The sequence below is a fragment of the Marinobacter sp. B-21 genome (assembly GCF_056857895.1).
Map to the genome: position 1 here is coordinate 1 of NZ_JBSXNZ010000065.1, position 56,604 is coordinate 56,604.

General features: G+C 57.8%; 53 protein-coding genes and 1 tRNA gene. 23 read left to right on the plus strand and 31 right to left on the minus strand.

Annotated features, from left to right (window positions below; genetic code table 11):
- Positions 1-233 precede the first annotated feature (233 nt).
- Positions 234-629: a hypothetical protein gene (locus tag AC13C0_RS07615; RefSeq protein WP_482954228.1), complete on the plus strand. Its 396-nt coding sequence runs from the start codon at positions 234-236 to the stop codon at positions 627-629.
- Here AC13C0_RS07615 and AC13C0_RS07620 read toward each other — a convergent pair.
- Positions 618-1,373, minus strand: coding sequence for a hypothetical protein (locus AC13C0_RS07620; protein ID WP_482954229.1), 756 nt, complete (start codon positions 1,371-1,373; stop codon positions 618-620). The genes AC13C0_RS07615 and AC13C0_RS07620 overlap by 12 nt on opposite strands.
- 460 nt (positions 1,374-1,833) lie before the next feature.
- Here AC13C0_RS07620 and AC13C0_RS07625 point away from each other — a divergent pair, with 460 nt between their 5' ends.
- Both AC13C0_RS07625 and AC13C0_RS07630 read left to right on the plus strand, forming a co-directional pair.
- Positions 1,834-2,847 (plus strand): M78 family metallopeptidase domain-containing protein, encoded by a 1,014-nt coding sequence (locus tag AC13C0_RS07625; RefSeq protein WP_482954230.1) that lies wholly within the window; start codon positions 1,834-1,836, stop codon positions 2,845-2,847.
- A gap of 8 nt (positions 2,848-2,855) precedes the next feature.
- A complete protein-coding gene (locus AC13C0_RS07630; RefSeq protein ID WP_482954231.1) occupies positions 2,856-3,497 on the plus strand; it encodes a hypothetical protein in 642 nt (213 codons plus the stop codon).
- A gap of 104 nt (positions 3,498-3,601) precedes the next feature.
- Here AC13C0_RS07630 and AC13C0_RS07635 read toward each other — a convergent pair whose 3' ends face one another.
- The 8 genes from AC13C0_RS07635 to AC13C0_RS07670 all read right to left on the minus strand — a co-directional run bounded on the left by AC13C0_RS07635 (position 3,602) and on the right by AC13C0_RS07670 (position 12,414).
- The gene (locus tag AC13C0_RS07635; protein WP_482954232.1) at positions 3,602-4,765 is read right to left on the minus strand and encodes an XRE family transcriptional regulator; all 1,164 of its coding nucleotides are present in this window, start codon (positions 4,763-4,765) and stop codon (positions 3,602-3,604) included.
- Position 4,766: 1 nt separating this feature from the next.
- Positions 4,767-5,390 carry a hypothetical protein gene (locus AC13C0_RS07640; RefSeq protein ID WP_482954233.1) on the minus strand — a complete coding sequence of 208 codons (624 nt, stop codon included), beginning with the start codon at positions 5,388-5,390 and terminating at the stop codon, positions 4,767-4,769.
- A gap of 484 nt (positions 5,391-5,874) precedes the next feature.
- Positions 5,875-5,951 (minus strand) — tRNA-Arg (locus AC13C0_RS07645).
- Positions 5,952-6,054: 103 nt separating this feature from the next.
- Entirely contained in the window at positions 6,055-7,899 is a 1,845-nt protein-coding gene (locus AC13C0_RS07650) for a protein kinase domain-containing protein (protein WP_482954234.1), read from the minus strand.
- A 9-nt stretch (positions 7,900-7,908) separates the two neighbouring features.
- Positions 7,909-9,513 (minus strand): dihydrolipoyllysine-residue acetyltransferase, encoded by a 1,605-nt coding sequence (locus AC13C0_RS07655; protein ID WP_482954235.1) that lies wholly within the window; start codon positions 9,511-9,513, stop codon positions 7,909-7,911.
- A gap of 26 nt (positions 9,514-9,539) precedes the next feature.
- Positions 9,540-10,517, minus strand: a complete 978-nt coding sequence (locus AC13C0_RS07660; RefSeq protein ID WP_117619323.1) for an alpha-ketoacid dehydrogenase subunit beta — start codon at positions 10,515-10,517, stop codon at positions 9,540-9,542.
- 1 nt (position 10,518) lies between these two features.
- Positions 10,519-11,703, minus strand: coding sequence for a thiamine pyrophosphate-dependent dehydrogenase E1 component subunit alpha (locus tag AC13C0_RS07665; protein WP_117619324.1), 1,185 nt, complete (start codon positions 11,701-11,703; stop codon positions 10,519-10,521).
- 168 nt (positions 11,704-11,871) lie between these two features.
- On the minus strand, positions 11,872-12,414 hold the full coding sequence (locus AC13C0_RS07670; protein ID WP_117619325.1) for a YaeQ family protein: 543 nt from the start codon (positions 12,412-12,414) through the stop codon (positions 11,872-11,874).
- Between the two features lie 75 nt (positions 12,415-12,489).
- Between AC13C0_RS07670 and AC13C0_RS07675 the strand changes: the two genes are divergently transcribed.
- From AC13C0_RS07675 to AC13C0_RS07695, 5 genes are all read left to right on the plus strand, one after another.
- The gene (locus AC13C0_RS07675; RefSeq protein WP_117620420.1) at positions 12,490-12,849 is read left to right on the plus strand and encodes a CidA/LrgA family protein; all 360 of its coding nucleotides are present in this window, start codon (positions 12,490-12,492) and stop codon (positions 12,847-12,849) included.
- The gene (locus AC13C0_RS07680) at positions 12,833-13,564 is read left to right on the plus strand and encodes an LrgB family protein (protein ID WP_162893751.1); all 732 of its coding nucleotides are present in this window, start codon (positions 12,833-12,835) and stop codon (positions 13,562-13,564) included. The genes AC13C0_RS07675 and AC13C0_RS07680 overlap by 17 nt, the downstream gene beginning before the upstream one ends.
- 177 nt (positions 13,565-13,741) lie before the next feature.
- Positions 13,742-13,948: a bacterioferritin-associated ferredoxin gene (locus AC13C0_RS07685; protein WP_117619326.1), complete on the plus strand. Its 207-nt coding sequence runs from the start codon at positions 13,742-13,744 to the stop codon at positions 13,946-13,948.
- Positions 13,949-14,037: 89 nt separating this feature from the next.
- Positions 14,038-14,514 carry a bacterioferritin gene (gene bfr, locus AC13C0_RS07690; RefSeq protein ID WP_117619327.1) on the plus strand — a complete coding sequence of 159 codons (477 nt, stop codon included), beginning with the start codon at positions 14,038-14,040 and terminating at the stop codon, positions 14,512-14,514.
- 9 nt (positions 14,515-14,523) lie between these two features.
- Entirely contained in the window at positions 14,524-15,882 is a 1,359-nt protein-coding gene (locus AC13C0_RS07695; protein ID WP_482954236.1) for a phosphohexomutase domain-containing protein, read from the plus strand.
- A gap of 157 nt (positions 15,883-16,039) precedes the next feature.
- Here AC13C0_RS07695 and AC13C0_RS07700 read toward each other — a convergent pair whose 3' ends face one another.
- On the minus strand, positions 16,040-17,071 hold the full coding sequence (locus tag AC13C0_RS07700) for a phospholipase A (protein ID WP_341582818.1): 1,032 nt from the start codon (positions 17,069-17,071) through the stop codon (positions 16,040-16,042).
- A 113-nt stretch (positions 17,072-17,184) separates the two neighbouring features.
- Positions 17,185-17,523 carry a hypothetical protein gene (locus tag AC13C0_RS07705; protein WP_341581243.1) on the minus strand — a complete coding sequence of 113 codons (339 nt, stop codon included), beginning with the start codon at positions 17,521-17,523 and terminating at the stop codon, positions 17,185-17,187.
- A gap of 202 nt (positions 17,524-17,725) precedes the next feature.
- Here AC13C0_RS07705 and AC13C0_RS07710 point away from each other — a divergent pair, with 202 nt between their 5' ends.
- Positions 17,726-18,139 (plus strand): c-type cytochrome, encoded by a 414-nt coding sequence (locus AC13C0_RS07710; protein WP_341581244.1) that lies wholly within the window; start codon positions 17,726-17,728, stop codon positions 18,137-18,139.
- A gap of 64 nt (positions 18,140-18,203) precedes the next feature.
- Here the strand turns inward: AC13C0_RS07710 and rep are convergent, their stop codons facing one another.
- On the minus strand, positions 18,204-20,222 hold the full coding sequence (rep, locus tag AC13C0_RS07715) for a DNA helicase Rep (RefSeq protein WP_117619332.1): 2,019 nt from the start codon (positions 20,220-20,222) through the stop codon (positions 18,204-18,206).
- A 143-nt stretch (positions 20,223-20,365) separates the two neighbouring features.
- On the opposite strand from rep, the gene AC13C0_RS07720 reads away from it, so the two are divergent.
- The 4 genes from AC13C0_RS07720 (at position 20,366) to rmf (ending at position 26,453) form a co-directional block, all read left to right on the plus strand.
- Positions 20,366-22,102: a putative bifunctional diguanylate cyclase/phosphodiesterase gene (locus tag AC13C0_RS07720; RefSeq protein ID WP_117619333.1), complete on the plus strand. Its 1,737-nt coding sequence runs from the start codon at positions 20,366-20,368 to the stop codon at positions 22,100-22,102.
- Between the two features lie 49 nt (positions 22,103-22,151).
- Positions 22,152-24,494, plus strand: coding sequence for a Tex family protein (locus AC13C0_RS07725; protein WP_117619334.1), 2,343 nt, complete (start codon positions 22,152-22,154; stop codon positions 24,492-24,494).
- A 68-nt stretch (positions 24,495-24,562) separates the two neighbouring features.
- Complete coding sequence (gene gshA, locus AC13C0_RS07730; RefSeq protein WP_341581245.1) at positions 24,563-26,116, plus strand: glutamate--cysteine ligase; 1,554 nt, start codon at positions 24,563-24,565, stop codon at positions 26,114-26,116.
- Positions 26,117-26,237: 121 nt separating this feature from the next.
- On the plus strand, positions 26,238-26,453 hold the full coding sequence (gene rmf, locus AC13C0_RS07735) for a ribosome modulation factor (protein ID WP_117619336.1): 216 nt from the start codon (positions 26,238-26,240) through the stop codon (positions 26,451-26,453).
- 26 nt (positions 26,454-26,479) lie between these two features.
- Here rmf and AC13C0_RS07740 read toward each other — a convergent pair whose 3' ends face one another.
- Positions 26,480-26,929 (minus strand): flagellar basal body-associated FliL family protein, encoded by a 450-nt coding sequence (locus AC13C0_RS07740; RefSeq protein WP_117619337.1) that lies wholly within the window; start codon positions 26,927-26,929, stop codon positions 26,480-26,482.
- Positions 26,930-27,051: 122 nt separating this feature from the next.
- Here AC13C0_RS07740 and AC13C0_RS07745 point away from each other — a divergent pair, with 122 nt between their 5' ends.
- Positions 27,052-27,558 carry a disulfide bond formation protein B gene (locus AC13C0_RS07745; protein WP_205422217.1) on the plus strand — a complete coding sequence of 169 codons (507 nt, stop codon included), beginning with the start codon at positions 27,052-27,054 and terminating at the stop codon, positions 27,556-27,558.
- Between the two features lie 102 nt (positions 27,559-27,660).
- Entirely contained in the window at positions 27,661-28,140 is a 480-nt protein-coding gene (rsd, locus tag AC13C0_RS07750) for a sigma D regulator (RefSeq protein ID WP_117619339.1), read from the plus strand.
- A 98-nt stretch (positions 28,141-28,238) separates the two neighbouring features.
- Here the strand turns inward: rsd and bamJ are convergent, their stop codons facing one another.
- The 3 genes from bamJ to AC13C0_RS07765 form a co-directional block, all read right to left on the minus strand.
- The gene (bamJ, locus tag AC13C0_RS07755) at positions 28,239-28,955 is read right to left on the minus strand and encodes a BamJ family beta-barrel-assembly machinery protein (protein ID WP_117619340.1); all 717 of its coding nucleotides are present in this window, start codon (positions 28,953-28,955) and stop codon (positions 28,239-28,241) included.
- A 126-nt stretch (positions 28,956-29,081) separates the two neighbouring features.
- The gene (locus tag AC13C0_RS07760) at positions 29,082-29,468 is read right to left on the minus strand and encodes a DUF4124 domain-containing protein (RefSeq protein WP_117619341.1); all 387 of its coding nucleotides are present in this window, start codon (positions 29,466-29,468) and stop codon (positions 29,082-29,084) included.
- Positions 29,465-30,022, minus strand: a complete 558-nt coding sequence (locus AC13C0_RS07765) for a DUF2390 domain-containing protein (RefSeq protein ID WP_117619342.1) — start codon at positions 30,020-30,022, stop codon at positions 29,465-29,467. The genes AC13C0_RS07760 and AC13C0_RS07765 overlap by 4 nt, the downstream gene beginning before the upstream one ends.
- Before the next feature lie 46 nt (positions 30,023-30,068).
- On the opposite strand from AC13C0_RS07765, the gene AC13C0_RS07770 reads away from it, so the two are divergent.
- The gene (locus AC13C0_RS07770) at positions 30,069-32,012 is read left to right on the plus strand and encodes an ATP-binding cassette domain-containing protein (protein WP_117619343.1); all 1,944 of its coding nucleotides are present in this window, start codon (positions 30,069-30,071) and stop codon (positions 32,010-32,012) included.
- 6 nt (positions 32,013-32,018) lie between these two features.
- Here the strand turns inward: AC13C0_RS07770 and ppx are convergent, their stop codons facing one another.
- On the minus strand, positions 32,019-33,545 hold the full coding sequence (gene ppx, locus AC13C0_RS07775; RefSeq protein WP_117619344.1) for an exopolyphosphatase: 1,527 nt from the start codon (positions 33,543-33,545) through the stop codon (positions 32,019-32,021).
- A gap of 306 nt (positions 33,546-33,851) precedes the next feature.
- Here ppx and trxA point away from each other — a divergent pair, with 306 nt between their 5' ends.
- Positions 33,852-34,178: a thioredoxin TrxA gene (trxA, locus tag AC13C0_RS07780; RefSeq protein ID WP_008169901.1), complete on the plus strand. Its 327-nt coding sequence runs from the start codon at positions 33,852-33,854 to the stop codon at positions 34,176-34,178.
- A gap of 63 nt (positions 34,179-34,241) precedes the next feature.
- Here trxA and AC13C0_RS07785 read toward each other — a convergent pair whose 3' ends face one another.
- Genes AC13C0_RS07785 through moaB form a run of 4 tightly spaced genes read right to left on the minus strand, consistent with a single transcriptional unit; the run spans position 34,242 to position 36,774 of the window.
- A complete protein-coding gene (locus AC13C0_RS07785; RefSeq protein WP_341581246.1) occupies positions 34,242-34,688 on the minus strand; it encodes a molybdenum cofactor biosynthesis protein MoaE in 447 nt (148 codons plus the stop codon).
- Position 34,689: 1 nt separating this feature from the next.
- Positions 34,690-34,950: a MoaD/ThiS family protein gene (locus AC13C0_RS07790; RefSeq protein ID WP_117619346.1), complete on the minus strand. Its 261-nt coding sequence runs from the start codon at positions 34,948-34,950 to the stop codon at positions 34,690-34,692.
- Positions 34,951-34,952: 2 nt separating this feature from the next.
- Positions 34,953-36,167 (minus strand): molybdopterin molybdotransferase MoeA, encoded by a 1,215-nt coding sequence (locus AC13C0_RS07795; RefSeq protein ID WP_117619347.1) that lies wholly within the window; start codon positions 36,165-36,167, stop codon positions 34,953-34,955.
- A gap of 34 nt (positions 36,168-36,201) precedes the next feature.
- A complete protein-coding gene (moaB, locus tag AC13C0_RS07800; protein ID WP_117619348.1) occupies positions 36,202-36,774 on the minus strand; it encodes a molybdenum cofactor biosynthesis protein B in 573 nt (190 codons plus the stop codon).
- Between the two features lie 386 nt (positions 36,775-37,160).
- Here moaB and rho point away from each other — a divergent pair, with 386 nt between their 5' ends.
- The 3 genes from rho (at position 37,161) to AC13C0_RS07815 (ending at position 41,341) form a co-directional block, all read left to right on the plus strand.
- Complete coding sequence (rho, locus tag AC13C0_RS07805) at positions 37,161-38,423, plus strand: transcription termination factor Rho (RefSeq protein ID WP_117619349.1); 1,263 nt, start codon at positions 37,161-37,163, stop codon at positions 38,421-38,423.
- Positions 38,424-38,847: 424 nt separating this feature from the next.
- Entirely contained in the window at positions 38,848-40,335 is a 1,488-nt protein-coding gene (gene ubiD, locus AC13C0_RS07810) for a 4-hydroxy-3-polyprenylbenzoate decarboxylase (RefSeq protein WP_341581247.1), read from the plus strand.
- A 1-nt stretch (position 40,336) separates the two neighbouring features.
- Positions 40,337-41,341, plus strand: a complete 1,005-nt coding sequence (locus tag AC13C0_RS07815) for a 2Fe-2S iron-sulfur cluster-binding protein (RefSeq protein ID WP_117619351.1) — start codon at positions 40,337-40,339, stop codon at positions 41,339-41,341.
- Between the two features lie 53 nt (positions 41,342-41,394).
- Here the strand turns inward: AC13C0_RS07815 and AC13C0_RS07820 are convergent, their stop codons facing one another.
- The 7 genes from AC13C0_RS07820 to AC13C0_RS07850 all read right to left on the minus strand — a co-directional run bounded on the left by AC13C0_RS07820 (position 41,395) and on the right by AC13C0_RS07850 (position 47,928).
- Entirely contained in the window at positions 41,395-42,636 is a 1,242-nt protein-coding gene (locus AC13C0_RS07820) for a heme biosynthesis HemY N-terminal domain-containing protein (protein WP_117619352.1), read from the minus strand.
- The gene (locus tag AC13C0_RS07825; protein WP_117619353.1) at positions 42,633-43,757 is read right to left on the minus strand and encodes a uroporphyrinogen-III C-methyltransferase; all 1,125 of its coding nucleotides are present in this window, start codon (positions 43,755-43,757) and stop codon (positions 42,633-42,635) included. Before AC13C0_RS07825 ends, AC13C0_RS07820 begins: the two co-directional genes overlap by 4 nt.
- A gap of 8 nt (positions 43,758-43,765) precedes the next feature.
- Positions 43,766-44,575, minus strand: coding sequence for a uroporphyrinogen-III synthase (locus tag AC13C0_RS07830; protein WP_117619354.1), 810 nt, complete (start codon positions 44,573-44,575; stop codon positions 43,766-43,768).
- Complete coding sequence (gene hemC / locus AC13C0_RS07835) at positions 44,556-45,497, minus strand: hydroxymethylbilane synthase (RefSeq protein WP_117619355.1); 942 nt, start codon at positions 45,495-45,497, stop codon at positions 44,556-44,558. Before hemC ends, AC13C0_RS07830 begins: the two co-directional genes overlap by 20 nt.
- 92 nt (positions 45,498-45,589) lie before the next feature.
- Positions 45,590-46,339, minus strand: coding sequence for a LytR/AlgR family response regulator transcription factor (locus tag AC13C0_RS07840; RefSeq protein WP_117619356.1), 750 nt, complete (start codon positions 46,337-46,339; stop codon positions 45,590-45,592).
- On the minus strand, positions 46,332-47,393 hold the full coding sequence (locus tag AC13C0_RS07845; protein ID WP_117619357.1) for a sensor histidine kinase: 1,062 nt from the start codon (positions 47,391-47,393) through the stop codon (positions 46,332-46,334). The genes AC13C0_RS07840 and AC13C0_RS07845 overlap by 8 nt, the downstream gene beginning before the upstream one ends.
- 13 nt (positions 47,394-47,406) lie before the next feature.
- Entirely contained in the window at positions 47,407-47,928 is a 522-nt protein-coding gene (locus AC13C0_RS07850; protein ID WP_482954237.1) for a hypothetical protein, read from the minus strand.
- A gap of 73 nt (positions 47,929-48,001) precedes the next feature.
- Here AC13C0_RS07850 and AC13C0_RS07855 point away from each other — a divergent pair, with 73 nt between their 5' ends.
- Complete coding sequence (locus AC13C0_RS07855; protein ID WP_341581249.1) at positions 48,002-48,910, plus strand: phospholipase effector Tle1 domain-containing protein; 909 nt, start codon at positions 48,002-48,004, stop codon at positions 48,908-48,910.
- A 286-nt stretch (positions 48,911-49,196) separates the two neighbouring features.
- Here AC13C0_RS07855 and AC13C0_RS07860 read toward each other — a convergent pair whose 3' ends face one another.
- From AC13C0_RS07860 to AC13C0_RS07870, 3 genes are all read right to left on the minus strand, one after another.
- On the minus strand, positions 49,197-51,281 hold the full coding sequence (locus AC13C0_RS07860) for an MtrB/PioB family decaheme-associated outer membrane protein (RefSeq protein ID WP_482954238.1): 2,085 nt from the start codon (positions 51,279-51,281) through the stop codon (positions 49,197-49,199).
- A 31-nt stretch (positions 51,282-51,312) separates the two neighbouring features.
- Complete coding sequence (locus AC13C0_RS07865; protein WP_227539553.1) at positions 51,313-52,188, minus strand: DmsE family decaheme c-type cytochrome; 876 nt, start codon at positions 52,186-52,188, stop codon at positions 51,313-51,315.
- 153 nt (positions 52,189-52,341) lie between these two features.
- Positions 52,342-54,648 carry an OmcA/MtrC family decaheme c-type cytochrome gene (locus tag AC13C0_RS07870; protein WP_341581251.1) on the minus strand — a complete coding sequence of 769 codons (2,307 nt, stop codon included), beginning with the start codon at positions 54,646-54,648 and terminating at the stop codon, positions 52,342-52,344.
- Positions 54,649-54,887: 239 nt separating this feature from the next.
- On the opposite strand from AC13C0_RS07870, the gene AC13C0_RS07875 reads away from it, so the two are divergent.
- Positions 54,888-55,595: a c-type cytochrome gene (locus tag AC13C0_RS07875; RefSeq protein ID WP_482954239.1), complete on the plus strand. Its 708-nt coding sequence runs from the start codon at positions 54,888-54,890 to the stop codon at positions 55,593-55,595.
- Between the two features lie 58 nt (positions 55,596-55,653).
- Positions 55,654-56,265 carry a NapC/NirT family cytochrome c gene (locus AC13C0_RS07880; RefSeq protein WP_482954240.1) on the plus strand — a complete coding sequence of 204 codons (612 nt, stop codon included), beginning with the start codon at positions 55,654-55,656 and terminating at the stop codon, positions 56,263-56,265.
- Positions 56,266-56,604: the final 339 nt, after the last annotated feature.

The window sequence follows — 56,604 nt, forward strand, 5'->3', positions numbered from 1 at the left end:
TACCTCCGCGGATTTTTGGTTTTTCTTTTGTTTCAATGGCTTGCGACAAAGAATACCATTTTCCGCTGGAGGTTTCTCTCTTTGTTTCCTGATTTTCCTGTTTAATATCAGTCCTTTATGTTTATGGATAGAAACTAGCTAGAGTCGCCTCAGCGCGGGTTGGAAGGGTTAGCATTGGCCAGCACGATATGCGTGAAAGGTCAGCGAAGCTGATTACTCGGGAAGACGTCACCTTGACAGACCAAGAGCTCATTGAATTTGCCGCGGAGTTTAAGAAGCAGGACGGCTTTCTTGTTATCGATTCCCATTCGGTAACTATTGAGAGTTTTGGTTTCAGGGTGACCCCCTTTTCTAAAGACATGCTCAGTCGCCTGGGGCCGGACATTATCGTCTGCCTCTACGCAGATGCTCTGACGCTGGAGTCCCGAATCAAGGCAAAGTCTGGCGGGCGGCCGTTGCCACCAAGGTCAGAGCTCAATCGGCACGTCGACCTCCAGTGCCAAGTAGCATCGATTTATGCAATTGAAACAGGCGCGCACCTGTATTTTTTGGACGCATCCGTTCCGAGCCCAGAACTGCTAAGCAACTTTATGCGAGTGACAAAAATTAGTGAAAATTTAGAGCGCTGAAGCCACTACTTTATCGCTCCAGAAAAGGTCCGAAGTATACGGTGCGCGAGTTTCAGGACTTTGCGTCCCTCGCAGTCGGCGAACAAGGTGCCGCCAGTCCTCAACACTTCCTCTCAAGGAAATTTCTTCGATATCTTGTACATCCTGGTGGCTAAGCAGTTCCGCACCGGAAAGCTGAACCGAATATGGCGCTTCCATATTTGCCATGAAGCTCACTGTATATGGTTTAGCAACATTTCCGTCAGTGGAGTATTTTGCATTCCGGACGACTGCAGTTACCTGTGACGCTCCTAGTGATTTGTTACTTGAAAAATTCCGCAGAAACGCTGCAGTGACTTGGAAGCCAGAATCTACCGATAGCGTGTCGACTGAGTTGCATATGAGAGCATAATGATTTGTTTTTCTCCGTCCAGAGGGCAGATCGGCACGGCTGGTAACTAGCACATGATTAGGCAGCGGCTGCTCATTACCCCGATTGTCGAGCCAACTATTCCAGATCAAGAGATTACCCGGGGTGACGTCGATATCCTTTGCCTTACTTGGCATGGGAGAGAAAAGAACCTTCATTTCCTCATCAATTGAGTTGGCAGCATTGCGCGCATTTTCACCAAGCGACTGCCCTATGCCCCAGAAAAACAGCCCCCCTCCTAGCTGACGCTCCCATTCTTTGCGACGAATGATCAAATCGAGGCTTTGACCTGATTCGATGCCCATTTTTGTCCAGCAGAAGGTATTAGGAATCATTGTTGGAGCTCCAGCGCAGATTGACGCCCAGAAGTGTAACTAAAAATCTATTCACTTAAAAGCCGAATAGATCTAAAATGAATAACATGAATAGCACCAGTGTACAGCATGCTCACCTATTGGAAGCCCTAAACCGTGATTCCCGAAGCGATGCTGAGATCGCGAGGAATAGTGGTGTATCCCAGCCAACAGTGTGGCGATTACGCAGGGGAGTTGGCGCAAGGCTTAGGTCTAGCAGGCAATTCAATAAGCTGTGTGAATTTTACGGCGTTAATGAATTGACTACTTCTGCCTCTCCGGTCTCATTGGAGGGTGAGCTCAAGGGTGCAATAATGGCAGTATGGGATGGTTCAGATAACCACGCGCGCGCACTGATTAAGGTAATCCACAGTTTGAAGGGCCTCGGCAACCATAGCCAGCCGGAGCATTTGGGCAGAGAGAAACGCTGAAGGAGGTCGCAATGACGACCACACAAATTGACCGAATTTTCGGGGCTCTGGAAAGTGCTGGTTACCCTAGGGAATTCCAGCATTCCCTCCTTCCTGAGTGGGTAACTGCCGAGGTTCTTCATGATGAGGGGGCCACGCTTGAGGTTGCCTCTATACTGGCAAAGCGTCTTGGACTTCGAGTTGGCCCGCTGTTCTCAGACAGTCCCGGCCTTGAGGATTTGCGACGGCGTGATACTAAGTATAAAAGGTCCATCCCAAACCGATCGAAGAATCTCAGCGCAGCTACTTCGCTGGCGATGTTTGCCGCTGAGTCTGTGAGCTATGCGACACCATTTCCCTACACTCCTTTTCCTCAAGACCCCTTGGAGTTGAGGGCTGAAATCTTTAGAAATGAGGGGGGTAAATGGCTTGGCTTACGGAACTTGTTGCTTGCGTGCTGGCGTCATGGCGTTCCAGTGATCTACCTTGATCAGGTTGGAAGTGGGCTTCCAAAAATGGACGGAATGGTCACGCAGGTAGAAGGACGACCGGTAATTGTTCTCTCAAAGAGAAGTACCGCCTGGGCGTGGCAGTCCTTCATCATTGCCCATGAAGTTGCTCATTGTGCTCTGGGTCACGTCGAGCCTGATGAAATTTTAGTTGATGAGAATTTGGGGAATCAGTCCTACGCCTTAGACGACGCAGATGAGGATGAGCAAGCTGCAGATCATTTTGCGATTACACTGCTGAACGGCAGGGAAAATGCCTCGTATGGATCTGAAGAAAAACATATTACCGCTCGGGGACTTGTGGATTCTGCTTTCAAGTATGGGGCAGCAAACCAGATTGATCCTGGGCACATTGTGCTCAACTTTGCGAAGCATAACGATGCCTGGCCTATAGGTATGGCGGCTATCAACATACTGCAGGAGAAACTTCCCTCTGCCGGCTCCACTGTTAATGAGTTGTTATGGCGTTGCATTGAGAAGAGCTTGCTGCCAGATGACACAGTTGCATTGTTGCGTCGCGTAGCCCCAGCTCAGTAGGGAAGCGTATGGCGCTCAAACTCTTCATTGATAACGATGTAATGTTGAAGCTGGCCCGATACGGGTTTCTAGAGAATCTACTGGAGCTATTCACAGCTCAAACAGAGCCCGTGGAGGTGATAGTTCTAGACTCAGCACGTTACAAACTGCTACCCCGGCGGAATCGCCATCAGCTCTGTGGAACTGAAGAGGTGGCGTGTCAGATTGAGTGTTTTCTGAAGAAGGCAACGGTTCTGTCGTTTGATCTGGTAGATACAGAGTTAGTGGAGATTCTGAATGCGTCACCTGGTATCGACGCCGGCGAAGCACTGCTTTTCGCGGGAGCGGCAAGATTTGAGCATGCCAGAGTGCTGACTGGGGATAAGCGTGCTTTAGATGGACTCGCGGCCCAGGGAGGTCCGGAAGTCACTGAATCTTTAGGCGGCAAGGTCATCGTGATGGAGGCTCTGATGCAAGGGTTCGCCAAGTTGGACCATAACCAGGTCCAGAATGCGGTGCGTGCCAATCCTGGAGTGGATAAAGCGCTGACGAACATTTTTGGTGTTTCTTCGCCGGCCTCGTTAGACAGTGTCCACGCCGGACTTGAGTCCTATAAAGGGCTAATTCGAAAAACCATCGGAGCACTAATCAACGACGGACCACCGTTTTAGTTAAGTAGAGAGGATTTGCACGAGTATGTGGTCAGCAGTGGTAGAGGGTCTGTTTTTCAGTCTCTTTATCTATCTTTGGGGGCTGCAATCATCAACCGGCGATATTATTTAATTAGCTGCAAACTAGGCTTGGGTTTATGAGAAAGATTGCCTTTTGAGTTACCACTCAAAGCATTCAACATTAGGCCAAATGTAAGCTCATCCAGTTCTTCCGGTTGAATCAAAAGCTCCTTAGCAACATCACTTTTCGAGATGCCATCCTCGCGAAGGCTGGCAAAAACTTTCTTGAGCACTTGCGATGCTTCAAATGGCGATGGTTCAGGTTCATGATCCCGACCTAATTTGGCCAAATCAATACAGAGAGTTCGGTAGCTCCAATCCGATGTTAGATTCAGCGAATGAAGCCGGTAATTCAGGGCTGCGGCAGAGACGTTCCAGTATTTTTTATGAGAGATAAGGCTTGTTAACGTTGCTGTTCTTGGGGCATGGGCCAGCACACTTCTTCTAGGCATTAAAAAAGCCGAGGCGAAAGCGTTAGCTTCTTTCTCTGCTTCCTGTCCTTGTGGTGCACCGTGCCGGTGCATAACCAGGTGGCCCAATTCGTGCGCCGCATCAAACCGGCATCGTTCCGCAGTTTTCTTTGTATTGAGAAATACAAAAGGAATATCGCTGTACCACATGGAGAAAGCATCGACTTCCCTGGCATCAAGAGATAGAGAAAATACACGCACGCCCTTGGATTCAAGTAAGGCGATCATGCTTTTAATAGGAAGCTCGCCCAAATCCCAGTATCGGCGAAGCATTTCGGCCGCGGCTTCAGGATCATTTTGCTTGCCGACACCTGGATATTGGTCACCCTCAGTCGATCGTAGGCCGGTGTCAGTTTTTGAATTCACATTCGACGCTATTCTGTAATCTTCAGGAAAGTCAGGTGAAGGCAAATCAAACTTGCCCTCAATCCAGCGGTTCAAGAGAAGTGCTACAGCACCCGCTGATAGAGCGATGTCTCTTTTAGCGGCTGTCATTTTTGTGAGCGCGCGAAAGCTTGCTACCTCGACGGGGAGCTCTTCTACGTCATCAGCAAAGAAAAAGTCGAACGGAAAACTGAGTGCATTCGCGATTTTTTCCACTGTGTGGCTTTCAGGCACGGTCTGCCCGCTCTCATAAGCAGTGATTGACCGGTCTGTCACGCCAACTTCCTTCGCCAATGCCCGTTTTGTAAGCCCTCTGCGCTTTCTCGCAAGGGCAAAACGAGTACTGTTGAACATGTTATGCCTTCTTCTTAATTGGTACTTCTATGTCCGGCAAGTCAGGAAGTTCGATTTCGACAGAATCACTATCTAACGGCATGCTCGGCAGAATAATCCGCTCCTTCCAACCATTGATTTTTCCGCTGGAAATATTGGACGGAAGGGAAAACTCGCAACGTACTTCATTTGCAGCCAAGTGCATCAAAAGTACCCATGTAGTCAGCCCCTGGATTTCCTCTATTGCAGGCAACAGTTCACTGAACATATCGAACTGATTGTTGGCTTCAACTGCTTCCGTCGTATTGACGCCCTTTGGACACTTATTTGTAGGTGTCGCCCCTGCCATGCCAGTTGCGTCATCGCCAGTGGTGACGACGATAGCCAAACTCTCTTTCTCGTTCACCGCAAGCTCATAGTTGCCTTTATCGGATTTAATCCACCCCTGAGGTCTCAGCTGTTCTCGTAAAACGGCAACAGTTTCTGCCCACATAATTATCCCCCGGGCGGTTCTCGGGTGATTGGCCGTGGTGCGCGATCTAGCAAGATACCCCTGCCAAACGGATTCTGTAAGGACAGATAACGAGATCCCAAGTTGGGATAGTCGATCTACTGCATTTTCTTCAGTGTGTAACAGGTTTTGCATGAGGCGGCCCCTTGGCGAAACTCTAGTCTTCCTGTTTTTATACCTCAAATGAGGCCTAAAAACAAGAAGAGCCATGAGCTTTTTCTAATCAACTGTACGGTGCTGCTGGCAGATATAAAGAATTCTTAGGGTGAGATAAGGCGAGCTTATATTTCTGTGTGAAGCATCAGAGTCAGACGATCTAGAAAACTGTCAATTTTGGATGCTTGTAGACAGGCTTTTTACTGCGGGTTTTGTGTCCGAGTCGGGAATTTACGTTATCAGTGCAAGGGTCACAATTTATTGGCTGAGAAAAATGCCCAAAATCCGTGGACACACCGTGGACACAATTTGGACACAGGCGACAATTCGTGTGCCAAATAGTAAAATTTTCGGAACAGCGCAAAGGTCATTGCCTGTCTTCTGAATAAGTCGACTGGGAGCTTTTGGGGAGTAGAATGGATAAGGATGTCGGAGGTATAACTTATTGATTATTAGTCAATAATGGCCCGCCCGAGAGGATTCGAACCTCTGACCTCCGCCTCCGGAGGGCGGCGCTCTATCCAGCTGAGCTACGGGCGGGTGTCGTCATTAACGCCTTCGCGTCAATTTCGAGTGCGCAATCTTACGTGTGATGGAGTGCTCTGTCTAGTCCTGTTGGCGCCGGTTTGGCCAGTTATAACGTTCAGGCGGAATCGGCCTCCGCTCTGGGGTTTCTTGGGTAGTAGCGTTCGGGCAGGCGTTCGATGTGGGGGAAGAAGCGGGTGTCCTTGTAGGGCATTTTCATGAAGCCGGAGACGCCTAGCCCGGTGATCTGGTCCACGGCGGAGAGGATCTCGTCGAGCAGGCGGGAAAACTCACCCTCCCGGTCCGGGGCCAGCAGCCGGTAGTGGCTGTGGATCTTGAGGTGGCGGGGCAGGGCTTCGAAGATGATCATGCCGGTGTGGTGGATATCGTTCAGGGACTCCAGCGCGGTGATGATGGTTTGCGGCAGCACCAGGAATTCCTCCGGGTCGGGGCCGTCCTCGAAATAGGAATGCACCCGTGATTCGTCTTCAACTTCCGGTGCCGCACTGACCTCGTAGCGCAGTTGCATGCCGGGTTCGGTCAGGAACGGCTGGTCCGGTTCGGCACGGTCGATGTGCAGGGTGTTGCGGGCGTTGAACAGGCAGCTTTTGAAGATACCCTGGCGATAAATGGCCTGGGCCAGGTAGACCATATTGTTGACGGCCCTGATGAAGGCGGTCTTGAGGTTGGGGTCGTGCAGGTTCAGCGAGGTATCGATGTAGACACCGTCGGTCTCCCAGCGCACGGCCAGCCCCCCCTCGACAGGGTATCGCCCCAGACGGCTGACGGCGGCCAGGAATGCCTTTTCCGTTTCCCCCATGCCCTGCATGAAGTTCTTGTAGTAGCGGTCAAGCTGTACGTCGTTAACATCGCTGAGGGTTTCCGGGGCGCCTTCCTGCCGAAGGAAGGATTTGCGGGAACTGTACACCACGGTGTCGATCTCGTGGTCCGAGGGCCGTGTCCAGACCGGTACCAGTGGGTTTGCCGGGGGCTCCGGCAGGTCAACCATCACCGTGCGCGCCATTCTTGGCATTTCATTCAGATAGTAATCGCCGGCCCGCAGGCGAGTCTTCGGATCTGGGGCCAGCATGCCGTCGAGCATGCGGGCGAACTCCATGGGAAGCCCCAGGGAGGTGGCGGGAATCGCCTGGTGCCCGAACCGGCACGACTGGCCGGAAGCCAGCGCGTAGAGTGTTCCTGCGGCACCCTGTTCATCGAAACGGGGAGACGACAGGCCGCCGTTAAGCTGTTCCTCGCCTATGAAGTAGACATCCCCCAGTCGTGCGTTGGTCTGCTGCAGGTTGTCGGACATCAGCTCCATGACATTGGTGGCGAGGAACTGCTGGTTGGCGTCGAGCTGGGCGAACACCGAGGAGCCCCAGTCGATCAGGGCGATGTTCTCTGTGCTGGCGTCGAATACCAGGTTCGATGGTTTGATGTCGCCGTGCACGATGGGCCGTCCGGCGGGGCCGTTCTCCCGGCGCAGGTTGCGCAGGATGTCCGCAAGCTGGTCGGCAATCCGCATCACCACCCGTGGTTTGAGGCAGCCCTCGCGCAGGGAGACTTCCTCCAGGTTAAGGCCGGCCGCCCGTTCCATCACCAGGATGGGCTGGTTGTGCGCCCTTTGGTAGGCGATCAGCCGGGGTACCCTCGGGTGGCGTACCTGCTCGAGTATGTAGGCTTCATCCTCCAGACGGTCCTGCAGGTGTTGGGGCAGATTGATGCGGGTAAACTTGAAAACGTGCTCCGGGCCGGTCTCGCCCTGGCGTGGCAGGCGGCCTGCGAATACGAAGCCGTAGGCGCCCTTGCCGATAAGTTCGATGTCCTGGTAACCCAATTGGCGGAGCTGGGTGGCGCAAAGCGCCACCCAGTCTTTGAGCTTTTTCGCATCGTCATGGCTGAGCAGGTAGATCGACTGCTCTTCAGGTATGTAGAACTGCTGCAGTTGCGTCTTCTGCGCCATGATGCCCCGTTAGCCCAGATGCAACAGCATCGATTGCGGCGATTCCAGGTAGCCTTTCCAGCGATTGCAGAAGCGCGCAATGGTGCCGCCATCGATGATGCGATGGTCCCCCGCCCAGCTTACGGTCATGATGGCCCGCTCCACGACCTGGCCGTTGGCGTCGAAGCGGGGCAGTTTCTGGGTCCGGCCCAGGGCCACAATCGCCACTTCCGGTGCGTTGATGATGGGCGAGGCATAGGTGCCACCCAATGCGCCAATGTTGGAGATGGTGATGGTGCCGCCCTTGAGGTCGTCCTGACTGACCCGGCCCGAACGGGCGGCCTCAGTCAGGCGGGCCACTTCGTTGGCAATGCCCAGCAGTGTGAGGCTTTCGACGCCCTTGACGTTGGGGACCATCAGTCCCGCTTTGCCGTCTACGGCCATGCCGATATTGCAGTTGGGCAGGTAGTGAATCTCCGTAACATCGTCGTTGACACGGCTGTTGAGTACCGGGAATTCCTGAGCCGCCAGGGCCATGGCCTTCATGAAGAAGGGCATCAGGGTCAGCCGCGCGCCCCTGGCTTCGGCTTGGGGTTTGAGTTGTTCCCGCAGTTTCAGCAGGTCGGTAACATCAATGTCCTCACTGTAGATAAAGTGAGGGATGGTGGTTGCCGACGCCACCATGCTGCGGGCCATCGCCGCTTTCATGCCCCTTATTGGCTCGATCCGTAGTTCCTGCTCACGATCCGGCGCCCTGCGTTCACGGCCTGAACTTGCGGGCTGCGAGTCGCCTGCGCGTGCCTGCCTTTGGGCCGACGCGGCGGGCTTGTCGAGGTGGGCCAGTATATCGGCCTTCAGTACCCGTCCGTCCTTGCCGGAACCGGCGATGTCCGTGAGCTCCAGGTTGTGCTCCCGCACCAGGCGGCGCACGGCAGGGCTGGCGGGAATCCGCTGCCGGTTTCCCGTTGCGACCGGTTTTGCCGTTGCCGGTGTGGGTTCCGGTGCCGGCCTTGGTTGTGCTTTTGTCTCGGCGGGCTCGTCACGGTCGCGGGGAATAAACGCGAACAGCGGGGAATGCACCCGGGCCATGGCCTGCTGCTGATGGTATAGCTTGGTGACGCGGCCAGCCTTGGGCGCGGTAATCTCGACCATGGCCTTGTCGGTCATGACATCAACCACCGGCTGGTCTTCTTCGATCTCGTCACCTTCGGCCACGCGCCATTCCACCACTTCACATTCAACGATGCCTTCGCCAATATCCGGCAGGATAAAGTCCTCGGTCACATCGTCACTGGCCGTGGTGTTGCCAGGGGGTTCCTGCGCAGCTTTAGCTTCGCTGGTGGTAATCCCGGCTTCGGCGGGTGTTGTCTGAGACTCCGCAGTTTGTTCACCGTCGCCACCTTCCTCCACCAGTTCGAACAGCGGGGTGTGAACCTTCGCGATGTCGCCTTCCTTGTAGTACAGGCGGGTCACCCGGCCCTTGTATGGCGCCGGAATTTCCACCAGAGCCTTGTCGGTCATCACCTCGGCGACCGGCTGGTCTTCTTCGATGATGTCCCCTTCGCTGACCAGCCATTTGACCAGTTCGCACTCCACGATACCTTCGCCGATATCGGGCAGTATAAAATCACTCATGATTGCTCTCCTGTCCTGATATCAACCTAGAATTCCACGCTCGACCTGATGGCCTCACAGACCTTCAGGTGATTGGGTAGGTGCTCTTTTTCCAGCACCAGCGGGAAAGGGGTGTCCATCCCGGTCACCCGGGCGATCGGGGACTCCAGGTACAGGAAGCAACGCTCCTGTATGGTCGCAGCAATTTCGCCGGCGAAACCGCCGGTCAGCGGGGCTTCGTGGGTAACCACCAGGCGCCCGGTTTTGAACACCGAGTTGGCGACGGTTTCCACATCCCACGGCAGGATGGTTCTCAGGTCGATGACTTCACAGGAAATACCTTCTTTCTCCGCCTTCTCGACGGCCTGTTCAATCACTTCCATCTGTGCGCCCCAGCCCAGCACGGTGACATCCGTACCTTCCTTGAGAACCTCGGCTTCGCCCAGCGGCAGCCGGTAATCTTCTTCCGGCACGTCGCCCACGGAGGCGCGGTAGAGTCTTTTGGGCTCGAAGAACAGGGTTGGGTTGGGGTCGTGGATCGCCCCCAGCAGCAGGCCCTTGGCTTGATGGGGGTTGCGCGGCACCACAATTTTCAGGCCTGGTGTGTGGGCGAAATACGCTTCCGGCGACTGCGAGTGATAGAGCCCGCCGGCAATCCCGCCGCCGTAGGGTGCGCGAATGGTCAGCCCGCCCACGTTGAACAGGTTGCCGGAGCGGTACCGGAACTTGGCCGACTCGTTAACGATCTGGTCAAAGGCCGGGAAGATGTAGTCGGCAAACTGTATCTCGGCTACCGGCACGGAACCCTGCGCCGCCAGACCATTGGCGAAGCCGATGATGCCTTGCTCCACCAGCGGCGTGTTGAAGCAGCGGGCCTTGCCGTATTTCTGTTGCAGGTTGCTGGTGGCCCGGAAAACCCCACCGAAGACGCCCACATCCTCACCGAAGCACAGTACCCGCTCGTCGGCGGCCATGGCAGTGTCGAGGGCGTTGTTGATGGCCTGGAGCATGTTCATCTTGGTCATCTCAGGCCTCCCTCTTTACGTGTTCGGCACTCTTCGGATACTCGTCCGGATACCGGCGGATGTGCGCCTTGAGCTTGTCGAACTGTTCAGCCAGGGCAGGCGGCACTTCGTCGTAGACATCGCTCACCAGGGTATCAAGCGCCGGGGGTGGCCGTTTCTGCGCGCGCTTCATGGTTTCGAGAACCTCGCGGCGCATGCTCTCCTGAAGCTGTTTCTCGTCGTTTTCGCTCCACCATTTCCTGCCCTCGAGCCAGAGACGCATCCGCAGGATCGGGTCTTTGTCACGCCATACGGCTTCCTCGTCCTTGCTGCGGTAGCCGGACGGGTCATCGGAAGACGAGTGCGCGGCCAGGCGATAGGTCATGGCTTCGATCAACACCGGGCGGTTGTGCTCCACCGCCAGGCGGCGTGCCGCTTTGGTGGCCTCGTGGACGGCCAGGATGTCATTGCCGTCGACACGGATTACATCCATCTTGTAGCCATAGGCCCGGGGTGCCACACCGTCGGCGGCGAACTGCTCGGTGGACGGGGTGGAAATGGCGTAGCCGTTGTTGCGGCACAGGAAGATCACCGGGACGCGATGAACGGTGGCCATGTTCAGGGCGGCGTGGAAGTCGCCTTCCGACGCGGCACCTTCGCCGAAATACGTGATGGTGCAGTGGCCGTCGCCCGCCAGTTTCTGGCCGTAGGCATAACCGGTGGCCTGGGGAATCTGCGTGGCCAGGGGCGATGAGATGGTCATGTAGTTCAGCTTGCTGGAACCATAGTGAACGGGCATCTGGCGACCTTTGCCATAGTCCAGTTCGTTGCCGAACAGCTGGTTCATGAATTCATCGATGGAAAAGCCACGATAAGTCAGGGCGCCCTGTTCCCGATACTGCGCCATGATCATGTCGGCGTCGTCCAGTGCCGCGGCGCTGCCGATCACGGCGGCTTCCTCGCCGGTGCACTGCATGTAGAAACTCAGTCGCCCCTGGCGTTGGGCGGCGAGCATGCGCTCATCGAGAATTCGGGTGGTGACCATCGCACGATAAATGCGCAGGGCCTTTTCTTTATCCAGATCAGGTGCTTTGGCGCCCTTATAAAGGGAGCCGTCCTGCTTCAGTAACTTGAAGGTGGGAATACGGAATTCCGCACCGTCGGTAAAGACCGGGGAGTAAACAACTTTGGCTTTTGTTGTTGTCATAATCCTCTTCCTGGGGTGGTGGCCTGAGGAACAAAACACCCCTTGTGAGGGTGTCGTTGGTTTTAGTATAGCCAAGCTGAGCGGGCCTGGTGTGGCCCACGTCACTGTCGGCTAGAGTTTACCTTAACGTAAACTGCGATTCTCTGGTAGGTCCGGAGCGCAGATTTTTTAATCGGGGTGCAGTGGTTCAGGTGTCAGGCTGACAAGGGTTTCCTCGTTGCCGATATTCACGGTTCCGTCCTGGATGGTGCACTGCAGATTCATACCGCGTGCCGCCAGGCCGGCAAGTGGCTCGGTGCCTTCCGGTGGCAGGTTGATGATGGTGAGGTTGTTGAAGCGGGTCAGTTTGCCCTGATTTTTCTCCCACCACAGAGGCACTGCGCGGCTGCCGTAGGTGTACAGAATAACCCGGTCGGCCCGGTTGCAGGCTTTGCGCAGGCGGCTTTCGTCCGGCAGGCCCAGTTCGACCCAGAGTTCGATTTCACCGCTCAGGCTCTTTTGCCAGAGCTCCGGCTCGTCGTCGGTGCTGAGGCCTCGTGAGAATTCGAGATGTTCGCTGGCATTCAGGACAAATGCGAGCAGCCGGATCATCATCCGCTCATCGGTTTCCGACGGGTGCCGGGCGATGGTCAGGTGGTGGTCGGCATAATAGTGCCGGTCCATATCGGCGATGTTGAGAGTTGCCTTGAAGATGGTTGCTTTGAGCGCCATGAGCTTCCTGCATTGGTATCGGGGTGTCGGTTTGGGCTAGTGTAGTGCAATTCTTCCGTGGCTGAGTGGGAACGCATGTCGATGTTGCGTGGTTTTCTGGTCCTGGTGCTGTTCTTCATTCTTGGCGAGTCCATACGGGTGCTCTTCGCTTTGCCGGTCAGTGGCGGTGTTCTGGGTATGGTCGTCATCACCTTCACCTTGATGGTGAAAGGCAGTGTAAGCGATGAACTGGCCTCGGCCAGTCAGGGGTTGATCTCGGTACTGGTGCTGCTGATCATGCCGGGTGTTGTCGGCGTGTTCTTCATGGCGGATCAGTTCTCCGGGCAGTGGCTGGCAGTTGCGGCAGCTTTGCTTGTTGGCACCTTCCTGAGTGTTCTCACTACGTTACTGTTGATGAAACTGGTGACGGCCGGCGGGGATGGCGATCGTGAGTGAATTCTTCGCCCGATTCCAGGCGCTGCCGGATATCCTCGCAGCCACGCCGATTCTCGCCATTGGTTTAACCCTGGGCGCTTTCTTTGCCGGCAACTGGCTGTTTGCTCGCATGGGCAGGCCTTTATGGCTGCCTCCTGTGGTGTTATCAGCATTTCTACTGTCCGGTGTGATCGCTGTTCTGGCGGTGGGTTACCAGAACTATCAGCAGGGTGCTCGTTGGCTCACCGTGCTGCTTGGCCCCGCCACCGTGGCCCTGGGTATTCCCCTGTATCAGCAGATGCACCATATCCGTGCCATGTGGCGCCCCATCCTGGTGACGCTGCCAATTGCCGCCACTCTGGCGGCGGTTTATGCGGTGGTGATTGGCTGGGCCCTGGGTGCCACGCCGGAGGTGCTGGCGTCGCTGGCGCCCAAGTCGGTCACGGCACCGATTGCCATCGGTATCACCGAACAGCTGGGTGGTTCTGTTCCCCTGATGATGGGTGGCCTGCTGATTACCGGCGTGGTCGCAACCCTCTTTGTTGACCTTCTCGCCCGCCTGTTGCCGGTAAAGGACGAACGAATCCTGGGCTTCGCCCTGGGTCTGAACGGCCATGCCGTCGGTACGGCCCGGGCGTTTGAGATCAGCCATACTGCCGGTGCCTTTGCCTCGCTGGGCATGGGCCTCACTGGCGTGTTCACCGCGCTGATCCTGCCGCTGGTTTTCCGCCTGTAGGGCTGCGCCAAATCAGGCCATTCCCCTGGCGCATGCCTCCATATCGCAGTTTCGATTGCCGTAGGTGTTTTCCGGGGCAACAAACCATTGCACAAAATTAAGCCAATGGGGTTGCAATTTGTGATGCTAATGACAATAATTATCACTAACCTTTATTGTCATTGGTGAGTCACTGCTATGTACGTATGCCTTTGTCACAGCGTAACCGACCGGGAAATTCGCGAAGCTGCCGATAACGGTGTTTCTTCCATGCGCCAGCTTGGCAAGGAACTGGGTGTTGGTACCCAGTGCGGGCGCTGCGCCTGCACCGCCCGTGAAATACTGCGGGAGAGCCGTTCACCTGATTACCTGGCAATGGCCAATATGCTCGCCCAGCCGGCCTGACCTTCCTGATTGTCTGACTCTATTTTTCTCCTGTCCGATAAGGGGCTATCCTAAAAGGCTGATACACCCGGCCATCAGGGAGCCACATTATGAAAGGCGACAAGAAAGTCATTCAGTATCTCAATAAGGTCCTCGCCAACGAGCTGACCGCCATCAACCAGTATTTTCTCCATTCCCGCATGTACAAGGATTGGGGCATCACCAAGCTGGCCGCCAAGGAATACGAAGAATCCATCGACGAAATGAAGCACGCGGACCAGCTCATCGAGCGGATCCTGTTTCTCGAAGGATTGCCCAACCTCCAGGACCTTAACAAACTGCTGGTCGGCGAGAACGTCGAGGAAATGATCTCCTGCGACCTCAAGCTGGAGCAGATCGCCCATACCGACCTGAAAGAAGCCATTCTCTATTGTGAGCAGGTTCAGGACTTCACCAGCCGTGAGCTCTTCCGCAGCATTCTGGACAGCGAAGAAGATCACATCGACTGGCTGGAAACCCAGTTGGAAATGATTTCCCAGATGGGTATACAGAACTACATCCAGCTTCAGTCATCCGCCTCGGAGTAAAATCAGACAATGGATCTGTCCTGTTTTAAAGCTTACGACCTGCGCGGCCGAGTGCCGGATCAACTGAATCCGGCGCTGGCCGAGAAAATCGGGCACGCCTACGTGGACATTACTGGCGCAAAAAAAGTGATCGTCGGCTACGACATCCGCCTGTCCAGCCCGGACATCGCCGAGGCCCTGAGCTCTGGCCTGATGGCTGCCGGTGCGGATGTGTTTGATATTGGCCTGTGCGGCACCGAACAAGTGTATTTTGCCACCAGCCACTACAAGATGGACGGCGGTATTATGGTCACCGCCAGCCATAACCCCAAAAACCACAACGGCATGAAAATGGTCGGCCCCGAATCCCGGCCCATCAGCTCCGACAACGGCCTGAACGACATCCGTGACCGGGTACTGGAGCCCTTTGCGGATGCACCGCAGCAGGGCCGCTACGAACCGCTGGAAGTGATGAGCGCCTACATCGATCACCTGCTGGGTTACGTCGATGCCGCCTCCCTCAGCCCCATGACCATCGTGGTCAACGCCGGCAACGGCGGCGCCGGCCTGGTGATCGACGAACTCGAACAGCATCTTCCGTTCGAATTCGTAAAAGTGCATCACGAACCGGATGGCCATTTCCCGAACGGCGTGCCCAACCCGATCCTCCCGGAAAACCGCGCAGTCACCGCCGATGCCGTTATCGAACAGGGCGCCGCCATGGGCATTGCCTGGGACGGCGACTACGACCGCTGCTTCTTCTTCGACGAAAACGGCCGCTTTATCGAGGGCTACTACATCGTCGGATTACTGGCCGACCAGTTCCTGCGCAAAACCGGCGGCGGCAAAGTCATCCACGACCCCCGCCTCACCTGGAATACCCTGGATCTGGTCAAAGCCGCCGGCGGTGAAGCCGTCGAAAGCAAAACCGGCCACGCCTTCATCAAACAGAGAATGCGCGACGAAGACGCCGTCTACGGCGGCGAAATGAGCGCCCACCACTATTTCCGGGACTTCGCCTACTGCGACAGCGGCATGATCCCCTGGCTGTTGATCGCCGAACGCCTCTGCCAGTCCGGCCAGCTTTTCTCTTCCCTGATCGACGCCCGAATCGAAACCTACCCGGCCAGCGGTGAAATCAACCGCACCATCGACGATCCCCCCAAAGTCATCGCCGCGATTGAAGCCAAATACAGTGTCGGCGCCAAAAACGTCAGCCATGTGGACGGCGTAAGCATCGAATTCGACGACTGGCGCTTCAACCTCCGGATGTCCAACACCGAACCGGTTGTGCGCCTGAACGTGGAATCGAGGGCGAATATCCCGCTGATGGAAGAAAAAACAGAGGAATTACTGGCTGAAATGCGAAGGCTGAATGAAAAGGGCTAGCCTGACGGCACGGGGCCGATCGGCGCGGCTCCCTCTCCTGAAACTGTGCGGAGCCATGGATGGCGGAGCCCAAGCGCCACAGGGATGTGCCGCAAGGAGCGTGTTTCAGGAGAGGGAGCCGCGACGAGCGGTCTTGCACCGAATTATCAGAGCGCGGTTAGAGCCAGTCGTTCAGCATAATCCCGATACCAAACCTCTGAATCCGGTGGTTATAGTCAATCAGACTCTCCCCATACCCGTTGTAGTACTGGAAAAACCCCTTAACCGTATCCCCCATCGGAAAACTGTACCCAAACTCCACCGACGTCTTGTTGTCATCCGACCGCAGATTATTCATCAGCCGCAGTGAAAACGTACGATCCGCCGTCAGCTTGTAAACCGCCTGATAGTTGGCATGGCCCAGATACCGCTCAATGTCCGCATTATCATCGTCGCCGTTCTCCGGAATCCGGTACCAGGGCTGCACCATGAAAAGCCAACGACCATAGCTGTAGGCTGCATTGGCCATAATCCGGTTCCAGCTCCGTGACCGCGGCTCAGACTGCCCGTTTGACTGGTGATTGAAGCCGAGTGTCACTCCATTTAACCTGCCAGGGCCGATGTCCCAATCGGCCTGATAACGCACAAAGATCTCCGGCTCGTAGTTGGTTTCCCGGAAAGGCGCAGAATCGTCCTGGTTATAGACCTGCCAGTAGGACTGCTGGGTGTAGCCAAACCACATTGTGGTGCGATTATCCAGAAGTCCCGTCAGCAGGGGAACTTTGAAACTGATCTGATACTTTGCTTCTTCCCGCGCCAGCTCGTAATCGTATCCGACGGCACCCAGTCGTGGGCTGGACGGTGTCGAGTTCGGTTTCGCCACCCAGGTCACCGGCAGGATATAAGTGGGCCTGTGCCCGACAAAACTGCCGGAAAATGAAAATATCGCTTTTTCGGCAGCGACATATCGATCCACGAGCGCAGACATTACGCCGGTGTCCGAATCGTCTTCCAGGGCATTTCCTGCGACGTCGTCGAGGTCTTCCTCGTCCGGCGCCAGTTTCCCCACGCTGGCCTCCGCCTGCTGTTTTTCTTCTTCCGAGGCCTGCGCCTGCCGTTCCTCCGGTTTGTAGAGGCTGTCGAAGCAGGCGAGCCTCTGGATACCGTCCGCAATCAGCGCACATTGCTCGGGTGAGTTGATCGAAGTCATCAGTGGTGCAGTATCGGTCTGGGCTTCGGCAGGGCCCGCTGCCAGCGTGCAAAGCACAATGAACCGGGGTGAGGCAGGCAACACACGTGAGGGTGTCATGGTCGGGGTGTCTCCTAACTGGCGTTCAGGCTGAACCAGGTATTCGCTATGCCATAGACCCAGACGCCGATCAGGGTAACCGCCAGAAGCGAGAAAATGACCTTGTGGCGAAACCGGTTGGCGCTGTCGGCGGATGCCACCCAGCGCAGGTACATCAGCCCGATGAAACTCAGGAAGACGGCCAGGCTTGCCAGAGCGGGGATCAGCAGCCAGGCCGCACTGATGGCCTGGCCGTCGCCGGTCTGGCTGGAGAACCACCCCATGGAAGTCAGCAAAACGGCCAGTGCTGTAAATTCAGTAATCAGCAGCGGTTTGCGCAACGGGTGGGGTGAAGTTGGTTCCGTAGTGGTCATGGAAACAGGTCCTGAAAGGTTAAACATCGGCGAACACCATGGTAACCGGATTGTCCGTAAAACACCCTCCGACTTACGAAATCGCAATTAAAATGGTTGAAATCAATTAATGATTTTGCTGTTTGGTTTTTTTGCCTGGTTTCAGTCGCTATAATGCGGCGACCGAAGATTATAACGCTCAAATGCGAGGTGCATTGTGAAGATGAAGAGAGTCCTGGTTGCTGTACTGGTCGTTCTTGGCCTGACAGCCGGCGCCGTAATGGCAAGTGTTGAAGATGAAATTCGTGCACGTATTCAGCCCGTTGGCGAAGTATGTCTGCAGGGTGAAGCGTGTGGTAGCGCAGCTGCTCCGACCGAGACAGCCAGCTCCGGTCCTCGCTCGGGCAGCGAAGTGTACGATGCCGTGTGCATGGCCTGTCATACCACCGGTGCTGCCGGCGCCCCGGTCAAGGGTAATACCGATGCCTGGGCTCCCCGGATCGACAAGGGACTGGAAACCCTGGTCAGCCACGCGATCAACGGCTTCAATGCCATGCCTGCAAAAGGTGGCTGCGCAAACTGCCCCGACGAGGAAATTCAGGCGGCCGTTGAGTATATTGTTGAGCAAAGCCAGTAACCGGGGAAATTCTGCCTGTTACCTTTAAAGCCCCCTTGCGGGGCTTTTTGCCTTCCTGGCGCAGCTAAAGGCCAAGGTCTCCCAGCAGGGCACTGAGGGTTGCCTTGCCTTTTTTCTGGTTGGCTTCCACATCAAGATCGCCCAGGCCTTCCCACTTCAGGTCTTCTTCAGGCAGTTCATCCAGGAACCGGCTGGGGATGGTTTCCAGCTTTTCGCCGTACTGTTTCCGGGCCGCCGCGTAGGTCAGGGTCAGCGTTTCACGGGCCCGGGTGATGCCCACGTACATCAGTCGCCGTTCTTCCTCGATGTTGCCTTCTTCAATGCTGCTCCGGTGGGGAAGAATCTCCTCCTCCAGGCCCATAATAAATACATGGGGAAACTCCAGGCCCTTGGAGGCGTGGAGAGTCAGCAACTGAACCTTGTCACTGTCGTCCTCTTCCTCACGCTGCTCCATCATGTCCCGGAGGATCAGCCTGGTGATGGCATCCTCAATACCCAGTTCGTCAGCGGTGCCCTTGCCATCATCCAGCATGCGCTGAATGGACTCCACCAGATACCAGATGTTCTCCATCCTGCGCTCGGCCTGTTTCGGGGTGCCGGAGTGCTGGTGCAGCCATTCTTCATATTCGATGTCGGTAAAAAGCTGCTTGATCACGGGGACCGGATTTTCGCTGTGCAAGCGCTCGCAAGTGGCATCTACCCAGTGGGCAAAACGTCGCAGGCGATCCAGGCCCTTCTCGGTCACATGGGTTTCCGCTCCCATGTCGCCCAGGGCCTTGAACAGGCTGACGTTCCGGGAGCGGGAATAGTGGCTCAGTTGTTCAAGGGTACGGGGCCCGATCTCCCGGCGGGGTACGTTCACGACCCGCAGGAAAGCGGCGTCGTCATCGGGATTGATCAGCAGGCGCAGGTACGACATTGCATCCTTGATCTCGTTCTTGGAGAAGAACGACTGGCCACCGGAGATGCGGTAGGGAATCTGGTAGCCCTGGAGCTTCATCTCCAGCAGGCGGGCCTGGTGATTACCCCGGTAAAGCACGGCAAAGTCCCGGAAATCCAGGCCTTTTTTCAGCTTCTGGTCGAGGATCTCGGTGGCAACCCGCTCGGTTTCCGCGTCCTCGTTGCGGCACCGGACAACCCGGATCTCCTCGCCAATGGTGTGGTCACTCCAGAGCGCCTTTTCAAACACATGGGGGTTGTTGGCAATCACCATGTTTGCGCTGCGCAGGATCCGGGCTGTGGAGCGGTAATTCTGCTCCAGCTTGACAATCTTCAGGCTGGGAAAGTCTTCCTTGAGCTGCTCCAGATTCTCCGGTCGGGCACCGCGCCAGGCGTAGATTGACTGGTCATCATCCCCGACCACGGTGAATGCGGCCCGTTCGGCCACCAGAAGCTTGACCAGTTCGTACTGGCACACGTTGGTGTCCTGGTACTCGTCCACCAGCATGTAGCGGATTTTCCGGCGCCATTTCGCGAGCACGTCCGGGTGCGAGCGAAACAGCATCACCGGCAGCAGGATCAGGTCATCGAAATCCACGGCGTTGTAAGCCTTGAGGTATTCGTTGTACTTGTTGTAAATGATGGCGATGCGCTGTTCCCGCTCATCCGCCGCCTTGCTCAGGGCCTCGGCCGGCCCGCGCATGGCGTTTTTCCAGGACGAGATGGTCATCTGGACATCGCTGAGTTCGTCCCCGGCCTCGGCACTGGCCTCCCGGAGCATCAGATCCTGTAACAGGGCCTTGGCATCCTCGGCGTCGAAAATCGAAAAGCCCGGGTGGTAGCCCAGATGAGCGTGCTCTTCCCGGATCATATTGAGGCCAAGGTTATGAAAAGTGGATACAATCAGTCCCCGGGTCAGCTTTCGGTCAACGATCCGGCCAACCCGCTCCTTCATTTCCCGGGCGGCCTTGTTGGTGAAGGTCACTGCGGCAATATGGCGCCCCGGAATACCGAGGTGCTCGATCAGGTAGGCAATCTTGCGGGTAATCACGCTGGTTTTGCCGCTGCCGGCACCAGCAAGTACCAGCAGGGGACCGTCTGAATAGCGGACTGCCTCGCTTTGTCTCGGGTTGAGTTTGTTCACAAATAAGTTGCCAGAATGGAACGAAATGGGGGAAACAGGCGTGAGGCTATTCTACACCAATCAGCGTTCCTGTACCTTGACGATCTATCGGCTATGATTGATAAAACGGACTCGGTTGTTCACGCATAAATGGATTCTGCTTAATGACTCTGCCACTGGAAACCATGAGGCCCGGACAGTTACGCCTCCTGGTTCTGACACCGGATTATGCTGATTTTCTCTGGCTGAATGATCTTCTGGCGGGTGACGTCGAAATCAGTGCGGACGCTACCTGGTGCCCGGATCTGGTGGATTGTGACGACCTGATCCGCAACGCCAGTTTCGATGTCATTGTCTGGGACTGTATTTTCCATGGCGGTTCTGAGGCCTCCTTTCTTCAATACCTGGCGGTTGGCAGCAATGAGAAGCCTGTCCTTGCCCTCAGTGCGGAGTTGCCGGAACTGCGGGCTCCCGAACTGCTCGCCGCCGGCGCCGCCGATTATCTCTGCCGCCAGAATCTCGACCAATGGAATTTCCGCCGGGCTGTGAAGTGCCTCTGGTACCGGGAACAGTTGTCCGAGTCGGCCTACGGCCAGCTGGGGCGGGAGGTCGCCACCGGTTTTATAAACCGGGATCTGTTCTTTGATCGTCTCCAGCAGGCGCTGCTGCGGGCTGAGCGGGCCAGCCACCGGCTGGCACTTCTGCACCTCAATGTCGACGATTTCCGCAGTATCAATGAATCCTTCGGTTACCAGAAAAGCGATCAGTTGATGATGAAACTGGCGGAGCGTCTCCGGCACTCCCTGAGGCGGGTGGATTCCCTGATGCGCATTGGCGGCGATGAGCTGGCCATCATCATCGAGAAGGTCGAAGACTCCCTCGACATCACCCAGATCATCCGCAAGGTGGTCAATGCGTTGGATGAGCCGGTCGCGATCGACGGCCAGAATGTGGTGGTCAGCGTCAGCCTCGGCGTTGCCACTTACCCGGAAGCCGGTGACAGTGCCGAAAATCTGTTGCGCCGGGCCAACCGGGCCATGTTCGAGGCCAAGCGGGATCCTGGCACCAGTTATCGCTTCTACGACCGGCAGTTGCATATCTCTGCCGGCTATCAGCTTCGGCTCGAGGCCGACCTGCGCAATGCCCTGAGGGGCAAGGAACTGGAGCTTTACTATCAGCCCCGGATTGATCTGGCCACTGAAGAAGTTCGTGGTGTCGAGTGCCTGTTGCGCTGGAACCACCCGGAGCGGGGGCTGGTGGGGCCGGACGAATTCATTCCGGTCGCCGAGCGCAGCGGCCTGATCGTGCCGATCGGGTACTGGGTTATCGAACAGGCCTGTAAACGCCTGCAGGAGTCTGCCGAGCTCGGATTTCCGGGGCTGGTGTTCGCCGTCAACCTGTCGTTCCGGCAGTTCCACGATCGCAAGATGACCGAAACCATTTTCCGGATTATTTTCAACGCCAATGTGGATACCAGTCTGCTGGAGCTGGAGCTTACGGAAAGTGCCATGATGCACGACCCCGAGTATGCCCAGCGTTGCCTGCGAGAGCTGAACCAACTGGGTATCAGCTTTGCCCTTGATGACTTCGGGACCGGTTTCTCCTCCCTGAGCAATCTGCAGCATCTGCCCATTTCCCTGGTCAAGATCGACAAGTCCTTCGTGCAGGAGCTCGGCCACTCGGCCGACGCGGAGCACATCATCCGGGCCATTATCAGCCTGGCCCACAGTCTGCAGATCAGCGTGGTCGCCGAAGGCGTGGAAACCGAAGGGCAACTGGAGTTCCTGCGTCAGCAGCATTGCGATGAAATCCAGGGTTACTATTACGCCCGCCCCATGCCCTGGGCCGATCTTGTGCAATTCCTGAACAAGCGTGGCCAGGCCGCTTGCCTGCAACAGTAAGCCGCTGTACCTTTGCTGCTTTATTGGCAAAGCATGAGACAGAGGTTGCATGAACAGTATCTCCAGGCGCATCGCCGACGAGCTCGGTGTCCGCGAGCAACAGGTTAATGCCACCGTCGCCCTGCTCGACGAGGGTTCCACCGTTCCGTTTATCGCACGTTACCGGAAAGAGGTGACCGGTTCGCTGGACGACAGCCAGCTGAGGAACCTGGAGGAGCGTCTGCGCTATCTGCGGGAACTGGAAGACCGTCGCGCCACCATCCTCAAGAGTATTGAGGAGCAGGGCAAACTGACCGATGAGCTCAAGGCCAGCATTAACGAGGCGGATGCCAAGAACCGCCTGGAAGATCTCTACCTGCCGTATAAGCCCAAGCGCCGGACCAAGGCCCAGATTGCCCGGGAAGCCGGCCTGGAGGCCCTGGCGGATGCCTTGTATGACGACCCGACACAGGATCCGGAAATTACCGCGCAGTCCTACCTGAACAAAGAGGCAGGTGTGGAAGACACCAAGGCCGCCCTGGATGGAGCCCGTTACATTCTGATGGAGCGCTTTGCCGAGGACGCCGAGTTGCTGGGCAGCCTGCGGGATTTGATCTGGCAGGAAGGCCAGTTGAAAGTGACCGTGGTGGAAGGCAAGGAAAACGAAGGGGCCAAGTTCCGGGACTATTTTGATCATGTCGAGCCGTTGAAAAAGGTGCCGTCCCACCGTGCTCTGGCCATCCTGCGTGGCCGCAACGAAGGCATCCTGGCCTACAGTATCGTGGTTGGCGATGCTGATGCTGATCGCCGCACGCCCCATCCGGCGGAGCAGCGGATTGCTGCCCGCTGGAACATCCGGGATAACGACCGTGCCGCTGACAAGTGGCTGTCGGAAGTGGTGCGCTGGACCTGGCGGGTCAAGCTCTCAACCCAGATTGAAACCGATCTCATGGCCCAGGTGCGTGAAGCCGCCGAGACCGAAGCCATTAATGTTTTCGCCGCCAACCTCAAAGATCTTCTGCTGCTAGCCCCGGCCGGCCCGCGCCCGACACTAGGGCTGGACCCGGGGCTGCGTACCGGTGTGAAGGTGGCCGTTATCGACGGTACCGGGCAGGTGGTGGGCCACGGAGCCATATACCCCCACGCACCCAAGAACCAGTGGGACCGCTCCATCGAGCAGCTGGCGGCCTGGTGTCGGGAGTATAAGATCGAGCTGGTGGCTATCGGCAACGGTACTGCGTCCCGGGAAACCGAGAAGCTGGTGGGCGACCTGAGCAAACGTTATCCGGAACTCAAACTGGCCCGAATCGTGGTTAGCGAATCCGGTGCTTCCATATATTCGGCCTCCGAATTTGCCTCCAAAGAGCTGCCGGATCTGGATGTGACCATTCGTGGTGCCGTGTCCATTGCCCGCCGCCTGCAGGATCCGCTGGCGGAACTGGTGAAGATCGAGCCGAAATCCATCGGGGTGGGGCAGTACCAGCACGATGTGTCCCAGGTGCAGTTATCCCGCAGCCTGGATGCGGTGGTGGAAGACTGTGTAAACGGCGTGGGCGTGGATCTGAACACCGCTTCGGCGCCTCTGCTGGCACGGGTGTCTGGTCTGAATCAGACCATCGCCCAGAACATCATTGAATTCCGCAACCAGAACGGCATGTTCCGTAACCGCAAGCAACTGCTGAAGGTCACCCGGCTCGGGGACCGGACGTTTGAGCAGGCGGCGGGCTTTCTGCGGATCGCCGGTGGCGAGAATCCGCTGGACCGGTCTTCTGTTCACCCGGAAGCCTATGGGGTGGTGGAGGCTATCGCCGCGCGCAACAACCGCAAGGTCGACGATATTGTCGGGGATTCTGCATTTTTACGTGGTCTGAACCCCCAGGATTACGTAACTGAACGGTTCGGATTGCCCACCATCAAGGACATCATCTCCGAGCTGGAGAAGCCGGGCAGGGATCCGCGCCCGGAATTCCGTTTTGCCAGCTTCGAGGAGGGCGTTGAAACCCTCAATGACCTGAAGCCGGGCATGGTACTGGAGGGTTCCGTCACCAACGTGACCAACTTCGGCGCCTTTGTGGACATCGGCGTCCATCAGGATGGGCTGGTGCATATTTCGGCGCTGTCCCACACGTTTGTCAAGGACCCGCGGGAAGTGGTCAAAGCCGGGGATATCGTTAAGGTGAAGGTGCTGGAGGTGGACATCCCGCGCAAACGGATCGCCCTGACCATGCGCATGGACGATCAGCCTGGCGAGAAAAATGAGGGCAAACCGACGGGTGGAAACCGCGCCGGTGCCAGCCAGAAAGCCGGTCATCGAAACAGCCGTAGCTCTGGCTCCGGCGAGAAATCCCGGCAGGGTGCCATGGCGGGCGCACTTGCCCAGGCACTGGCTTCGGCCCGCAAGGACAGCCGTTAACAGGCTTTTAATCTTTTCACCGGTCGGTCCCGCTCACGAGGAGGGACCGGTCGCAGCAGGAGTCGACCATGGCTGAATCCCGCCATTCCGTATTTCGCCAGTTCGCAGCCAGCGACTGGCACGGTTTCCTCAAGGGTGTCGAGAAAGAAGGGCTGCGGGTGGACCGCAACGGGTTCATCGCCCAGACGCCGCATCCGGAAGCCCTGGGTTCAGCGCTGACCCATCCGCGAATTACCACCGATTATTCCGAAGCCCTGCTGGAGCTGATCACGCCTGTGTTTGACAGCACTGGCGGGATGCTCAACTCCCTGAGGGATACTCATACGTTTGTTCAGGAGAATCTCGGCGACGAAGTGTTCTGGGCAGCCAGCATGCCCTGTGAGCTGGATGGAGATCCGAGTATTCCCATTGCAGAATACGGCAGCTCCAACATTGGCCGTCTCAAGCACGTTTACCGCCAGGGGCTGGCGGTTCGCTATGGCCGGATGATGCAGAGCATCGCCGGCGCTCACTACAACCTGTCATTGCCGGACAGTTTCTGGCGGAAATGGCAGGAGGCTCTGGGTGATCAGCAAAGCCTGAAGGACTTCAAATCGGACCAGTATTTCTGGCTGATCCGGAATTTCCGGCGCCGGAGCTGGCTGCTGATGCTGCTGTTTGGTGCTTCTCCGGCACTGGATGCGAGCTTTGTTGCCGATGTCAGCCATGATCTGAGTCGGTTTGATGAGCGCACCTGGTACGGCGAATACGCCACTTCCCTGCGTATGGGTGATCTGGGTTACCACAACAATGCCCAGGCTTCCCTGAACATCTGTTTCAATGAGCTCAGCACCTACACCGGGACCCTGGACCGGGCCATCCATACTGCCTGGCCGGCTTACGAGGAGATCGGTACCCGCCGGGGCGACCAATTCATTCAGATCAACACCAGTGTCCTGCAGATTGAAAACGAGTATTACAGTGCCGTGCGGCCCAAGCGAACCACAGAACGGGAAGAAAAACCCATTCAGGCCCTTGAAGCCCGGGGTGTGGAATATATTGAGGTGCGTTGCCTGGATCTGGATCCGTTCTCTCCGGTCGGCGTGAACGAAGCCCAGATCGATTTCCTGGATCTGTTTCTTTTGGATTGCCTGCTGTCAGCCTCTCCCCGTATTGGCGACGCCGAGTGCGAGCGGCTGGACGATAACTACAAGGATGTGGTGGCCCGTGGACGCTATCGGGAACTGACCCTTTGCCGTGGAGGGCAGCGCACGCCGGTACCAGAGGCCGCGACTGGTCTGCTTGAGCAACTGGAACCCCTGGCGGAGCTGCTGGATGGCTGGCAAGGGGGCGATACCTACCGCAAGGCCCTGGCCGCCCAGCGAGAGGTGATGTGTGGCGAGGGGGCCGCGCCCTCGGCCCGGGTGCTTGACGCCATGCGTTCGTCTGGCCTGGGGCACCGGGAGTGGGGTATGGAAATGGCGCGCCAGCATCAGCAAACCCTGAGGCAGGAAGGCCTGGATGCCGACGTACGCAAAGCCTTTGAAACCATGACCGCGGACTCCCTGTCGGACCAGCAGCAAATGGAGCGGGCCGATACCCTGGCGTTTGGCGAGTTTCTGGAGCACTACCTGCGCTCCTGAACCGGTGGCCAGGTCCGCCTTCTCATTTGTCTGCGGACCTGACGCACAGAAACTGAACAAAGATTTGTCACCCTCCGGTCAGCCTGTTAATTTTTGTAACATCAGGATCGGAGGAGTCGGCATGGCAAGGGATATCAAACTTGGCTGGGATGTGGAAGCTCTGAACAAGGCTTACCGCCAGGGTTACATGGCGGCCACGATGAATATGGACAAGACACGCTGCCCCTACCGGGGCGATGTCGTCATCGCGGCCTGGGAGGCCGGATGGGATGATGCCGATCTGGTTGCCTGTGAAAACCGGGACAAAGGCGACGACCTGTTTTCACAAATCGCCTGAGTCCTCGCCTCTGGCCGCGTCTCGCACTATTTCTGCACGACGAATTCCGTAAACAGTACGCCGGCGATGCTTTCGCCGGTCTGTTGCTCTTCCAGTACGGCATTTATCCGTTGTTTTGCTTCCTCACGGAGCGCCTGCTGACCTTCCATGGAAGTCAGGCGTTCGATATCCGTTTGCTCGCCAAAAAGCATCACCAGCTCATGTCGCAATCGCGGCATGTGAGCCTCCAGAGCCGGCCGGGTGCTCGCGCTCCGGGCCCGGAGACTGACCGCTGCCTTCAGATAGGTCGGCTTGTTGTCTGCAGCGCCCACGTGGGTGACAAACGCCGGATCCATGCTGATGTAGTCGGTGAAGCCACTGTCTTCCTGCACTACCTCCTCTTCTGAGGTTTCCTCATCTTGGGAAACCGCCGGCAGGGAGACCAGTGAAAGCAGCAGGAAGATCATAGTGAGAACAGGTTTTGGCTGGTGTGTCATAGGCTTGAAGTTGATCGTGGTTTAGGGTTTAGTGACGAGTCGGAGGCGATATCGCCGGTAGCACCGAGAATAGCAGGCCCGGTGCGAGGTTGCAGTTTCAATTCACGAATCGAGGTGTTCTTTTGACCAGCAGATGGGTTTTCGGGCTTATTTTCCTTGTGTGTGCCGCACTTCTGGGCGTCGCGTTTTATATGGAACATGTGATGGGGCTTGAGCCCTGCCCGCTATGCTGGCTGCAGCGTTTCGGATTCATGGGGGCTGGCCTGGTCAGCTTTCTGGCCCTGCTGCAGGGGCCTACCGGATTCGGGGTTCGTATTTATGGCTTCCTGCTGGTACTGACCGCCGGTGCCGGGCTTGGCGTGGCCAGCCGGCAGTTGTGGCTGCAGAGCCTGCCGGCGGATCAGGTGCCCGCCTGTGGCCCTTCGGTCGACTATATGCTGGAGGTGCTGCCCTGGTTTGAGGTGCTCTCCACCGCCCTGAGAGGCACCGGGGATTGCGCCCAGGTAGTGTGGCGGTTCCTGGGGCTGAGTATTCCCGGCTGGACAGCGGTGTTCTTTTCACTGCTGGTGATTATCGGGCTGATTCTGGTGTTTCGCCGGCGAAAGTCCGGGGAGTGGATTCGGAGCTGAAACGGTTGCGGGGGACCGCTGGCATGGGGTAACTTGACCGAAACCTGAGAAACATCAAAACCGAAACAGAAGTGCCGGAATACCAAGCGGAGAACAGGCGTCATGTTGGAAAATTGCCGAAATGCCAGGGAGCGTTGGGGTGGCGTCAGCGAACTGATTGATCGCTGGCTCAAGGAACGTCAGGAGCTGTTGGTTCATTACTGTGATCTGTCCGGAGAGAGCGACTTTTCACAGACAGAAGCGCTGAGAGAGAAATTCGTGCGCCTGTGCGAAGTGCTTGTGGATTATGTCTCCACGGGCCATTTCGAAATCTATGAGCAACTGGTCAGCGAGGCCCGTGAATTTAACGATGGTGGCCTGGAACTGGCTGCGAAGGTTTATCCCCGGATTGAGCAGACGACAGAGGTCGCCCTTAACTTCAATGACCGCCTGGACGACAGGGAGCTGTCTGAGGAGGACGTGAAAGCGCTGTTTGGCGAACTGTCGAAGCTCGGCGAAACCCTCGAGACCCGGTTCGAGATGGAAGATTTCCTGATTGAGCACCTTCACAATGCCCATGCGGGTAAAGTAGCGCCTGCCTGAGAAATGTCTGATATAAAAAAAGCCCCGGTTCGGTGTTGCCGACCGGGGCTTTTTTATGGCCGCAATTTCACAAACTGCGGCCTGATCTGATCGGTACTTTACTCTCCGGATTCCGGATTGACGTCCAGAAGCTCGACATCGAATACCAGGGTCTCGTTCGGGCCGATGGCACGGTTGCCGCCCGGGCCGTAGGCCAGGTCAGATGGAATATAGAGCTTGTAGCGGGCGCCCTCGCTCATCAGCTGCAGACCTTCGGTCCAGCCCGGGATAACCTGGTTCAGGGCAAAGGTTACTGGCTCGCCACGCTCGCGGGAGCTGTCAAAGACTTCGCCGGACAGGAGTTCGCCAGTGTAGTGTACCTGGACGGTATCGGTTTCCGCAGGCTTTTCGCCGTCGCCTTTCTCCAGCACTTCGTATTGCAGGCCGGATTCAGTGGTCTTTACACCGTCGCGTTCGGCATTCTCCGCCAGGAAAGCCTTGCCAGCCTCAAGATTCTTGCTGGCCAGCTCTTCCGTCTGCTTGGTCTGCTCTTCCTGAAGCTGCTGCTGATAGGCCATCAGGGCCTGCTGGATTTCCTCACGGCTCATGCGCCTGGCTTCTTCATCGCCGGCCTGGCCATGCTGAATGCCCTGAAGGAACTGGTCCATCTGCAGATTCGGCAGATCGTTGCTCATGCGCTCACCGAGAACCAGACCCATGCCATAGCTGACCTTCTGGTCGGTTGACTCCAGTTTGGGTTGTTCCGGAGCCTCGGGTGGTGTTGAGCAGCCAGCGACGAGGCCGGTCACTGCCAGTGCGAGGAGCGTCTTTTTCATTGCTTCATCCTTTATAACGTCTGTGCATGGGGCTGAGCCCCGTGTTGTGTTTGTCAGAACGGAGAAGGTAACGGGTTCCGGCGCGAGATGCCACTGAACATGTGTTAAGAATCCGGACGGGTCAGATCAACTGTCGTTGTTGTCGGCTGCTGAAGGGCCCAGAGAAAATGGCGCGGTGTAGGGGGACTGCCAGTCGGGCTCCGATTCCGGAGTGCGGTTGAGTGGCGAAGCCTTGTCCCGCCGCTCGATGGCCAGCGTGTACCAGGGCCCCTGTTTCGGGGGCTGGTCTGCATAATGCCAACTGCCGTCCGTGTCCTTCCATTTGAACACAATTTCCGGACCCTCGGTTGGAATCGGGGACGGTACCAGGCCTTCAAAGGCCGGGATTTCCGGCTGTTCCTCGTCTGCAACCGGTTCGGATACCTGCTCCGGATCGTTGAGTCCGAAGATAATCAGCAACAACAGTAACCCGAGGGCGGGAAACGAGAGCCTTATGAGCCATTTCATTATCATGGCTGGTGGTCTCCCTTTGGGAAGTTGGCCAGGGCTGTGCCCAGTGCATTCAGCAGGGGCCCGGCACGGTCATCGATTCGCGATGCCGGTGCAGCCGCGGCAAGGTTGGTTCTGATCAGCGTATCGAGTCCTTGCATGTCAGATTGTTCCGGGTTGTTGGTCATTAGCGTCCGCCAGGCCAGGGCCAGCTCTATCTGTTCGGCTTCGAGTTCCAGGCCGGCGATGCCGGTGCGAAGCTGGTGATACCTGCCGGCCATGCCCGGCAGGGATTTTCTCGCGCTACGCAGCGCACCGGTTACACGGTCGCGCCACTCTGTTACCGTAGCGTCCTCGACCCCGGCGAAGGCCCTGTCAGACAGTGCGAGCCAGGCTGCAGTCAGAATCCGCGTCACGCTCCAGCCCTGGTTCTGAAGCGCCAGGCAGCTGTCCTGAACGTCCGGAAGCTTCCAGAACGCCAGTGCAAAACACCAGAGTGGATTCTCCGGTTCCAGATCTGCCGGCAATTCCAACGGCGGTGTCGATAAATCCGGGATGGTTGCCGAGCGGAGCGACATAGGCGCTGTGCCTTCCCTGAACACTTTACGTTGATAAAATGAAAACATGTTAACGATAACCGATCTCAGTTTACAACGGGGCGGCGTCTGGTTGCTAGAATCCGTCAGCCTCACGGTCCAGCCCGGCCAGCGAGTGGCCATCGTCGGCGCCAACGGTGCCGGCAAATCCAGCCTTTTCCAGCTGTTGCTGGGCCAGTTGTCACCGGAACAGGGCGCGGTTTCGCTGCCCGGGGGCTGCCGCATTGCCCACATGGCCCAGGAAGTCGAAGCCTCAGGGCGCAGCGCCCGGGATTTTGTTCTTGATGGCGATCTCGATCTGCGCCGCCTGGAGCGGGAGCTGGCTCAGGCTGAAGCCGCCGGTGATGACCATGCCATTGCCCGCATACACGGTGAGCTGGACGTGCACGAGGCCTGGTCCGCGGCCCGTCGCGCCGAGGCGCTGATAAGGGGGCTGGGTTTCTCGGACGAGGACGCGGACCGGCCGGTATCGGCGTTTTCCGGTGGCTGGCGGATCCGCCTGAACCTGGCCCAGGCCCTGATGCGACCGTCAGACCTGCTGCTGCTCGATGAACCCACCAACCATCTGGATCTGGATGCCTGTCTGTGGCTGGAAAACTGGCTGCGCCGGTATCAGGGTACCTTGCTGTTCATTTCCCACGACCGTGATTTCATGGATCGGGTCGCCACCCATGTGGTGCATTTCGACCGCCGGAAGCTGGAGCTTTATACGGGTAATTACTCTGCCTTTGAAGGCCAGCGCAGCGAACGTCTGGCCCAGCAGCAGGCTGGGTTCGAGCGCCAGCAGGCCAGGATTGCCGAGATTCAGCGCTTCATCGACCGCTTCAAGGCGCAGGCTACCAAGGCCCGTCAGGCCCAGAGCCGGGTGAAGGCCCTGGAACGTATGGAGCGCATTGCACCGGCCCATATTGATTCGCCCTTCAGCTTTGAATTTCCGGTGGCTGAAAAGGTCTCCAACCCCCTGTTGTCGATACGCAATGGCAGGGCCGGACACGGCAATACCACAATCCTCGACGGTATTAACCTGACCCTGTTACCCGGCAGCCGGATTGGTCTGCTGGGCCCCAACGGTGCGGGTAAATCCACCCTGATGGATACGCTGAGGGGCGAAGGCACCCTGTTGTCCGGAGAACGTACCTGTGGCGAGCATCTGGCCATTGGCTATTTTGCCCAGCATCAGCTGGAATCCCTGGACCTGGATGCCAGCCCGTTCCTGCATCTGCAGCGGCTGGCACCAAAGGCCTCGGAACAGGGTATCCGGAACTTCCTCGGCGGCTTTGATTTTCATGGTGATGAGGCCCTGAGCCCTGTCCGTTCGTTCTCCGGTGGCGAAAAGGCCAGGGTGGCACTGGCGGTGATCGCCTGGCAGAAACCGAACCTGCTCCTTCTGGACGAGCCGACCAACCACCTGGATCTGGAAATGCGCCAGGCCCTGACCATGGCCCTGCAAAACTTTGAGGGTGCCATTGTGGTGGTTTCCCACGACCGGCACTTGCTGAGAAACACCGTGGACGAATTCTGGCTGGTGAACGATGGCCGGGTTGTTGAGTATCAGGGTGACCTTGAAGACTACGAGCGCTGGCTGGCAGACCGTCGCAAGGACGAAACCGAAGCACCAAAGCGATTGCAGACTGGCCAGCAAGACCCGGTGGAACCCGCGGTTGGAACCGGCGAAAGCGCCGATGACCGAAAGGCCCGCAAGCGCGCGGAGGCAGCCCTCCGGCAAAAGCTCAGCCCCTATCGCAAGCAGCAGACCTCCCTGGAAAAGGAAATGGAGCAGTTGCACCGGAGACTGTCGGTGCTGGAGGAAGAGCTCGCGGACCCGGGGCTGTATGAAGAAAGCCATAAGGTCCGGATGAAAGAGTTGCTCGGCGAGCAGGCCATTTCAAAAAGCCGCCTCGAAGAGGTTGAGGCGCAGTGGCTGGAAGTCAGTGAAGCTGTGGAATCGCTGGAGGCGGAGCTGGCGGATTGACTGCCCTCAGCCTCCGTTCAACTCCAGGGTGAAATCCTGTCTGGCGAGGTAATCACGTTCGTTATCGAGATCGGCCAGGGTCAGCGGCCGATCATCCAGCCAGCCGGATGGAAACGTCAGTACCAGCTTGTCCTTGCGGGCATTCAGGGTGAACTCCGGCGGTGGCTCCATGTTGCGGGGGTGCTGAAGCAGGACGGCCAGACGCACCAGGACGCAGAGATAGCGAAGCCGGATGGTATCATCCGGGTCCAGCCCCTCGAAGATGGCCGGGGAGAACTTGCGCCGGTGCCCGCGAACCAGCGTGGCGAGGTCCCGCTGGAATTGCTGGCTGAAGCCGGGAAGGTCCGAGTACCGCAGCAGGTAGGCTCCGTGTTTATGATACTGGCTGTGGGAAATGGTCAGGCCGATTTCATGCAGACGGCAGGCCCAGCGCAGCACTTCTTCGTCGACCGCGGTATGCAGCCCCCAGGCATCCGCCACCTGTTCCCAGGCTGCAACGGCGGTCGCTTCGACTGCCGCACCGTGCTCCGGATCAACATGATAACGCTCCTGCAGGGCGGAAATTGTCCGCTCCCGCACATCCTCGTGCCGGATCCGCCCGACGATGTCGTAGAGCAGGCCTTCCCGAAGGGCGCCGTCGGCAAACGACATTTCAGTGATACCGAGGGACTGGAACGCTCCCATCAGAATGGCAAAGCCGGCAGGGAAAATACTCTGACGGTCCGAGCGCACACCCAGATCAGCCAGCTTTTCCGTTTTACCCATACCCACCAGGCGCTTGCGCAGCTCCTGCATGGCGGGGAGGGTAATGGTGCCATCGGTAATCTTCAGGGATGACAAGACACTGGCAATCGCTTTGATCGAGCCGGATGAACCGACGGCACTCTGCCACCCCACGGAGCGGTAATGCTGGCGGATATTCAGCAGTTCCTGTTCGGCGTGGGTCACTGCCTTGTCCATCTGCCGCCGGGTAATCTTTCCGTCCGGGAAGTACCGGTTCCGGAAGGAAACACAGCCCATGTGCAGGCTTTCCAGCTCCTGGGGCTCAAAACGCTGGCCGATAATGAACTCGGTACTGCCGCCACCGATATCGATCACCAGCCGGCGCCCGATATCGTCAGAAAGGGTATGGGAGACGCCCAGATAAATCAGGCGCGCTTCCTCGCGCCCGGCAATGATCTCCACCGGATAGCCGAGAACCTCCTCCGCGCGGGCCATGAACTGATGGGCGTTACGAGCCACTCTGAGGGCGTTGGTGCCGACAATCTGTACAGCCTCCGGTGGCATCCCCTGAAGGCGCTGAGCAAACCGGCCCAGGCAGCTCAGGGCGCGCTCCTGGGTCTCTTCAGTCAGCCGGTTGTACTGATCCAGACCTGCGCCTAGCTGGACTTTTTCCCCCATCTTCTCGAGGGTCCGGATTTCCCCGTGCACGAGTCGGGCAACCACCATGTGGAAGCTGTTCGAGCCCATGTCGATGGCTGCAAGCACCCCTGGCGAGGAGGCAGCGTTTTCGGCGGTGGAGGCGGCCGTCACGTGGTCGAAATCCTTTTGGTATGAACTTGCGGGGTACTATAAGCGAAATCCCTCAGGCCTGTCAGTAACCGGCAGACGCGGCATTTGACCGGGGTCAGCCCCGGATCGATTGATAGAGGTGGATCTACTGCTTCACATCCGGCTGATCAATCGCGTAAAGTATGACATACCGTGATGAGGGTGAAGGGTTGCCTTGCAAGCCACGGCAGCCTTCAGCGACAGTCAACAGCACCTGTGACGGTACCGGATCCTTTTTCGAAACCCCGTACCGGCGATTAGCAGTCGTGCATGAATCAGGAAAATGTAATGAGCGGAAATATCGTAAATGTAACTGACGCGTCTTTTGAGCAGGATGTACTGCAGTCCGACGTCCCCGTGCTGGTGGACTACTGGGCGGAATGGTGCGGCCCGTGCAAGATGATCGCGCCGGTGCTTGAAGAGATTGCCGACGAATACGACGGCAAACTGAAGGTCTGCAAGCTTAACATTGACGAAAACGAGCAGACCCCGCCGAAGTTCAACATCCGTGGTATCCCGACCCTGATGCTGTTCAAGAACGGCAACGTGGACGCCACCAAAGTCGGCGCACTCTCCAAATCCCAACTGGCGGCCTTTCTGGACAGCAATCTCTGATTGCAGCCAGGCCGCTAAAAACCGCCCCTGAGCACAGGTTCACGGGCGGTTTTCTATTGCCATTCACTCCCAGCCCTGAGACCGCTCCAGATCCGAATCCTTCTGTTCCACCCAGTGCTCACCGCCTGAGGTGATCTCCTTCTTCCAGAACGGTGCCGAGGTCTTCAAGGCGTCCATAATGAACTCGCAGGCCGCAAACGCATCTCCCCGATGGGCACTGCACACCCCCACAAACACAATCTGATCCTGCAGCGCCAGCCGCCCCACCCGATGAATCACCCGGGCCTTGCGCACATCCCAGCGTTTTGAGGCCTCATCAACCAGCTCCTGAATCACCTGCTGCGTCATCCCCGGATAGTGCTCCAGGTAAAGTCCCGTGACCCCCTGCAAATCGCCGCTGTCCCGGACCAGACCGGTAAACGTGGCAATGGCGCCGGTCCCGGCACCACTGGCCCGTAACGCGGCATATTCGGCGGCAGCATCAAAATCTCCGGGCTGAATCGAAATCATCTCAACCTCCGGTTACCGGGGGGAAGAATGCCAGCTCATCGCCGGCCTCCACTGCAGAGCCGGGCTTCGCCATGGCCTGATTGACCGCAATCATCACTGGCTGGTCTCCCTGTAGCTGGCCCCAGGGCCCGCCCTGGCTTGCCAGGTCCGCCAGCACATCGCCGGCGGTAAGCCCCGGCCTGGCCTCGATGACCAGCTGTTCCGTATCCAGCTCTTCTCGCAGACGGGCAAAGAAACGCACCGTAATCGTGTTATCACTCATGGTTAGCTCAACAATTCCGCAAACGAATAATAGGTTAGCAGGTCGCCGGGGCTGACCGTGGTGTTCTCCGGAATCACCGCCAAACCATTTGCCCAGCAGGCAGAGCTCAGGATACCGGAACTCTGGTTGGGAAAGGCGGTAACCACAAGCTCCGATCCCCGGGGTTCTTTCCGTGCCCTGACAAACTCCCTCCGCAGCGACGTCGAAGCTACGGAAAAGTCTGCCGGTATCCGCTCTCCGGCGGGATCTTCATGGTTCCGCCCCTGGCATTTTCGGATATAGGGCATGCCCACCACCAGAAAAGTGACCAGCACAGACCCCGGGTTACCGGGCAATCCCAGCACCGGTGTGCCGCCGATGGCGCCAAAGGCCACAGGCTTTCCGGGTTTGATGGCCATGCGCCAGAGCGACAGACTGCCGGATTCCTCCAACACCGCACGCACGTGGTCCTCTTCACCCACGGAAACACCGCCGCTGGTGATGATCAGATCCGACGACTCCGCCGCGCGGAGCAGTGTTTCCCGGGTCGCCTCACGTTTGTCCCGCAGCGTCTCGCACAGCGCCACCTCGCAGCCGGCCTGGGTGAGCAGGCCGATCAGGGTGAAGCGATTGCTGTTGTAGATCTGCCCCGGGGCCAGGGGCGTTCCGGGATCCACCAGCTCGTCGCCGGTGGAGAGGATGGCGACCTTCAGCCGTGCCAGAACGGCGACCCGGGCCACACCCATGGACGCCAGCAGACCCATTTCGTGCGGGCGCACCTGCGTGCCCTTCACAAGGGCAAGGTCGCCCCTGGTCAGATCCTGGCCCCGGCGACGAATGTTCTGCCCCTCGGTCACCTCTGCCTGGACAAGGATGCCCGCGTCGGTCACCTCCACTCGCTCCTGCATCACCACCGAGTCTGCGCCTTCGGGGATCTCCGAGCCGGTGAAAATGCGCGCGGCGGTGCCTGGCGCCAGAGCGTTCGGCGCTTCACCGGCGGGAATCCGGGCCGAGACCGGTATCGCCTGATCCTGGTGAAGATCCTGTTTGCGCAGGGCGTATCCGTCCACCGCACTGTTGTCCGCCGGCGGCACGTCGGCCGGGACATAATGGTTCTCGGCCAGCACCCGGCCCAGGGAGTCGGCGAGCCCCACGGTTTCGACCCGGGTGACCACGGGCGCTTCCGATAGCAGGTGAGACAGGGCGTCTTCCAGTGACATGAGGTTTGGGTTAGCCATCAGTTCTGAACTCCGATCCGGATTACTGTTGCCCTCAGCGCTCGGCGCGCTGTCCAATGACTTCATCAAGCCGCTGCATCGGCTTTTCGGGTTTGCGCAAGACCAGGGCCGAGAAGTTGCACGGCGTGTGGCGGCTGTCCAGCTGGCTGCTGAGAATACCGTTCCAGCCGGTACGACAGGCACTGGTAGAACCGGGCAGGCAGAAAATCACCGTATGGTTTGCCATACCTCCGAATGCACGGGACTGGATGGTCGAAGAGCCGATTTCAGAGGCGGACAGGCGCCGGAACTCCTCGCCGAAACCTTCAACGGTTTTATCCAGCAGGGGGCCGACTGCTTCCGGGGTACTGTCACGCTCGTTGAAGCCGGTACCACCGGTAATGATCACCACATGCACTTCGGGATCGGCGACCCAGCCGGACATTAACGCCCGCACCAGGTAGACGTCATCGGGCAGGATGCGACGGGCGACCAGGCGGTGCCCCGCGTCAACGACGCTGTCCTCCAGAAACTGGCCGGAGGTGTCTTCGTCAGGCCCGCGGGTATCGGAAACAGTCAGTATGGCGATGTTCAGGGGTTTCAGTTCGGTACTGGGTTCACTGCTCATGGACGGGGCTCCGCAAATCGCTGAAAAATTATATACGCCAGTATCGTCATCACAGGCTCTTCCAGTATCGTCATCACAGGCTCTTAATGGAAGGGAGTAACCCATCAGGGGGAGGCGGCCAGCCGCCATTAAGGCCAGTTTAGCGTGAAATTGGCGTTAAATTATGCAGTGCACTTGACATTCGCCAGTCAGGTAGCCGATGATCCTCCTTGCCCGGCGAACGGTTGTTCCCACTCTCTGGCTTCAGTACCTTAATCCCGGACTCCATCTACACCGGTTGCTCCATCTGGCCAGCATCAGTTCAGCGTTTATTTGATCAATACGTTCAGTGGCACCCCTGTCATTCCAATATTCGTTTACTTCCATTCCTGAAAATCCAATAAACTATGAATCTTACTGAACTCAAGCAGAATTCCATGCCCGAATTGCTCGATATTGCGCAAGAGATGGGCCTCGATAACCTGGCCCGTTCGCGCAAACAGGATGTGATCTTCACAATCCTGAAGAAGCATGCCAAGAGCGGCGAAGACATCTACGGTGACGGCGTACTGGAAATTCTGCAGGACGGTTTCGGTTTCCTCCGTTCTGCTGATGCCTCCTATCTGGCAGGACCTGACGACATCTACGTCTCCCCTAGCCAGATTCGCCGGTTCAACCTGCGGACTGGCGACACGGTTGCCGGCAAGATCCGCCCGCCGAAAGACGGCGAGCGCTATTTCGCCCTGTTGAAAGTCAGCGAGATCAATTTCGACAAGCCGGATAACGCCCGTAATAAGATCCTGTTCGAGAACCTCACGCCGCTGTTTCCCGACGAACGCCTCAGGCTCGAAGCAGGCAATGGCAGCACAGAGGACCTCTCCTCCCGCGTTCTGGACCTGGTGGCGCCCATCGGCAAGGGACAGCGCGGCCTGATTGTTTCCCCGCCCAAAGCGGGTAAAACGCTGCTGATGCAGAGCATTGCCCAGTCCATCACCCGAAACAATCCCGAGTGCCATGTGATGGTACTGCTGATTGACGAGCGGCCTGAGGAAGTGACCGAGATGCAGCGCACCGTGCGCGGCGAAGTCATCGCCTCCACCTTCGACGAGCCCCCGGCCCGTCACGTTCAGGTGGCTGAGATGGTGATCGAGAAGGCCAAGCGCCTGGTCGAGCACAAGAAAGATGTGGTTATCCTGCTGGATTCCATCACCCGTCTGGCTCGCGCCTACAACACGGTGATTCCGTCCTCCGGCAAGGTACTGACCGGTGGTGTCGACGCCCACGCCCTGGAAAAACCGAAGCGTTTCTTCGGTGCGGCCCGTAACGTGGAAGAGGGCGGAAGCCTGACCATCCTGGCGACGGCACTGGTGGATACCGGTTCCAAGATGGACGAGGTGATTTACGAGGAGTTCAAGGGCACCGGTAACATGGAAATTCACCTGGACCGCAAGATCGCCGAGAAGCGTGTCTACCCGGCCATCAACATCCGCCGGTCCGGTACCCGCCGTGAAGATCTTCTGATGTCCGAGGCGGATATCCAGCGTGTGTGGATCCTGCGCAAACTGCTGCACTCCATGGATGACGACACAGCGGCGCTGGAGTTCCTGCTGGACAAGCTGCGGGATACCAAGACCAACGACGAATTCTTCCAGTCGATGAAGCGTCGTTGATTTCTGGTCTGATGCCCTTTTAATAAGAGCGCCTCTGGCTGTGGGGCGGGCAGAGCCGGGATGAGCCTCCCCGGGCACGCCGTGAACCCATCCCCGGGGGCTCGGCATTGCCGTCCTTGGCAATGCACGGTCCGGGGAGGCTCACCCCGGCTCCGCCGTTCAAGCCCGGTGCGCGCTCTGATTGTCTCAGAATGAGAGTTTCGGAAAACCGCAGGGACGATCATTGTGTTGCGGATAACTGGTGATCTGAAGAACGAGGTGGGGACCTGCTTTCCCAGACTGTGTCTTGCCATGGATGGCAAGACCAAGCCCCCAGGGATGGGTTCACGGCGTGTCTGGGAAAGCAGGTCCCCACCTTGTTCCGACTCCGGAAAAAGCAGTCCACCGACCTCCGTAATACTGGCATAAATGAACGGAGCAACCGATGAAATACAACGACCTGCGGGACTTCATTGACCAGTTGGAGAAGCTGGGCGAGCTGAAGCGGATCAGCGTTGAAGTCGACCCCCATCTGGAAATGACCGAAATCTGCGACCGCACGTTGCGGGCAGGTGGTCCTGCGTTGTTGTTTGAGAATCCCAAAGGCTACGACATACCGGTACTGGCCAACCTGTTCGGGACCCCGAAGCGGGTCGCGCTGGGTATGGGGCAGGATAACGTGACCGCGCTCCGTGACATCGGCAAGTTGCTGGCGTTTCTGAAAGAACCGGATCCCCCCAAGGGTTTCCGGGATGCCATTGAAAAGCTGCCGCTGTTCCGGCAGGTGATGCGCATGAGCCCGAAGGTGTTGCGATCTGCCCCCTGTCAGGACGTGGTGGTCGAGAAAGATCAGGTGGATCTGTACCAGATTCCGGTCCAGCACTGCTGGCCCGGGGATGCCGGGCCGCTGGTAACCTGGCCGCTGGTGATTACCCGCGGGCCGCACAAGGAGCGCCAGAATCTGGGCATCTACCGGCAGCAGGTGATTGGGCGTAACCGGCTGATCATGCGCTGGCTCAGCCATCGCGGTGGTGCGCTGGACTTTCAGGAGTTTCAGAAGATCAACCCGGGCAAGCCTTATCCGGTGGCCGTGGCTCTGGGTGCGGACCCCGCGACCATTCTGGGAGCGGTGACGCCGGTGCCGGATACACTGTCTGAATACGCATTCGCCGGCTTGTTGCGAGGTGGGCGTACCGAGCTGGTGCAGTGTGGCCTGAGCGACCTGCAGGTGCCGGCCAGCGCCGAGATTGTGTTGGAAGGGTTTATTTATCCCGACGATATGGCCCCGGAAGGGCCGTTTGGCGATCACACCGGCTACTACAACGAAGTGGACCAGTTCCCGGTGTTTACCGTAGAACGGATGACCCATCGCAAGGACCCGATCTATCACAGCACCTACACCGGTCGTCCGCCCGATGAGCCGGCAATTCTGGGGGTGGCGCTGAACGAGGTGTTCATTCCAATTCTGCAGAAGCAGTTTCCGGAGATCGTCGATTTCTACCTGCCACCGGAAGGCTGTTCCTATCGGCTTGCTATCGTGACCATGAAGAAACAGTACCCCGGCCATGCCAAACGGGTGATGATGGGGGTATGGTCTTTCCTGCGACAGTTCATGTACACCAAGTTTGTGATTGTCACCGACGATGATGTGAACGCCCGCAACTGGGAAGACGTGATCTGGGCGATCACCACCCGGATGGATCCGGTGCGTGACACCACCCTGGTGGAGAACACGCCTATCGATTATCTGGATTTTGCCTCGCCGGTGTCGGGGCTCGGTTCCAAGATGGGAATGGACGCCACCAACAAATGGCCGGGTGAAACCAGCCGGGAATGGGGCGAGCCCATCACCATGACCGACGAGGTCAAACAGCGGGTGGACGATCTCTGGGACAGCCTGGGCATTGAAAGTTCGCTGTCCCGACCCGACTGATATGGCCAATGACCATCGGCGCGTGGTGCTTTCGCCCTCCGGTATTGCCTTTAACGCTGCCCGGGAGAGCGACTTACTCAGTGCCGCTGCCAGCGCAGGCATTGAGGTGCCTGCGGCCTGTCGAAACGGGGTGTGTGAAATCTGTGAGGCGCGGCTAATGGCCGGCCTCGCGCTTAACACCCGAAACCAACAGACTATTGAGGCCGGCGAGCAGCTGATGATGTGCAGAACCACAGCGCTCACGGACCTGGACTTGGAGATATCCGCCGTTATGGCCGCCGGAAACAAGCAGCCTGGCAAGTACCAGGCGAAAGTCGTGGACGTTCGTTCCATCAGTCACGATGTCTATCGTGTTGAGCTACAGCTTCCGCGGCGTCGGGAACTTTCGTTTCACGCCGGGCAGTATCTCTCAGTCAACCTGCCGGATGCAGAGCCCTGTTACTTTTCCATCGCCAGCAGCCCTTCGGCCCAGAACATCGAGCTGCATATCCAGGCGACGCCGGAGTGGGTGTCGGCACAGAAAGTCATTGATGCCCTGACCTCAGGCGGCGAGGTGACCGTGGAACTACCCCACGGCAAGGCCTGCCTGGCGTCAACACCGGAAAAACCCCTGCTGCTGGTGGCGGCCGGTACCGGTTTTGCGCAGATGAAAAGCCTGGTGGATTATCTCCGGGAAACCTCATACGAGCATCCGGTGAAACTATACTGGGGGGTGCGCCGGCATGAAGACATGTACCTTCGTTCCCTGGCCCAGCAATGGCAGGAGGAGTGGCCACCCTTCACCTTCCTGCCGGTGGTGGGTGATGATGAAGACAATGACTGGAGCGGTCACCACGCCCAGCTGGTGCGCGCGGTTCTGGCATCGGGGGCGAACTGGAAGAAGGTGGAAGTGCACGCCAGTGGCTCGCCGACCATGGTGTACACGCTGATGGATGCGCTTGTGGAGGCCGGCCTGCCTGAGGGCGCCTTCTTCTCGGACGTGCTCGAATACGCACCCAGAGCGTGAAATCGGGGTCAGATGAAAATGGGGTCAGATGAAATTTTCATCTGACCCCATGTTTACGCCCTTGGCATCGGCAGATCCGGTAGTCCGTTATCTTTCTCCAGCCCCTGCATCAGCAGTTTGACGCTGACCTCTTCCTCGCCCATGTGGGCATTCAGTCGACTCAGCTCCGCGAGCGCTTCCCGGCTCCGTTTCAGCCGCAGGCTGGTTTCGAAGTATTCCCGGGCCTTGCCCCACAGCTCATTGCGCAGGCTAAGGCGGCCCAGGGCCAGCAGAAGCTCGGCGTTGTTCGGCCGGTCTTTGAGCCACTGTTCTGCCAACAACAACTGCTCGTCGGGCTTCTGACCCTTCACCCGGCCGTAGAGGTTGATCAGCTCGTCGCTCCAGTGATTGCGCAGCACCTTGCGTAACAGGGTTTCTGTCTGTACTTCGTCGCCAAGGCCTGCCAGCAGGCGGGCGTAATCCCGGATGGTATATTCGTCGCGACGGAGGAAGCCGGGTAATTCATCCCAAAGCCGGGTTAGCGGTTCCAGAGATGCCTCCGGGTCCTGTTTCTGCTGGCGGCGGCAATCTTCCGCGGCACGCTCCAGGAGGTTGTGCCAGACCTGACGTTCCAGATCATTCAGTTCCGTTTCCGGCAACACGCTGCGCTTGCGCAGCTCCGGTACCAGCTTCGACAGCTCCCGCCAGTCTTCCAGGCGCAGGTAGGTGTTTTTCAGCAGTTTCAGCACAAAGGGATGATGAGGTGACTGTTTGCGAAGGCGAACCAGCGTGGCCAGGGCCTGCTCAAGGCGGTTGCCGGCCAGCTGCAACTGGGCCTGGGTGATGCCGACGGCCATATCCGACCCCGGGGTGCTGTCGAACGCCTGGCGCAGCAGGTTATCCACCGCTTCATGATCACCGGATTCGAACGCCGCCTGGGCGGCCGCCAGATAATTGATCAGCGGGGTGTCCGCATGGCCGGCCGAGGCGGTCAGTAATTTGCGGGCCCTGGGCCAGTTACCCTCCGCCAGAGCCAGCAGGCCCTGGGTCGTCCGGCGGCGTGCCCTGCGTTCATTGCTCCGGGCAATCCAGCCGGCGACCAGTCCGGTACTTTTCCCGAGCCGGCGGGCGACGTTGATGATCAATACGGTCAGGACAACAACGGCTACCAGAAGGCCCAGCCCCACCCAGAAGTTGGTTTCGACCAGGTAGTGACCCAGGCTGATCCTGATATAGCCCAGATCATACTGTAGTCCCAGGGAAAGCCCGGTGCCAATCAATAGCGCAAGCAGGATAATCAGTAGCAGGCGAATCATGAATCACCGCCCCCATCAGCCTGGCTGGCGTTGTCCCCGCCATCACCATTGCTGGCATTGAGGCGGCCGGCCAGCCGTTCCTTGAGCAGGGCCAGGGACTGGCTGATATCCGGCAGTTCGGGATCCACGTTTCTCTGGGCCAGCTCGGCCAGGGTGTCGGTGAGTGCGGTGATCCGGGGATTGCTGGCATCGTACCAGTCGTCGATGGTTGTGCGGGCCTTGGTCAGTGCCCGCTCGTACAGAGACTGGTTGCCCCGCAGGACCGCCATTTCCGCTTCTTCCAGCATCAGCTGGAGATTGAGCCGGGCGTAGGCGCTCTGGTCGGGCGAGAGAAGGGGTTTCACCGGCTCGTCCAGGCGGCGGACAACGACGACCTGCATCAGGGTTGCTTTGACCTTGTTCCAGGCCTGAAGCATCGGGCCGGGTTCGCCGCCGGTGTCGGCCTCCACTGAGGTATCTGAACCGGTGAAGAAGCCTGGTGCGCTCTCGCTGATCAGGGCCTGGTCGGTCAGTTGACTAATGCTGCCGATGGCGGCTTCGAGCTTCAGGTAGAGACCGGTCCGGTCGACACCGGTCAGCCCCTTGAGCGCCAGGACCTCACGGGCAAGCTGCTGGCGCACCGGATAGACGCCGATATCGTCAGACTCGTTCAGCACTTCGTCGGCCGCTTCCAGTGCCGACAGGGCACCACGGATGTCTTTTTCGATCATCAGCCGCTGGTTGGCGATCCGCAGCAGGTATTCCGCCTCGGCCAGCAACCAGTCGGTACGGCTCCGGTTACCGGCTTCCAGAAGCTCCCTGGCGTTGTGATCGATCTGGCGCTGCTGGGTGGCAATCAGCTCGCGCTGGCTCGCCAGTTTTTCTTCAAGGGATTGCAGGCGCTGACTCTGCTGGCTGCCCCGGTCGCCATAAAGATCTTCGAGCTGGGCGGTGTCCTGCTGCAAGGCCTGCAGTGACTGCATGACGGCCTGATGGTTGTTCCACTGCTGCCAGCTCCAGAGTGCCAGGGCAACAGCAAGAATCAGGGCAATGAGGGCTACCAGCCAGACCGGCCACAGTGTCTGGCGCTCAGGTGGTTCCTTGGCAATGGGTGCGGGTAGTTGATTCGTTGTGTCTGTCACGGGCGTCCTTACTTGGCTTTTCCGGAGCCACCGTCCCGGCCGGCGAGTTGCGTTGCAACCGTAGCCACGATGTCGTTATCGGCAAGGCTTCCTGGTATACACGGATTTCGGAACCCCGCCTCACGGGCCTGTTCGGCAACCCGATCTGCGGGAACAATCAATAACCTATCGTATAGATTATGGCTGCTATTCGCACTGAGTGCGATGAGATTGTTCAAGGTTTCTCCGGAGAGCACGATGATGGCCTCCGGAGCGAAGGTCTCAAGCGTCGCCTGAATCTGTTCCGGCGTATAGTCCGGGCAGAAACGCCGATACAGGGGCAGGGGGGTGACCCTGGCGCCCCGGGATTCCAGGGTTTCCCGGATCAGCTCGCGGCCGGTTTCACCCCGGGCCAGCAACACCCGTTCGCCCTGAAGATTGTTCAGCGACGGCAGGGCAAGAAGCGCTTCGCTGGTCCAGCCTTCCGGAGGCATTCGGGGGTTAAGTCCGTGTTCTGCGAGCACCGCTGCCGTGCCAGCGCCGACACCATACCAGCGGATACCCATGGGGATCTGAGGCCACCAGGTGTCTACCTCATCCAGCAGAAGACGGGCGGCGAAAGGGCTGACCGCAATGATGTGGGCGTACTCGTCCAGGCTGAGAATGAGGGTGCGACGCTCCGGGGTTTCCGGCAGAGGTTGCCGGTCAATCACTGGCAGGATGCGCACATCGGCACCCGCCGCACGAAAACGGCCGGCGAGCCGGGACGCTTCCGGTTCGGGCCGGCAGACCAGGATCCGCCGGCCGCTCAGATCAGGCTCAGGTTGGTTTATGGCCATAGATTTCAGCCAGCACCTTGTCGGCACCCAGGGCCAGCAGATCTTCCGCCAGTTCACGGCCAAGACGCTCTCCCTCGGCCCGGGGAGCCCGGCCCTCAACGCGGAAGATCTGGGTTCCGTCAACGGCACCCACCAGCCCCCGCAGCCAGAGAGTGTCCTGGTCTTCAAGCAGTGCGTAGGCGGCAATCGGCACCTGGCAACCGCCCTCGAGGCGACGGTTCAGGGCCCGCTCGGCCCTGACGCGATCGGAAGTGTCCTGGTGATTCAGCGGCTCAAGCATGGCCAGCAGCTCGTTATCATCAACCCGGCATTCAATGCCGAGGGCGCCCTGGCCGACCGCCGGCAGGGAGACGGTGTCTGGCAGGCTGTAGCGGATGCGCTCATGGAAACCCAGGCGTTTCAGGCCGGAGCTGGCCAATACGATGGCGTCGTACTCACCGGCATCCAGCTTGGCCAGCCGGGTATTGACGTTGCCGCGCAGAACGTGAATCTTCAAGTCCGGGCGGTAGGCCCGCAGCTGGGATTCCCGGCGCAGGCTGGCGGTGCCAACCACGGCGCCATCGGGCAGGGCGTCAACGTTCTCGTACTGGTTGCTGACAAAGGCGTCGGTGGGGTCTTCCCGCTCACAGATGGCCACCAGCCCCAGTCCTTCCGGGAATTCCATGGGTACATCTTTCATGGAGTGCACCGCCAGGTCTGCGCGGCCGTCCAGCATGGCCTCTTCCAGTTCTTTGACAAACAGGCCCTTGCCGCCGATTTTGGCCAGGGGCACATCCAGAATCTTGTCGCCCTGGGTCTTGATCTTGACCAGCTCCACGGCGATGTTGTCGTGCAGCCTTTCCAGTTCTGCCTTGATAAATTCCGCCTGCCACAGCGCCAGTGCGCTGCTGCGGGTTGCAATGCGAAGGGTACGTTTGGACATGACACTCACTGTCGGTTTGGAAAATGTCCGCCAAGGGTACCTTGTGACGACAAAAAAGTCCCGTAGGTACCACCTTTAAAATAGGCGCCACCTCAGCCCGGCTGGTGCTCCTGGAGCCACTGGCGCACGTTGCCGGCATGCCTGCGGCTGACCGGGAGTTCGCCTTGGCCGTCCCGGAGTACAACCAGGTTCTGACCGTCGGATGTTCGTTTCAGCCCCTGGATGAAACGCACGCCCACAAGAGTGTGCCGGTGGGTCCGGAGCAACACGCGGGAGTAGCTGTTTTCCAGATCCTTGAGGGTATAGTCGCAGACGGTTTCACCCCGGCTATGGTGGATGGTGACGTATTTCTGGTCGGCCTCACAGTAGAGGATTTCAGACAGGTCAATCAGCTCGGTACCGCGGTGAGTGCGCACCGCCAGCTGTTCAGGACTCTGGCTGGCCTGGCCATTCAGGGTTTGCAGTTGCACCCGGTTGACCCTGCCGGCCCTTGCCAGTGCGTCAGCCAGTGTCTCCTTGCGCACGGGCTTGAGCAGGTAGGCAATGGCCTGCACGTCGAACGCCTGTATGGCGTAATGGTCGTAGGCGGTGCAGAAAATCAGAGCCGGCGGGTTGGACAACTGGCTCAGGCGGTCGGCCGCTTCCATGCCGTCCATGCCGGGCATGCGGATGTCCAGCAGCAGAATGTCCGGATCCAGTTGTGCAACCTGTTTCAGGGTTTCGTCGCCGTCTGCGGCTTCACCACAGACCCGGTAACCCGAAAGCGCCTCCACCAGGCGGCGGATACGTTCCCGGGCCAGGGGTTCGTCATCGGCAATCAGGACGCTGCGGGTATCACTCATGGCGGATCTCGGTTCCCTTTCCGGGGATTTTCTGTTCGCTGGCGTTCTGGCGAGGCAGTCGCAGTGTCACGGTATACACATCGTTATGATGGCTGTGTTTGAGCACGGCCGGTTCCCCGAACAGCGCCTGGAGCCGGGACTTGATGTTGGCCAGCGCCATGCGGTTACCGTCATGCTGATGGGTGCTCTGCCCTGGTTTCGGATTCTGCACCAGCAAGTAGACGAAGTCGCCTTTGGCCTCGGCCTCAATTCGCACTGTGCCACCCTCGGGCCTGGGTTGGATACCGTGGTAGATGGCGTTTTCTACCAGGGGCTGCAGGGTGAGGGGGGGGATCGCCTGTTGCTCCAGACCCGCTTGAATCTGCCATTCGAGCTTCAGCCGGTCACCCAGACGGAGTGCCTCGATGGTCAGGTAGCGCTGGCACAGTTCCAGCTCCCTGGACAGGGGAATCAGTTGGTCGCCGGTGCGAAGGCTGGCGCGGAACAGTTCCGACAGATCCAGCACCGCTTCTTCGGCTTTGTCTGGATTGATGGCGATCAGGCTCGCGATGGTGTTCATGCTGTTAAACAGGAAGTGGGGCTGGATGCGGGCCTGAAGGGACGCCAGGTGGGCCTGCATTTCCGCTTCCCGCTGCTGCTGCCACTGGTGTTGCAGATAAAAGTAGCGCAGTACCATCAGTACAATCAGCAGAGCCAGCAACATCTTTTTGGCGATGCCCTGCCAGACGGCCACACCGGCCTGGGGGTGCACGATGCTGTCGGCAAACAGGCTGAACGCCAGTACATCCAGCAGCACGATGGCGACAATAATGGCCGTGGCACCGGGAACGGACATCCGGGCGAGTCTGGTTCGTAGGAGGCAGATCAGTGCGGCGCTGGTGAGGGTGGTCCACTGGACAAACAGGGACAGCAGCCCGAAGTAGTTCCAGTCAATCCAGCCCTGGTTCGCCTGGACGATGGCGAGGACCAGAACCAGCAGTTCGCTGGTCACCAGCAGCAGGAACACGGCTCTTACCCGGCACAGGTCCGGAACGAAAAACTCGCTCGTTGTCACACCTTTGTCCCCGTTACGGGGTGTCTCCTTTGCCCGGGTCAGAATGGTATACCCCGCCACGTTGAATGTACCCAGTTCCCGCCAGATGATGCCGGGCTGTCAGCAGGAAAGATAGACCATGTTTAGTGCCAGAGATAACGTTACCAATCAGCCGGTGCTGGGCAATGCCTTGGATCAAGAATATTCCGGGCTTCCGCCAGTTCAGCTTACGAGGTCTCAAGGCCGTGCCGCTCAGAAAGGCGCATTGATTGATGAAGGCATGCCAGACGAATCGCCGGATGATTCGTCCGAAGAAGAAAGCCGCCCCAAAGTCCGGGTTGAGGCTGGCATCTTTTTCGATGGCACCGGTAACAACCGCAATAACACTCAAACCTACCAGCAGCAAATGGATGGGTGCCTCACGGCCAATGCTGCCGGGGCCATCTCGGAAGATGAATGCAGCAGCGAACTGTCGCAGATTATGGAGGGTAGCTACCTCAATGCCGAAACCAATGTGTCCAAGCTTGAGAACTTGTATCAGCGAGCTGGTGCCCAAGGTGAGAATGGTGAGGCCATAGTCAGGCTGTCGACCTATGTGCCTGGTGTCGGTACCAAATTTGGTGAGCCTGATGACGGCCCGAGTATGGGGCTTGGCCTTGGCGAGCAAGGCCTTCGAGCGGGAGGGGCTTCCCTGGCCGGACAAGGTCACCGTTCGTTTTCTGGGGTTGTTCGACACCGTTGCTGCGGTTGCTGATCTGGATAATCTCGATTTTTCCGCCCACGATGCCGATGCGGGGCGCATCAGCGTTAATGTAAAATCGGGGCATGTTGAGCGAGCCGTGCAATTTGTTGCCCGGGATGAGTGCAGGCACAACTTTTCACTGAACAGCCTCCGAAACGAATCTGGCGACTTACCTGAACATTTCAACGAGTGGGTGCTACCGGGCGCCCATTCAGATATTGGCGGTGGTTACCCGGATCGTTTTCATGAGCGTATCGAAGTTCGTCCGCCCCTGGTCGTCAAAGGAAAAGATCGCCGTAATCCCGAAGCCAGTTTTGAATTTTCCCGCATGTTGCAGGAGCGTGCGCTGATCAAAAACGAAGGTTGGATTGGGCCACTGAACCCGCTTGCCACGCTGGAGATTGAACAGGAACGCCCGCGCGGCTTGCCGGGCGGTGATGTCACGCTTCGCCTGTGGCTGGATCGAGAAGTCCGGGGCGAGTATTCGCGTATTCCGCTTTACCTGATGCACAAGTTGGCGGTGGATGCCGGTGTACCATTTGACCCTATACCCACAGACAACCCTCAACTGGTGTTGCCACCGGAATTAATGACTATCGCCAGGAACCTTGCTGTCCATGTGTGGCATGGCAATGAATTGCTGATGTCCCCAGAGTCCAAAGCACTACTGAAGCAACGGTATATCCATCATTCCGATCATTACCTGAAAATGTACGTGAAGGATGCCTGGCCGATTTACCCGTTCCAGCCGGCCAAATATGGTCGACGCGTTGTCCATCCAAACAAGAGCCAGTGAGCCAATGGGAAATGCCATGAAGATGAAAGACCTTGTGCTCAGTTTATGCGTTCTGATGCTGTTAGGGTGCTCGGAGCAAACGGCCTCAGAAGGGTCAAAGCCAGGCCCTAACTCTACCTATCGGAGTATCGGTGTTGTGGCACCCAGGTATTACAGGGCAGGCACGGCGACGCCCACTACATTGCGCCTTTGGCTCCATTACGTGGGCGCGCATGCTGCAGGCATTACGACTCCCCCCCTCTGGCAGGATGCTCAGCTGAGAAAAAACACGGAACAACTCGCGGGCTCAGAAGCGGTATCTTGCGGATATCCCCACGGCATGGATGAGGTAGTCCGGGCTTTCCCGGTTGGCAGTCAGAACATTATCACTGGTGTCTGGAGCTAAGCCGTCTATGAAAAAGTCCTCCTGGTCGTAATATTCAAGCCAGTAATCAAGGCGATAACTCCATCGGTCGGAAAGGCTATACTCGCCATAGATTCGAGTGCTAAATCGATCAGCTTCCAGTTTCGGAAGCTCCTGATCTGGTGTTCGGGAGTTGATCGATATAGTCCCCCTTGACCGTGTATAGGATAGGTCCACGCCCAGTTCGAGGTGGGGAACCACCTCCCTGGCCTGGACGCCACCGCCGAACGCATTGATCGTGTCATCATTCTCTGCAAACCAGTCCGGCCGTCCAAAGCTTTCACTTCCGGCTATGTCTGACACAATGCTCTGGTGGGTGAAATAGACATAGGCGTTGAGGCTTTGGTCGGGAGAATACGAAGCGTCCAGCGTCACCATTGTGTCGCGTGCCTCGGTCAGACCAATGGAGGAGTTACGGTAGTCATCATTGGCGTATACGGAGTTCAGTCCGAAGCTGAGCTGCGCACTCGCGTAGTAATTGCCCGATATTTTGATTTCACGTCGATCACGGTCAGCAAGATTGAATTTCCGCAAGAGTGGATTCTCCGGCGGCGCTATCGTGAGCGGATCGTAGCCACCATCTATGTCGCGATCTTCCCACCCCAGGCGCACTCGGAGCTCGATTCTTTCCCCGGGTCGGGTTTGTAGTTCGCCAAAATAGGAATCCGTGTCTGTGGCGTCCACCTCCTGGAAAGTAAACTCGGACCGCTCCCGTCCATAACCTGCGCTTATGTCGGTGGTGTTGGTCAGCCGATAATCCGCACTGAGCTCACCACTACTTTTGTCAAAACTGTAAGGGCGGTTTTCCCGAAGCTCAGCCAGGAAAAGATCGGTGCCAACCTGCCGATAGCTGTCCACTGGAGTGTCGTTGTCCCGTTCATCAAAGAACCCTTCTGCCTTGAGGGTCAGCCGACGGGTAGCGTTTCCGGTCAGCCGAAGGCGAGCATTCAGGGTATTCACTTCGGCATCCAGATCCTGCCGTGGGAGCCCGACAGGGCCCAGGCTTGGATTTATCGTTGCGGGAATGAAGGATTCATCCTGCTCAAGACGGCCCACCGCAATGTGCCCCGAACCACTGAACCAGCGAGTGGGACGGAACGCCCCGGAAAGCATCAGGCGATTGAAGCGATTGTCCGGCGCTGCCGCTGACCGGCCTCTCGGGGCGTCGCCGGGAACAACAAAGGGGTTGTCCCAGGTCAGGGACTTGTTATCGTTATCAAAAAACGAGCCGTGATAGGCCAGACGCAGTTGCCAGAGTTTTGCCAGGTAACCGACCGAGAGGTCGAATCGGTGGGTAATATCATCCACCGGCTCTGGCAAAATGGCTGATCGTAACAGGAAGCTCCCACCCATGAGCCGGGTACCATCACGTTCATCCACGGTATACTGGAAGTCGTAATCCCAGTTCTCGCCCTGGAAAAACTGTAAGCCGGTCGAAAGGGTCCGTCGCTCCAGCTCAATATCAATCTCCCGTAAAGCGAGGTCGAGATCGGGCAGGTCTTTTGTGGTATCCCCCCGGACCCAGTTGGCGGAGAGTTCCAGACGCTCGCTGCCGACCCCGGAAAATGCTGTTTTCGTAGAGTCGTACAAGTTGTGATTTAACTCCTGGTAGTCCAGGAAGTAATTTACTGTTCCCTGCTTGCCGGCGTGGATTGCCGCGCTCCGTGACCCAAGACCCAGATTTCGGCCCTGCAGGGACCAATAGGTGCCATCCTCGTCGCGATCGATAACATCTATGGCGCCGTTGAGGAAAAGACCGTCCCGATCAAATCCCCGATAGTCGGTAAACTCAGGTTCATCTTCCTCGAGCCACAGAATGCCAGCCTCCACATAACCTCTTGGTTCCCATTCGAAGGCACAGGCTTCGCATTCTTCAGCCGTATTGTCGCTTTCAGCCATCACACTGGCAGGGCTTACAATCAGTGCGGCCCCAAAAGGCAGGATCCAGTGTAATCTTGGCGCCACCATGGCTTTGTCCTCCTTATATCCCGCCGCTGTGTCAACGGCTCAGGTTGGCTCCAGAAGGATGGTTGGAACCATGCACTTTCGAATGACAATTCACACAACTTCCACCAATCAGGAACGGCGAGGCTCGTCCGCCGGGCAAGTCGTTGGAGGTGCGGGAAATGCTGGGGTGACCTGCCCGGGAATGGCAACTCTGACACAACAGGGGAGGCCTTTGCTTCAAGAGTGCAGGGTGGTTGGAGCCGTGTGGGCTATGACAGTTTGTGCAGTCGTCGGGAACAGGCGCATGCTCCCAGAGAAAGGGGCCGCGCTTCTCAGCATGACAGCTGTAGCAACTGTCATTCAGTGTGGGCTCTTTCAGTATGGCCGGATTGAGAGAGCCGTGGGGCTGGTGGCAGTCGGAGCACGCCATGTCACCGAAACGTATTGGATGCGATGACATTTGGTGGGACTGAACCTGGACATTCCTGTGACAGTCAGCGCAGACATTGGCTTCTTGCCGACTCACTGTTACCGGGTCCTCACTGACATGCACCTGGTGGCAGTCGACGCAAGCCACGCCCTGTCGCTGATGAGGCCCGCCATCCCAGTGCATGCGCTGATTTCGCTGGTGACAGTCGAGACAAATGCCATTCTGTTTTTCTCCCGACCAGAGAGCACTGTCGCCAAATGCAGGTATCGGAGGGCGTTCCTGATTAAAGCGGAGCCTTTTCGCATGATCAGCACCTGGCCCATGACAGGACTCACACTGATTTTTTGCAAAAGGGGTCCGGGCATCTCCAGGCACTGCATGAGGGGTCTTGAAAATGTCCATAACGGGGACTTCGCCGCTTTCATCATGGCAGGCCAGGCAAGTCTCAGCGCCTTTCTCGGTATATTCCGGGGTCGAATCCGCTTCGTCTTGCGCCATCCCCTCAATGCCACCGGAAAACCAGCCAAACAGCACAATCACCCCAGCGAGTATCAAGCGCGGACGGTAGCCCTGTTTCTGGTCGCCGATCCTGATCACTTTTGGTTCCTCTTTAGAGTTGTTATTTGCAGAGCTGATATTTCAGTGCAGTGATCAGTCGCCGGGATTATGAGCCTCGCGAACGTCGGCAATGCTGCCCGGACCATGGCACACCGAACAGCTCTCCTGATTGGCTGTACCTGCCGGAACACCAAAGCCGCCGCCATTCTGCTCCATGTGGTTTTGTGCAGGCTCATCGTCGTGACAGGAAGAGCAGCCCGCTGCCGTCGCCGTTATGACCTGGTCGTCACCCTGATTGAGCGCGGCTGCAAGTGTGATGAAATCATCGGTTCCAAAAGGAGAGGCGTTGGCGACCGTTGCCTGAGTATCGATGGTTGTTCCGAGCACCCCCTCTGGCAAGGGTAACTCGAAGGTGCCATCGGCGTGGCACGCCATGCAGTCGCCGGGCTCGCGAGGGTAACGTATTTCACTGAAATCATGGGGGGTATTGCCGAAACCGTAGACAAGCAGATCCCCGGAGCGTTTGTCAGCACCATGAATGGCATGGATCATCCACTTGAAATCAATTGGCGCCTCTTCTGCGTTATCCACCGCATTCTGGTTGATCTCGTCGTCAGTGCCATCCGGGTCTGCCGGGCGCTGCGCAAGGTCGGTGGCGCGAGGGTTATGGCACATGACGCACAGTTGGACATTATCTGTCCGGTTCGAGCCGTGCAGCGAGAGCCCATCATTCTCACCGTGACAGTTCTGGCACCTGGCCAACTCAACAACGTCCCGGCGAGCCTGGGCCTGGCTATCCGTGATCGGAAAAAAGGCCACGGCACCGGTCACCTTGACCGCCACGTCAAAGGTGCCGTCACCATCGGGGTCCGCGGCCGGGTGGCCTTCAATGCCCACCGCGCCTGAACCGCTCACGTTTGCCGGTATGGCAACGGGAGAGACCACACTGAATGTGCCATCGCCGTTGGCTGTAGAGCCAGCAAGAGCATCGATTGAAACGACCTTGGCGGGCGCAACTCCGCTTCCCGAGTTGGTGTAGTCACTGGTGTCCCATGCAAGAATCACTGCCAGCCGGCTCTCGCTGCTGGTGAATTCCGGATCATTCTTCAGATCAAAAGGCTGGTCGTTGTTGGTTGGGTCTGTCACTGAAAAACGGATGTCTGGCTGCTCAGCCGGCCCTGTATTGCTGACTTCGATAATGTTGTAGCTGAATTGCCCGGCAGCAAGGCTGGCTGGAATGGTGTGAGAGTCCAGTACCGATCCGGCAATCTTGTTCTCTGCGTGGCAAACCGAGCACTCGCTGTTGTCTGTGACGATGCCTCCGGGATGGCCACCCGCCATGCCCGCGCTGAAGTCCACGTCGTCATGGCAGGAGCCACAGGAGGCAATGGTCGGGCGGGTGACGATATTGGTGGCGTCCGGTGTTTCGTTACTGGCAGGGTCATGGCATTTCACGCAGGTCTGCGGGCTTTGGGGGAAAGCGACATCGGAAAAGTCATTTCTGGAATCACGGAACCCGTAAATGACATATTCCCCGCCGCTTTCAACACTTGGCAACTGCTCACCCATGTGGATTTTGTGGATCAGGACCCGAAAATCCAGGTTGTTGCCACTGTTGGCGTCCGTGCTTCCCGGATTATGGCAGGTCACACAAAGATCCACGTCCTGGCGGCCATTACCGTGGATGCTCAATTCTCCGTGGCAGGAATTACAGGACGCCTGAGCGACAATTTTCCGCATGGGTATGTTGTCAGTCAGCCCGCTGGATGGCTGAAATGTGAAAACCGCATTGGTTAATGGCAGGGATTCACCGAGAAAGCTTCCCCGGATTTCGAGCCCTACGCGGTGCGTCAAATCCGGTTCAAAAGGTACTGTGACAGGATCAGTAATGGAATCCAGGTCAGCGGCAAATGTATATTCGTAGGTGCCGTCGCCATTGTTGACCAGGGTGCCGTCATTTTCTGTTCGGGCCTGAACGGCGTCCTGGGTTCCCGGGCCAGCACCGGCTGGTTCTATTTCATTCAGATAGCTTTGCCAGCGGTCGCTGTCGCCCTCCGTGCCCGGGACAAGCTTGGCAATTGTAAAAGACGGTTGTCCCTGGGTTAACTGGTCAAACGGAAATCCGAACTGGTCTGTGGCTTCAAATTTTACGACAGGGGCGCTATTGATGGTGACATCTGTTATACGGATCTGGAGTTCTTCGGGAACCTGATTAAAGGATCCGGGGGGGCCGGAGGGGCCGGGAGGTCCTGACGGGCCCCGATCGCCGGTATCCCCCTCGCAACCAGCGAGGACGAGAAGAACGATGAAACCCCAGGTCAATCCCCCGGTCCGTGCGATGGTGCGGAACGACTGGTTGATCGGCACGCAAGGTTTATGAGTTTTTGTTACCTTGTCCATGCTCATTGCCTCCCTGTCCGAAATGCCACCGGGCCCAATGGTCAATTTCATTCTTATAAAATAAGACGAATGCTGCCCGGTCGATCCCTTAACTTTTCGTTGATTGGTTGATTGCAGTCTGCGTGATTAAAAATAGTTCATCCGATCGGATAGTTGCACAGTGTTTTCTCAAAATCTGGCTATTAATTGATCTGTGTCAAAGTTGGTTTAACACCTAAGATGGTAGTAATTGATTTAAAATGGTAGTAATCGAATTGCTCGGGACGAGCGAGCAGGCTAAAGGCACGACCTTAAGGCACGACGGAACCCACCCGAAAAAGGAGCTCGCCATGCGTTCTACCACTTCTCTTATCCCTGCTACCCTGGCCGCCCTTGCGGTGAGCGCTGGTGTTTTTGCCGGGGTTCCGTCAGCAGCCGAAGACTGTGCCAGCTGCCATAACAAAAATGGCATCAGCGATGACGAAGACGTTCCCATCATTGCCGGTGCTTCTGCCTTCTTTCTCGAAAATCAGATGTTTATTTTCAAGGAGGGGGCCCGTCCCTGTGGCACGGAAGAATTTGCAGAGGAGGCGCATAAAGGTATTGCCGAGAGTCATTGTGACCTGGCAAAACAGTTAACCGAGAAAGAGTTCACTGAGCTTGCAACCTATTTCGCCGATCAGCCTTTCGAGAGTGCGGATCAGAAAGTCGATGAAGATCTCGCGAGCATGGGGGCGCAAATCCACCAACAGAGCTGCGAAAAGTGCCATTCCGACGGCGGCAGCCTGGTGCTGGATGATGCGGGCATTCTGGCAGGTCAATGGAAGGGCTATCTGATCAGTACCCTGCAGGATTACAAGAACGGTGACCGCTGGCAGCCGGAGAAGATGCAACCTGCAACCACTGCCCTGAGCGAAAAAGATATTCAGGCGTTAGCAGAATACTACGCCAGAGAGGGTAAGAAATAGGCGGACAGGAACGTGTTCCGGGCCACGACGGAGAGCATCAGTCTACAGGAGCAGGGCGATGGGAGCGGGGGAAGATCAGGGTTCGGAAAAAAAGGGCTGGTGGCATCGTCTCTGGCAGTGGCCGAAAACGAAATACCTCCTCTGGATTCCTGCGGGTGGTTTTTTGATGCTGGTCACGGGAGCGATTCTGCTTGGCGGGCTCAATGTCACCATGGAGAAAACGAGCTCCCTGGAATTCTGTACTTCATGTCATGAAATGAGCGCGTTTGTTTATCCGGAGTATAAGCAAAGCGCCCATTTCTCTAACCAGAGTGGTGTTCGCGCGGTCTGCTCCGACTGCCATGTGCCGAAGGACTGGTGGGGTAAGGTCGTTCGCAAGACAGAAGCGACGTTAAATGAAATCCCCGCATGGATTACCGGGAAGATTGACTCGCCTGAAAAGTTCGAGGCCCATCGCAGGGAAATGGCGGAATCGGTTTGGGCGGGAATGCGAGCAAGCAACTCGGCCACCTGCCGCAACTGCCATAGCTACGAGGCCATGGCACTGAGCATGCAGGACCGCTATGCCCAGCGCAGGCACTCCCGGGAATATCGCGAGGCTACCGATAAAACCTGCATCGACTGTCACCAGGGCATAGCCCACAACCTTCCCAAAGTCACGGTAGAGTAAGCGTTCGTACACCTTTCCAGAGAGCGGGGGGGCAAAGCAAAGTCGCCAGCTGACCCTCAGGCCGCTATTCGTTCAAGCCGGGGGGAGAAGCAATTCCTGGTCGGGCGAATAGGGGCGGAAGGTGGTTCCCATCAGACTTCCGGCTGCTGAAGAATTTCCGTTCATTGTGCCAGAAAGTGGCTCCTGCAGCGCAGACTCCTGGCAGGCATTTACCCCTGGCTTTTGCAGTTTCGGAATCGCAACCATGGCTCGGATAACTCTTGGCATCAGGCCATTTTCCATATCTGGGCCAGAAAAAAGGTCACCATTTATCCGGCAAAGTACAAAGAGCAGCCGAAG

Excerpts from the sequence above, each read along its gene's own strand:
- AC13C0_RS07695 (WP_482954236.1), top strand. The coding sequence starts at position 14,524 with ATGGATCTGTCCTGTTTTAAAGCTTACGACCTGCGCGGCCGAGTGCCG.
- AC13C0_RS07760 (WP_117619341.1), bottom strand. The coding sequence starts at position 29,468 with ATGATAATGAAATGGCTCATAAGGCTCTCGTTTCCCGCCCTCGGGTTA.
- AC13C0_RS07875 (WP_482954239.1), top strand. The coding sequence starts at position 54,888 with ATGGTAGTAATCGAATTGCTCGGGACGAGCGAGCAGGCTAAAGGCACG.
- AC13C0_RS07635 (WP_482954232.1), bottom strand. The coding sequence starts at position 4,765 with ATGTTCAACAGTACTCGTTTTGCCCTTGCGAGAAAGCGCAGAGGGCTT.
- AC13C0_RS07670 (WP_117619325.1), bottom strand. The coding sequence starts at position 12,414 with ATGGCGCTCAAAGCAACCATCTTCAAGGCAACTCTCAACATCGCCGAT.
- bfr (WP_117619327.1), top strand. The coding sequence starts at position 14,038 with ATGAAAGGCGACAAGAAAGTCATTCAGTATCTCAATAAGGTCCTCGCC.
- AC13C0_RS07620 (WP_482954229.1), bottom strand. The coding sequence starts at position 1,373 with ATGATTCCTAATACCTTCTGCTGGACAAAAATGGGCATCGAATCAGGT.
- ubiD (WP_341581247.1), top strand. The coding sequence starts at position 38,848 with ATGAAATACAACGACCTGCGGGACTTCATTGACCAGTTGGAGAAGCTG.
- AC13C0_RS07790 (WP_117619346.1), bottom strand. The coding sequence starts at position 34,950 with ATGAGTGATAACACGATTACGGTGCGTTTCTTTGCCCGTCTGCGAGAA.
- AC13C0_RS07630 (WP_482954231.1), top strand. The coding sequence starts at position 2,856 with ATGGCGCTCAAACTCTTCATTGATAACGATGTAATGTTGAAGCTGGCC.
- AC13C0_RS07625 (WP_482954230.1), top strand. The coding sequence starts at position 1,834 with ATGACGACCACACAAATTGACCGAATTTTCGGGGCTCTGGAAAGTGCT.
- AC13C0_RS07880 (WP_482954240.1), top strand. The coding sequence starts at position 55,654 with ATGGGAGCGGGGGAAGATCAGGGTTCGGAAAAAAAGGGCTGGTGGCAT.
- AC13C0_RS07720 (WP_117619333.1), top strand. The coding sequence starts at position 20,366 with ATGACTCTGCCACTGGAAACCATGAGGCCCGGACAGTTACGCCTCCTG.
- rsd (WP_117619339.1), top strand. The coding sequence starts at position 27,661 with ATGTTGGAAAATTGCCGAAATGCCAGGGAGCGTTGGGGTGGCGTCAGC.
- AC13C0_RS07700 (WP_341582818.1), bottom strand. The coding sequence starts at position 17,071 with ATGACTTCGATCAACTCACCCGAGCAATGTGCGCTGATTGCGGACGGT.
- AC13C0_RS07640 (WP_482954233.1), bottom strand. The coding sequence starts at position 5,390 with ATGCAAAACCTGTTACACACTGAAGAAAATGCAGTAGATCGACTATCC.
- AC13C0_RS07685 (WP_117619326.1), top strand. The coding sequence starts at position 13,742 with ATGTACGTATGCCTTTGTCACAGCGTAACCGACCGGGAAATTCGCGAA.
- AC13C0_RS07680 (WP_162893751.1), top strand. The coding sequence starts at position 12,833 with ATGGCGATCGTGAGTGAATTCTTCGCCCGATTCCAGGCGCTGCCGGAT.
- AC13C0_RS07665 (WP_117619324.1), bottom strand. The coding sequence starts at position 11,703 with ATGACAACAACAAAAGCCAAAGTTGTTTACTCCCCGGTCTTTACCGAC.
- rmf (WP_117619336.1), top strand. The coding sequence starts at position 26,238 with ATGGCAAGGGATATCAAACTTGGCTGGGATGTGGAAGCTCTGAACAAG.
- AC13C0_RS07705 (WP_341581243.1), bottom strand. The coding sequence starts at position 17,523 with ATGACCACTACGGAACCAACTTCACCCCACCCGTTGCGCAAACCGCTG.
- moaB (WP_117619348.1), bottom strand. The coding sequence starts at position 36,774 with ATGAGCAGTGAACCCAGTACCGAACTGAAACCCCTGAACATCGCCATA.
- AC13C0_RS07740 (WP_117619337.1), bottom strand. The coding sequence starts at position 26,929 with ATGACACACCAGCCAAAACCTGTTCTCACTATGATCTTCCTGCTGCTT.
- AC13C0_RS07860 (WP_482954238.1), bottom strand. The coding sequence starts at position 51,281 with ATGGTGGCGCCAAGATTACACTGGATCCTGCCTTTTGGGGCCGCACTG.
- AC13C0_RS07765 (WP_117619342.1), bottom strand. The coding sequence starts at position 30,022 with ATGTCGCTCCGCTCGGCAACCATCCCGGATTTATCGACACCGCCGTTG.
- AC13C0_RS07655 (WP_482954235.1), bottom strand. The coding sequence starts at position 9,513 with ATGAGTGATTTTATACTGCCCGATATCGGCGAAGGTATCGTGGAGTGC.
- AC13C0_RS07795 (WP_117619347.1), bottom strand. The coding sequence starts at position 36,167 with ATGGCTAACCCAAACCTCATGTCACTGGAAGACGCCCTGTCTCACCTG.
- AC13C0_RS07770 (WP_117619343.1), top strand. The coding sequence starts at position 30,069 with ATGTTAACGATAACCGATCTCAGTTTACAACGGGGCGGCGTCTGGTTG.
- AC13C0_RS07870 (WP_341581251.1), bottom strand. The coding sequence starts at position 54,648 with ATGGACAAGGTAACAAAAACTCATAAACCTTGCGTGCCGATCAACCAG.
- AC13C0_RS07660 (WP_117619323.1), bottom strand. The coding sequence starts at position 10,517 with ATGACCAAGATGAACATGCTCCAGGCCATCAACAACGCCCTCGACACT.
- AC13C0_RS07840 (WP_117619356.1), bottom strand. The coding sequence starts at position 46,339 with ATGAGTGATACCCGCAGCGTCCTGATTGCCGATGACGAACCCCTGGCC.
- rho (WP_117619349.1), top strand. The coding sequence starts at position 37,161 with ATGAATCTTACTGAACTCAAGCAGAATTCCATGCCCGAATTGCTCGAT.
- AC13C0_RS07675 (WP_117620420.1), top strand. The coding sequence starts at position 12,490 with ATGTCGATGTTGCGTGGTTTTCTGGTCCTGGTGCTGTTCTTCATTCTT.
- AC13C0_RS07650 (WP_482954234.1), bottom strand. The coding sequence starts at position 7,899 with ATGGCGCAGAAGACGCAACTGCAGCAGTTCTACATACCTGAAGAGCAG.
- AC13C0_RS07815 (WP_117619351.1), top strand. The coding sequence starts at position 40,337 with ATGGCCAATGACCATCGGCGCGTGGTGCTTTCGCCCTCCGGTATTGCC.
- AC13C0_RS07820 (WP_117619352.1), bottom strand. The coding sequence starts at position 42,636 with ATGATTCGCCTGCTACTGATTATCCTGCTTGCGCTATTGATTGGCACC.
- bamJ (WP_117619340.1), bottom strand. The coding sequence starts at position 28,955 with ATGAAAAAGACGCTCCTCGCACTGGCAGTGACCGGCCTCGTCGCTGGC.
- AC13C0_RS07785 (WP_341581246.1), bottom strand. The coding sequence starts at position 34,688 with ATGATTTCGATTCAGCCCGGAGATTTTGATGCTGCCGCCGAATATGCC.
- AC13C0_RS07855 (WP_341581249.1), top strand. The coding sequence starts at position 48,002 with ATGACGGCCCGAGTATGGGGCTTGGCCTTGGCGAGCAAGGCCTTCGAG.
- AC13C0_RS07710 (WP_341581244.1), top strand. The coding sequence starts at position 17,726 with ATGAAGAGAGTCCTGGTTGCTGTACTGGTCGTTCTTGGCCTGACAGCC.
- gshA (WP_341581245.1), top strand. The coding sequence starts at position 24,563 with ATGGCTGAATCCCGCCATTCCGTATTTCGCCAGTTCGCAGCCAGCGAC.
- AC13C0_RS07725 (WP_117619334.1), top strand. The coding sequence starts at position 22,152 with ATGAACAGTATCTCCAGGCGCATCGCCGACGAGCTCGGTGTCCGCGAG.
- hemC (WP_117619355.1), bottom strand. The coding sequence starts at position 45,497 with ATGTCCAAACGTACCCTTCGCATTGCAACCCGCAGCAGCGCACTGGCG.
- AC13C0_RS07865 (WP_227539553.1), bottom strand. The coding sequence starts at position 52,188 with ATGGCGCAAGACGAAGCGGATTCGACCCCGGAATATACCGAGAAAGGC.
- AC13C0_RS07830 (WP_117619354.1), bottom strand. The coding sequence starts at position 44,575 with ATGGCCATAAACCAACCTGAGCCTGATCTGAGCGGCCGGCGGATCCTG.
- trxA (WP_008169901.1), top strand. The coding sequence starts at position 33,852 with ATGAGCGGAAATATCGTAAATGTAACTGACGCGTCTTTTGAGCAGGAT.